This window comes from Collinsella aerofaciens (assembly GCF_005845035.1).
GTDB classification, from domain to species: Bacteria; Actinomycetota; Coriobacteriia; order Coriobacteriales; family Coriobacteriaceae; genus Collinsella; species Collinsella aerofaciens_I.
The window spans coordinates 1-50,555 of the sequence record NZ_SPFO01000004.1; the positions used below are offsets into that span (position 1 = coordinate 1).

At 63.3% G+C, this 50,555-nt stretch carries 75 protein-coding genes and 2 tRNA genes; 66 read left to right on the forward strand and 11 right to left on the reverse strand.

The window, feature by feature from the left end; translation table 11 throughout:
* Positions 1–230: 230 nt before the first annotated feature.
* The 10 genes from FGQ67_RS02740 (at position 231) to FGQ67_RS02785 (ending at position 8,146) form a co-directional block, all read left to right on the forward strand.
* Positions 231–1,031: a purine nucleoside phosphorylase YfiH/LACC1 family protein gene (locus FGQ67_RS02740; protein ID WP_138339880.1), complete on the forward strand. Its 801-nt coding sequence runs from the start codon at positions 231–233 to the stop codon at positions 1,029–1,031.
* Positions 1,028–1,864, forward strand: coding sequence for a phosphate ABC transporter substrate-binding protein (locus FGQ67_RS02745; protein WP_022094493.1), 837 nt, complete (start codon positions 1,028–1,030; stop codon positions 1,862–1,864). Before FGQ67_RS02740 ends, FGQ67_RS02745 begins: the two co-directional genes overlap by 4 nt.
* Before the next feature lies 1 nt (position 1,865).
* Positions 1,866–2,792: a phosphate ABC transporter permease subunit PstC gene (pstC, locus tag FGQ67_RS02750; RefSeq protein WP_006234251.1), complete on the forward strand. Its 927-nt coding sequence runs from the start codon at positions 1,866–1,868 to the stop codon at positions 2,790–2,792.
* A gap of 3 nt (positions 2,793–2,795) precedes the next feature.
* Positions 2,796–3,701: a phosphate ABC transporter permease PstA gene (gene pstA / locus FGQ67_RS02755; protein WP_138339882.1), complete on the forward strand. Its 906-nt coding sequence runs from the start codon at positions 2,796–2,798 to the stop codon at positions 3,699–3,701.
* A 12-nt stretch (positions 3,702–3,713) separates the two neighbouring features.
* Complete coding sequence (gene pstB / locus FGQ67_RS02760) at positions 3,714–4,517, forward strand: phosphate ABC transporter ATP-binding protein PstB (RefSeq protein ID WP_138339884.1); 804 nt, start codon at positions 3,714–3,716, stop codon at positions 4,515–4,517.
* A gap of 92 nt (positions 4,518–4,609) precedes the next feature.
* Positions 4,610–5,467: a phosphate signaling complex PhoU family protein gene (locus FGQ67_RS02765; RefSeq protein ID WP_138339886.1), complete on the forward strand. Its 858-nt coding sequence runs from the start codon at positions 4,610–4,612 to the stop codon at positions 5,465–5,467.
* Positions 5,468–5,586: 119 nt separating this feature from the next.
* Positions 5,587–6,324: a YggS family pyridoxal phosphate-dependent enzyme gene (locus FGQ67_RS02770; protein ID WP_138112193.1), complete on the forward strand. Its 738-nt coding sequence runs from the start codon at positions 5,587–5,589 to the stop codon at positions 6,322–6,324.
* A gap of 60 nt (positions 6,325–6,384) precedes the next feature.
* Positions 6,385–7,107 (forward strand): cell division protein SepF, encoded by a 723-nt coding sequence (locus FGQ67_RS02775; RefSeq protein WP_022094497.1) that lies wholly within the window; start codon positions 6,385–6,387, stop codon positions 7,105–7,107.
* Between the two features lie 57 nt (positions 7,108–7,164).
* A complete protein-coding gene (locus tag FGQ67_RS02780; RefSeq protein WP_227790178.1) occupies positions 7,165–7,410 on the forward strand; it encodes a YggT family protein in 246 nt (81 codons plus the stop codon).
* Positions 7,411–7,471: 61 nt separating this feature from the next.
* Positions 7,472–8,146, forward strand: a complete 675-nt coding sequence (locus FGQ67_RS02785) for a DivIVA domain-containing protein (RefSeq protein WP_022094499.1) — start codon at positions 7,472–7,474, stop codon at positions 8,144–8,146.
* A 166-nt stretch (positions 8,147–8,312) separates the two neighbouring features.
* Here the strand turns inward: FGQ67_RS02785 and FGQ67_RS02790 are convergent, their stop codons facing one another.
* The 3 genes from FGQ67_RS02790 to FGQ67_RS02800 all read right to left on the reverse strand — a co-directional run bounded on the left by FGQ67_RS02790 (position 8,313) and on the right by FGQ67_RS02800 (position 10,864).
* The gene (locus FGQ67_RS02790; RefSeq protein WP_138339888.1) at positions 8,313–8,843 is read right to left on the reverse strand and encodes a nitroreductase family protein; all 531 of its coding nucleotides are present in this window, start codon (positions 8,841–8,843) and stop codon (positions 8,313–8,315) included.
* A 280-nt stretch (positions 8,844–9,123) separates the two neighbouring features.
* The gene (locus FGQ67_RS02795) at positions 9,124–9,747 is read right to left on the reverse strand and encodes a DUF47 domain-containing protein (RefSeq protein WP_138112201.1); all 624 of its coding nucleotides are present in this window, start codon (positions 9,745–9,747) and stop codon (positions 9,124–9,126) included.
* Between the two features lie 67 nt (positions 9,748–9,814).
* Positions 9,815–10,864, reverse strand: a complete 1,050-nt coding sequence (locus FGQ67_RS02800; RefSeq protein WP_117655139.1) for an inorganic phosphate transporter — start codon at positions 10,862–10,864, stop codon at positions 9,815–9,817.
* Between the two features lie 250 nt (positions 10,865–11,114).
* Between FGQ67_RS02800 and FGQ67_RS02805 the strand changes: the two genes are divergently transcribed.
* The 4 genes from FGQ67_RS02805 (at position 11,115) to FGQ67_RS02820 (ending at position 14,226) form a co-directional block, all read left to right on the forward strand.
* Positions 11,115–11,453, forward strand: coding sequence for a hypothetical protein (locus FGQ67_RS02805; RefSeq protein ID WP_117746758.1), 339 nt, complete (start codon positions 11,115–11,117; stop codon positions 11,451–11,453).
* A 79-nt stretch (positions 11,454–11,532) separates the two neighbouring features.
* Positions 11,533–12,228, forward strand: a complete 696-nt coding sequence (locus FGQ67_RS02810; RefSeq protein ID WP_117746759.1) for a Bax inhibitor-1 family protein — start codon at positions 11,533–11,535, stop codon at positions 12,226–12,228.
* 138 nt (positions 12,229–12,366) lie between these two features.
* Positions 12,367–13,488, forward strand: a complete 1,122-nt coding sequence (locus FGQ67_RS02815; protein WP_006234233.1) for a TIGR02452 family protein — start codon at positions 12,367–12,369, stop codon at positions 13,486–13,488.
* Between the two features lie 78 nt (positions 13,489–13,566).
* A complete protein-coding gene (locus FGQ67_RS02820; protein ID WP_138339890.1) occupies positions 13,567–14,226 on the forward strand; it encodes an SGNH/GDSL hydrolase family protein in 660 nt (219 codons plus the stop codon).
* Positions 14,227–14,316: 90 nt separating this feature from the next.
* Here FGQ67_RS02820 and FGQ67_RS02825 read toward each other — a convergent pair whose 3' ends face one another.
* The 3 genes from FGQ67_RS02825 to FGQ67_RS02835 all read right to left on the reverse strand — a co-directional run bounded on the left by FGQ67_RS02825 (position 14,317) and on the right by FGQ67_RS02835 (position 16,293).
* A complete protein-coding gene (locus tag FGQ67_RS02825) occupies positions 14,317–15,477 on the reverse strand; it encodes a site-specific integrase (protein ID WP_138339892.1) in 1,161 nt (386 codons plus the stop codon).
* Positions 15,478–15,619: 142 nt separating this feature from the next.
* Complete coding sequence (locus tag FGQ67_RS02830) at positions 15,620–16,078, reverse strand: type II toxin-antitoxin system HicB family antitoxin (protein WP_138339894.1); 459 nt, start codon at positions 16,076–16,078, stop codon at positions 15,620–15,622.
* A gap of 26 nt (positions 16,079–16,104) precedes the next feature.
* Complete coding sequence (locus FGQ67_RS02835) at positions 16,105–16,293, reverse strand: type II toxin-antitoxin system HicA family toxin (RefSeq protein WP_138339896.1); 189 nt, start codon at positions 16,291–16,293, stop codon at positions 16,105–16,107.
* A gap of 255 nt (positions 16,294–16,548) precedes the next feature.
* Here FGQ67_RS02835 and FGQ67_RS02840 point away from each other — a divergent pair, with 255 nt between their 5' ends.
* Positions 16,549–16,839: a hypothetical protein gene (locus tag FGQ67_RS02840; RefSeq protein ID WP_138339898.1), complete on the forward strand. Its 291-nt coding sequence runs from the start codon at positions 16,549–16,551 to the stop codon at positions 16,837–16,839.
* On the opposite strand, the gene FGQ67_RS02845 is transcribed toward FGQ67_RS02840, so the two are convergent.
* Positions 16,836–17,432 carry a hypothetical protein gene (locus tag FGQ67_RS02845; protein ID WP_138339900.1) on the reverse strand — a complete coding sequence of 199 codons (597 nt, stop codon included), beginning with the start codon at positions 17,430–17,432 and terminating at the stop codon, positions 16,836–16,838. The genes FGQ67_RS02840 and FGQ67_RS02845 overlap by 4 nt on opposite strands.
* A gap of 192 nt (positions 17,433–17,624) precedes the next feature.
* Positions 17,625–18,008 (reverse strand): helix-turn-helix transcriptional regulator, encoded by a 384-nt coding sequence (locus FGQ67_RS02850; protein WP_138339902.1) that lies wholly within the window; start codon positions 18,006–18,008, stop codon positions 17,625–17,627.
* 156 nt (positions 18,009–18,164) lie between these two features.
* Between FGQ67_RS02850 and FGQ67_RS02855 the strand changes: the two genes are divergently transcribed.
* From FGQ67_RS02855 to FGQ67_RS10045, 5 genes are all read left to right on the forward strand, one after another.
* A complete protein-coding gene (locus tag FGQ67_RS02855; protein ID WP_006235491.1) occupies positions 18,165–18,392 on the forward strand; it encodes a helix-turn-helix domain-containing protein in 228 nt (75 codons plus the stop codon).
* 2 nt (positions 18,393–18,394) lie between these two features.
* The gene (locus FGQ67_RS02860; protein WP_171025154.1) at positions 18,395–18,682 is read left to right on the forward strand and encodes a hypothetical protein; all 288 of its coding nucleotides are present in this window, start codon (positions 18,395–18,397) and stop codon (positions 18,680–18,682) included.
* Positions 18,679–18,828, forward strand: a complete 150-nt coding sequence (locus FGQ67_RS10040; RefSeq protein ID WP_171025155.1) for a hypothetical protein — start codon at positions 18,679–18,681, stop codon at positions 18,826–18,828. The genes FGQ67_RS02860 and FGQ67_RS10040 overlap by 4 nt, the downstream gene beginning before the upstream one ends.
* Positions 18,829–18,996: 168 nt before the next feature.
* Positions 18,997–19,257, forward strand: a complete 261-nt coding sequence (locus tag FGQ67_RS02865; RefSeq protein ID WP_138339906.1) for a helix-turn-helix domain-containing protein — start codon at positions 18,997–18,999, stop codon at positions 19,255–19,257.
* Positions 19,232–19,390 carry a hypothetical protein gene (locus FGQ67_RS10045; RefSeq protein ID WP_171025156.1) on the forward strand — a complete coding sequence of 53 codons (159 nt, stop codon included), beginning with the start codon at positions 19,232–19,234 and terminating at the stop codon, positions 19,388–19,390. The genes FGQ67_RS02865 and FGQ67_RS10045 overlap by 26 nt, the downstream gene beginning before the upstream one ends.
* Before the next feature lie 142 nt (positions 19,391–19,532).
* Here the strand turns inward: FGQ67_RS10045 and FGQ67_RS02870 are convergent, their stop codons facing one another.
* A complete protein-coding gene (locus tag FGQ67_RS02870) occupies positions 19,533–19,994 on the reverse strand; it encodes a hypothetical protein (RefSeq protein WP_138339908.1) in 462 nt (153 codons plus the stop codon).
* Positions 19,995–20,060: 66 nt separating this feature from the next.
* Here FGQ67_RS02870 and FGQ67_RS02875 point away from each other — a divergent pair, with 66 nt between their 5' ends.
* The 42 genes from FGQ67_RS02875 (at position 20,061) to FGQ67_RS03065 (ending at position 46,436) form a co-directional block, all read left to right on the forward strand.
* A complete protein-coding gene (locus tag FGQ67_RS02875; RefSeq protein WP_171025157.1) occupies positions 20,061–21,305 on the forward strand; it encodes a ParB/RepB/Spo0J family partition protein in 1,245 nt (414 codons plus the stop codon).
* Positions 21,298–21,654, forward strand: a complete 357-nt coding sequence (locus tag FGQ67_RS02880) for a hypothetical protein (protein ID WP_138339912.1) — start codon at positions 21,298–21,300, stop codon at positions 21,652–21,654. The genes FGQ67_RS02875 and FGQ67_RS02880 overlap by 8 nt, the downstream gene beginning before the upstream one ends.
* Positions 21,647–22,003: a hypothetical protein gene (locus FGQ67_RS02885; RefSeq protein ID WP_138339914.1), complete on the forward strand. Its 357-nt coding sequence runs from the start codon at positions 21,647–21,649 to the stop codon at positions 22,001–22,003. Before FGQ67_RS02880 ends, FGQ67_RS02885 begins: the two co-directional genes overlap by 8 nt.
* Complete coding sequence (locus tag FGQ67_RS10330) at positions 21,990–23,183, forward strand: tyrosine-type recombinase/integrase (protein WP_138339915.1); 1,194 nt, start codon at positions 21,990–21,992, stop codon at positions 23,181–23,183. Before FGQ67_RS02885 ends, FGQ67_RS10330 begins: the two co-directional genes overlap by 14 nt.
* Positions 23,176–23,853 carry a DUF6291 domain-containing protein gene (locus FGQ67_RS02895; protein WP_138339916.1) on the forward strand — a complete coding sequence of 226 codons (678 nt, stop codon included), beginning with the start codon at positions 23,176–23,178 and terminating at the stop codon, positions 23,851–23,853. Before FGQ67_RS10330 ends, FGQ67_RS02895 begins: the two co-directional genes overlap by 8 nt.
* On the forward strand, positions 23,850–24,239 hold the full coding sequence (locus FGQ67_RS02900) for a hypothetical protein (RefSeq protein ID WP_138339917.1): 390 nt from the start codon (positions 23,850–23,852) through the stop codon (positions 24,237–24,239). Before FGQ67_RS02895 ends, FGQ67_RS02900 begins: the two co-directional genes overlap by 4 nt.
* Entirely contained in the window at positions 24,236–24,559 is a 324-nt protein-coding gene (locus FGQ67_RS02905) for a hypothetical protein (protein ID WP_171025158.1), read from the forward strand. Before FGQ67_RS02900 ends, FGQ67_RS02905 begins: the two co-directional genes overlap by 4 nt.
* Entirely contained in the window at positions 24,556–24,762 is a 207-nt protein-coding gene (locus tag FGQ67_RS10050) for a hypothetical protein (RefSeq protein WP_171025159.1), read from the forward strand. The genes FGQ67_RS02905 and FGQ67_RS10050 overlap by 4 nt, the downstream gene beginning before the upstream one ends.
* A complete protein-coding gene (locus FGQ67_RS02910; protein ID WP_171025160.1) occupies positions 24,747–24,992 on the forward strand; it encodes a Lar family restriction alleviation protein in 246 nt (81 codons plus the stop codon). The genes FGQ67_RS10050 and FGQ67_RS02910 overlap by 16 nt, the downstream gene beginning before the upstream one ends.
* Positions 24,982–25,353 carry a hypothetical protein gene (locus FGQ67_RS02915; protein ID WP_138339921.1) on the forward strand — a complete coding sequence of 124 codons (372 nt, stop codon included), beginning with the start codon at positions 24,982–24,984 and terminating at the stop codon, positions 25,351–25,353. Before FGQ67_RS02910 ends, FGQ67_RS02915 begins: the two co-directional genes overlap by 11 nt.
* Complete coding sequence (locus tag FGQ67_RS02920) at positions 25,299–25,739, forward strand: hypothetical protein (RefSeq protein ID WP_138339923.1); 441 nt, start codon at positions 25,299–25,301, stop codon at positions 25,737–25,739. The genes FGQ67_RS02915 and FGQ67_RS02920 overlap by 55 nt, the downstream gene beginning before the upstream one ends.
* Before the next feature lie 426 nt (positions 25,740–26,165).
* Positions 26,166–26,663: a hypothetical protein gene (locus FGQ67_RS02925; RefSeq protein WP_138339924.1), complete on the forward strand. Its 498-nt coding sequence runs from the start codon at positions 26,166–26,168 to the stop codon at positions 26,661–26,663.
* Positions 26,664–26,796: 133 nt separating this feature from the next.
* Positions 26,797–26,994, forward strand: a complete 198-nt coding sequence (locus FGQ67_RS02930) for a hypothetical protein (RefSeq protein WP_138339926.1) — start codon at positions 26,797–26,799, stop codon at positions 26,992–26,994.
* Between the two features lie 222 nt (positions 26,995–27,216).
* Complete coding sequence (locus FGQ67_RS02935; RefSeq protein WP_138339928.1) at positions 27,217–27,546, forward strand: hypothetical protein; 330 nt, start codon at positions 27,217–27,219, stop codon at positions 27,544–27,546.
* 119 nt (positions 27,547–27,665) lie between these two features.
* Positions 27,666–28,118, forward strand: coding sequence for a sigma factor-like helix-turn-helix DNA-binding protein (locus FGQ67_RS02940; RefSeq protein WP_138339930.1), 453 nt, complete (start codon positions 27,666–27,668; stop codon positions 28,116–28,118).
* Positions 28,119–28,151: 33 nt separating this feature from the next.
* Positions 28,152–28,307 carry a toxin-antitoxin system, toxin component, HicA family protein gene (locus tag FGQ67_RS02945; protein ID WP_138339932.1) on the forward strand — a complete coding sequence of 52 codons (156 nt, stop codon included), beginning with the start codon at positions 28,152–28,154 and terminating at the stop codon, positions 28,305–28,307.
* Between the two features lie 51 nt (positions 28,308–28,358).
* On the forward strand, positions 28,359–28,811 hold the full coding sequence (locus FGQ67_RS02950; RefSeq protein ID WP_138339934.1) for a helix-turn-helix domain-containing protein: 453 nt from the start codon (positions 28,359–28,361) through the stop codon (positions 28,809–28,811).
* A 328-nt stretch (positions 28,812–29,139) separates the two neighbouring features.
* Positions 29,140–29,340, forward strand: coding sequence for a hypothetical protein (locus FGQ67_RS02955; RefSeq protein ID WP_138339936.1), 201 nt, complete (start codon positions 29,140–29,142; stop codon positions 29,338–29,340).
* 2 nt (positions 29,341–29,342) lie between these two features.
* The gene (locus FGQ67_RS02960; protein WP_249934367.1) at positions 29,343–29,657 is read left to right on the forward strand and encodes an HNH endonuclease; all 315 of its coding nucleotides are present in this window, start codon (positions 29,343–29,345) and stop codon (positions 29,655–29,657) included.
* A gap of 108 nt (positions 29,658–29,765) precedes the next feature.
* Positions 29,766–30,215 (forward strand): hypothetical protein, encoded by a 450-nt coding sequence (locus FGQ67_RS02965; protein WP_138339939.1) that lies wholly within the window; start codon positions 29,766–29,768, stop codon positions 30,213–30,215.
* A complete protein-coding gene (locus FGQ67_RS10055; protein WP_171025161.1) occupies positions 30,169–31,653 on the forward strand; it encodes a hypothetical protein in 1,485 nt (494 codons plus the stop codon). The genes FGQ67_RS02965 and FGQ67_RS10055 overlap by 47 nt, the downstream gene beginning before the upstream one ends.
* On the forward strand, positions 31,650–33,068 hold the full coding sequence (locus FGQ67_RS02970; RefSeq protein ID WP_171025162.1) for a phage portal protein: 1,419 nt from the start codon (positions 31,650–31,652) through the stop codon (positions 33,066–33,068). Before FGQ67_RS10055 ends, FGQ67_RS02970 begins: the two co-directional genes overlap by 4 nt.
* Positions 33,061–34,233 (forward strand): VG15 protein, encoded by a 1,173-nt coding sequence (locus FGQ67_RS02975; RefSeq protein ID WP_138339943.1) that lies wholly within the window; start codon positions 33,061–33,063, stop codon positions 34,231–34,233. Before FGQ67_RS02970 ends, FGQ67_RS02975 begins: the two co-directional genes overlap by 8 nt.
* A 53-nt stretch (positions 34,234–34,286) precedes the next feature.
* Positions 34,287–34,360, forward strand: a tRNA-Trp gene (locus FGQ67_RS02980).
* Position 34,361: 1 nt separating this feature from the next.
* Positions 34,362–34,446, forward strand: a tRNA-Leu gene (locus tag FGQ67_RS02985).
* Positions 34,447–34,526: 80 nt separating this feature from the next.
* On the forward strand, positions 34,527–35,048 hold the full coding sequence (locus FGQ67_RS02990; RefSeq protein ID WP_138339945.1) for a hypothetical protein: 522 nt from the start codon (positions 34,527–34,529) through the stop codon (positions 35,046–35,048).
* 18 nt (positions 35,049–35,066) lie between these two features.
* Entirely contained in the window at positions 35,067–35,912 is an 846-nt protein-coding gene (locus tag FGQ67_RS02995) for a hypothetical protein (RefSeq protein WP_138339947.1), read from the forward strand.
* A gap of 18 nt (positions 35,913–35,930) precedes the next feature.
* Positions 35,931–36,257 (forward strand): hypothetical protein, encoded by a 327-nt coding sequence (locus tag FGQ67_RS03000; protein ID WP_138339949.1) that lies wholly within the window; start codon positions 35,931–35,933, stop codon positions 36,255–36,257.
* A complete protein-coding gene (locus FGQ67_RS03005; RefSeq protein WP_138339951.1) occupies positions 36,257–36,661 on the forward strand; it encodes a Gp19/Gp15/Gp42 family protein in 405 nt (134 codons plus the stop codon). Before FGQ67_RS03000 ends, FGQ67_RS03005 begins: the two co-directional genes overlap by 1 nt.
* The gene (locus FGQ67_RS10060) at positions 36,661–37,005 is read left to right on the forward strand and encodes a hypothetical protein (protein WP_171025163.1); all 345 of its coding nucleotides are present in this window, start codon (positions 36,661–36,663) and stop codon (positions 37,003–37,005) included. The genes FGQ67_RS03005 and FGQ67_RS10060 overlap by 1 nt, the downstream gene beginning before the upstream one ends.
* Entirely contained in the window at positions 36,998–37,291 is a 294-nt protein-coding gene (locus FGQ67_RS03010; protein ID WP_138339953.1) for a hypothetical protein, read from the forward strand. The genes FGQ67_RS10060 and FGQ67_RS03010 overlap by 8 nt, the downstream gene beginning before the upstream one ends.
* Positions 37,292–37,295: 4 nt before the next feature.
* Entirely contained in the window at positions 37,296–37,649 is a 354-nt protein-coding gene (gene gp17, locus FGQ67_RS10065) for a tail completion protein gp17 (RefSeq protein WP_171025164.1), read from the forward strand.
* 17 nt (positions 37,650–37,666) lie between these two features.
* A complete protein-coding gene (locus FGQ67_RS03020; RefSeq protein ID WP_138339957.1) occupies positions 37,667–38,254 on the forward strand; it encodes a phage tail tube protein in 588 nt (195 codons plus the stop codon).
* Entirely contained in the window at positions 38,254–38,532 is a 279-nt protein-coding gene (locus FGQ67_RS03025; RefSeq protein WP_138339958.1) for a hypothetical protein, read from the forward strand. Before FGQ67_RS03020 ends, FGQ67_RS03025 begins: the two co-directional genes overlap by 1 nt.
* 26 nt (positions 38,533–38,558) lie before the next feature.
* Positions 38,559–38,930 (forward strand): hypothetical protein, encoded by a 372-nt coding sequence (locus FGQ67_RS03030; protein WP_138339959.1) that lies wholly within the window; start codon positions 38,559–38,561, stop codon positions 38,928–38,930.
* 54 nt (positions 38,931–38,984) lie between these two features.
* The gene (locus FGQ67_RS03035; protein WP_138339961.1) at positions 38,985–42,188 is read left to right on the forward strand and encodes a tape measure protein; all 3,204 of its coding nucleotides are present in this window, start codon (positions 38,985–38,987) and stop codon (positions 42,186–42,188) included.
* Positions 42,181–43,020: a hypothetical protein gene (locus FGQ67_RS03040; protein ID WP_138339963.1), complete on the forward strand. Its 840-nt coding sequence runs from the start codon at positions 42,181–42,183 to the stop codon at positions 43,018–43,020. Before FGQ67_RS03035 ends, FGQ67_RS03040 begins: the two co-directional genes overlap by 8 nt.
* A complete protein-coding gene (locus FGQ67_RS03045; protein WP_138339964.1) occupies positions 43,008–43,994 on the forward strand; it encodes a hypothetical protein in 987 nt (328 codons plus the stop codon). The genes FGQ67_RS03040 and FGQ67_RS03045 overlap by 13 nt, the downstream gene beginning before the upstream one ends.
* A gap of 9 nt (positions 43,995–44,003) precedes the next feature.
* Positions 44,004–44,477, forward strand: a complete 474-nt coding sequence (locus FGQ67_RS03050; RefSeq protein ID WP_171025165.1) for a hypothetical protein — start codon at positions 44,004–44,006, stop codon at positions 44,475–44,477.
* Positions 44,470–45,147 (forward strand): collagen-like domain-containing protein, encoded by a 678-nt coding sequence (locus FGQ67_RS03055; RefSeq protein ID WP_138339966.1) that lies wholly within the window; start codon positions 44,470–44,472, stop codon positions 45,145–45,147. Before FGQ67_RS03050 ends, FGQ67_RS03055 begins: the two co-directional genes overlap by 8 nt.
* Positions 45,148–45,162: 15 nt before the next feature.
* Positions 45,163–45,396 carry a collagen-like triple helix repeat-containing protein gene (locus FGQ67_RS03060; protein WP_138339969.1) on the forward strand — a complete coding sequence of 78 codons (234 nt, stop codon included), beginning with the start codon at positions 45,163–45,165 and terminating at the stop codon, positions 45,394–45,396.
* Positions 45,397–45,623: 227 nt separating this feature from the next.
* Positions 45,624–46,436, forward strand: a complete 813-nt coding sequence (locus tag FGQ67_RS03065) for a hypothetical protein (RefSeq protein ID WP_138339971.1) — start codon at positions 45,624–45,626, stop codon at positions 46,434–46,436.
* Positions 46,437–46,780: 344 nt separating this feature from the next.
* On the opposite strand, the gene FGQ67_RS03075 is transcribed toward FGQ67_RS03065, so the two are convergent.
* Positions 46,781–47,005 (reverse strand): hypothetical protein, encoded by a 225-nt coding sequence (locus FGQ67_RS03075; RefSeq protein WP_171025166.1) that lies wholly within the window; start codon positions 47,003–47,005, stop codon positions 46,781–46,783.
* A gap of 19 nt (positions 47,006–47,024) precedes the next feature.
* The gene (locus tag FGQ67_RS03080) at positions 47,025–47,897 is read right to left on the reverse strand and encodes a tyrosine-type recombinase/integrase (RefSeq protein ID WP_306803105.1); all 873 of its coding nucleotides are present in this window, start codon (positions 47,895–47,897) and stop codon (positions 47,025–47,027) included.
* 96 nt (positions 47,898–47,993) lie between these two features.
* Here FGQ67_RS03080 and FGQ67_RS03085 point away from each other — a divergent pair, with 96 nt between their 5' ends.
* Genes FGQ67_RS03085 through FGQ67_RS03100 form a run of 4 tightly spaced genes read left to right on the forward strand, consistent with a single transcriptional unit; the run spans position 47,994 to position 50,330 of the window.
* Entirely contained in the window at positions 47,994–48,401 is a 408-nt protein-coding gene (locus FGQ67_RS03085; protein WP_138339976.1) for a carbohydrate-binding protein, read from the forward strand.
* Between the two features lie 9 nt (positions 48,402–48,410).
* Positions 48,411–48,983, forward strand: coding sequence for a carbohydrate-binding protein (locus tag FGQ67_RS03090; protein WP_138339978.1), 573 nt, complete (start codon positions 48,411–48,413; stop codon positions 48,981–48,983).
* Positions 48,984–48,994: 11 nt separating this feature from the next.
* Positions 48,995–49,390, forward strand: a complete 396-nt coding sequence (locus FGQ67_RS03095) for a phage holin family protein (protein ID WP_138339980.1) — start codon at positions 48,995–48,997, stop codon at positions 49,388–49,390.
* Entirely contained in the window at positions 49,371–50,330 is a 960-nt protein-coding gene (locus tag FGQ67_RS03100; RefSeq protein ID WP_138339982.1) for an endolysin-like domain-containing protein, read from the forward strand. Before FGQ67_RS03095 ends, FGQ67_RS03100 begins: the two co-directional genes overlap by 20 nt.
* Positions 50,331–50,555: the final 225 nt, after the last annotated feature.

The following is a 50,555-nucleotide window of genomic DNA, read 5'->3' on the forward strand; positions in this document are numbered from 1 at the left end:
GCGCCTTTAGACGCGAGCCCGGGGCCCGTGGGTTATACCCTAAGAGCAAACCACCCTTTTTAAGGGTGGTTCTGATTTTCGACTTTGTAAACTAGAACCTCCAATCTCTTTACGTTCCCTTTACGATTGCCTCCAGCGCAGCAGGTATCCTTTTAGAGAAGTATGACAGCCGTATAAACGCGGGCTGTAGCGGCGATGCCGCGGTACTTGTGTTATTAGGAGGCTTTAGTATGGCAGCACGTGCGGACAAAGTTTCGCGTGTCGACCATGATGGAGTTACGTTGGTGGAGGGCGCGACATCCGATGTTCGCTTTGCCTTCACCGAGCGCGCCGGTGGCGTTTCCGAAGATGCGTACTCCTCACTCAACTTGGGCTCGCATGTTGGCGATGACCCCTTTGCTGTTCAAGAAAATCGTCGTCGCGCGCTCGAGGCTATGGGTGCCGCCGAGTGCAAGCACAACCTGCTCATTCCCAATCAGGTCCATGGTGACCATATCGTTGCGGTGGTCTCGAACGGCGCCGATGACCTTGAGGACGTCCGCGAGCAGATTGCTGAGGGCTGCGATGCCATCGTCTGTACGGCGCGTAACGTGCCCGTGCTGCTCTGCTTTGCCGACTGCGTTCCCGTGGTGCTGGTGGCCCCTGGCGGATTTGCCGTGGTGCACTCCGGTTGGAAGGGCACGATTGCACGTATTTCTGCCAAGGCGTGCCAGGCGCTTTGCGATGCTGCCGGCTGCGATGCGAGCGACGTTTCCGCCTATATTGGCCCCCATATCTTGGGTGACGAATATGAGGTATCCCAGGAACTCATGGATCGCTTTGCCGCCGAGTTCTCTTGCATCGATGCGAATACCTCTCGCATGCTTGATCTTTCCGCTGCCATTCGCGAGGCGCTGGTAGATGTCGGTGTCGACGCGGATAATATCGTGGATACCCAGCTTTCGACCGTGCGTCAGAACGACCGCTTTTATTCCTACCGTAACGAGGACGGCACCTGTGGGCGCCATGCTGCGATCGGCGTGATGCTATGAGAAAGATCGTATCGGTCCTGAGCGCCGCTGTGCTTACGCTTACGCTGTGCGCCTGTTCTTCGGGATCTTCTACCTCTTCCATTACCGTGGCCGGCTCCACGACCTGCCTTCCTATCGCCGAGATTGCGGCCGAGGGCTTTAAGGAGGAGACCGGCATCGACGTGCTCGTTTCCGGTTTGGGTTCTTCCGCTGGGATCGAGGCCGTCAGCGCCGGCACGGCCGATATCGCCAGCTCCTCCCGTGGACTCAATGCCGACGAACAGGATCTGGGCCTGACTCCCATCGTCATTGCCCACGACGGTATCGCGGTCATCGTGAACGACGACAACCCCGTCGATAACCTCTCGACCGAGCAGCTCCGCGATATCTACGCCGGCAAGATTACCAATTGGAAAGAGGTCGGTGGCGAGGACCTGAGGATTCAGGTCATCAACCGAGACGAGGCGTCCGGTACGCGCGAGGCCTTCCGTACCATCGTGATGGATGGCACGCCGTTCGATCGCCGCTCGGCTGTTCTTTCGGGTACGGGCCAGGTGCGCGACGTGGTATCTCGTTCGCGTGGGGCCATCGGCTACATTTCGCTGGGCTTCGTCGATAGCCTCAACGCCAAGACCTCGGTCAAGGCCGTCTCGGTCAATCATGTTGAGGCGTCCGAGAAGACGGTCGCGAGTGGCGGCTATCCCATCTCGCGCGACCTTTACTTCTTTGTGAAGGGTGTGCCTTCGCAGCAGGCGCAGGATTACATCGACTATGTGACGTCCGAAAAGATGGACAAGCAGATTCGCGAGGCGGGCTTTATTCCCGTCACCAACGACGAGAAGGGGAGTGAGTAGCATGGAAGCACAGGAAAACTCCCAGACTGAGCAGAATGTTCAGACGCCCAAGAAGCGCGAGCTGGCGCTCGTATCGCGCAGTACCTATATCAAGGAGAAGGCGCTGCAGTGGATCTTCTTTGCCTGCGCGTTCTTGGCGGTCGTTACCGTCATCCTGATTTTTGTCTTTACCACGTACTCGGCGCTGCCCGTCTTTACTGACATCGGTCTGGCTGACTTCTTTAGCTTTACGTGGGCGCCTTCCGAGGGCCACTACGGCATCTTGTCGCTGCTTGCTGGCTCGGGTCTGGTGACCGTCGGTGCGCTCGCCATGGGCGTGCCGCTGGGCGTGGGTACGGCCGTTTACCTGGTCGAGATTGCCAGCAAGCGCGTGCGCAAGCTCATCAGCCCCGCCGTTGACCTGCTGGCGGGCATACCCTCCATCATCTACGGCTTCTTTGGCATGATCATCATCCGCCCGTTTATCGCACAACTGACCGGCGGCCTTGGTTTTGGTGCGCTGACGGCGTGGTTTGTGCTCGCCATCATGATCGTCCCTACCATCACCACGCTCACCATCGATGCTCTCAATTCCATTCCCATGGGCATTCGCGAGGCATCGTATGCCATGGGCGCCACAAAGTGGCAGACCATCTATAAGGTCGTGCTACCTGCCGCGAAGCTGGGTATCGTTGATGCCATCGTGCTGGGTATGGGCCGTGCCATCGGCGAGACCATGGCCGTGCTCATGGTCGTAGGTAACGCCCCGGTTATTCCCGACAGCATTGCGAGCCCCATCTCGACGCTCACGAGCCAGATTGCGCTCGACATGAGCTATTCCTCGGGTCTGCACCGCTCGGCGCTGTTCGGCATGGGTGTGGTCCTGTTTATCATCTCCGCCACGCTGGTGGGTATCGTTCGTCTGATTTCCAAGAAGAAGAGGGGGTAGGCTATGTCCGATTCCGTTGACACGACGGTCGATACGACCTCGTCGCGCGAGCGCATCAAGCGTGCCCTTTCCCACGGCAAGAAGGGCCGCATCAACAAGGACCTGTCCAACAAGATCATGCTTGGCGTGTTTCGTGCCGCTGCCTACATCACCACGCTGGTGCTGGTCGCTATCATCGCCTACGTGGTCATCAACGGCCTGCCACACATCTCGCTCGACTTTATCTTCGGTTGGCCCCAAGGCGTCAACGCCGAGGGCGGAATTTGCCCCACGATCGTCTCGACCGTCTATGTGACGGCGCTCGCCATGCTCATCTGCACGCCGATCGCTGTGCTGGCAGCCGTCTATCTGGCCGAGTACGCCAAGCAGGGCAAGGTCGTCGAGCTCATTCGCTACGCTGCTGACGCTTTGGCCTCGGTGCCCTCCATCGTTATGGGCCTGTTTGGCTACGCCTTGTTTGTCGAGGCTATGGGCCTGGGCCTTTCGATGGTCTCGGCCGCTCTGGCGCTCGCGCTCTTGATGCTTCCCATCGTCATGCGCACCACCGAAGAAGCCATTCGCGCCGTTCCGCGCTATATCCGTTGGGGCGCGTACGGCCTGGGCGCTACCAAGTGGCAGGTCGTCTCCAAGATCGTGCTTCCTTCGGCCTTTGGCCGCATTGCCACGGGCATCGTCCTTGCCATCGGCCGTGCCATCGGCGAGACCGCCGTGGTGCTCTACACCATGGGCCAGGCCATCAATCTACCTATTTCGCCGCTCGATTCCGGTCGTCCCATGACCGTTCACCTGTACCTGCTTGCCAACGACGGCATCAACATGAACGCAGCCTACGGCACCGCGCTCTTGCTGATGGTGATCATTTTGGCCTTCAACCTGTTTGCGCGCTTCCTGTCGCGCAAGCGTCGCTAGTTAAGGAGTCCCATGTCCGTTTATCAGTCCGCTCCCGCGTTGGAGCAAGCGGCCATTACGGCCAAGGATTTCAACTTTTGGTACGGTGACTTTCATGCGCTGACGGGGCTTGACCTCAACATCGCCAAAAACGCCATCACCTCCTTCATTGGCCCTTCGGGCTGCGGCAAGTCGACGTTTTTGCGCTGCATCAACCGCATGAATGACCTGATTGAGGGCACGCGCGTCGAGGGCACCATGACGCTCGACGGCAACGATATCTATGCCGAGGGTGTCGATCCGGTCGATCTCCGTCGTCGCGTGGGCATGATCTTTCAGCAGCCCAACCCGTTTCCCAAATCCATCTACGAGAATGTCGCCTTTGGCCCTCGTCTGCAGGGCGTGACTAGCAAAAGCGACCTCGATGACATCGTGGAAGAATCGCTCAAGCGCGCCAACCTCTGGAAAGAGGTATCCAATCAGCTCAACAAGGATGGTTTGGCGCTCTCGGGCGGTCAGCAGCAGCGTCTGTGCATCGCGCGCGTGCTTGCGGTGCAACCCGATGTCCTCCTGATGGACGAGCCCTGCTCCGCCATCGACCCCACTTCCGTCTCTAAGGTCGAGGATCTGATGGCCGAGCTGGCGCCCGAGATGACGATTATCATCGTCACGCATTCAATGCAGCAGGCAGCTCGTTTCAGTGACTACACCGCGTTCTTCTTGCAGGAAGTTGCCGGCGAGCCCGCTACGCTCATCGAGTATGGTCAAACCGACGCGATCTTCACCAGCCCGGTGGACTCGCGGACGGAAGACTATATCACCGGCCGCTTTGGCTGATCGGTGCGACTAGTCCCAAGCCGATCGGATCTGGTCCGGTGCGTATTCACTGTGCGGGCGGCATGACCGCACCCAACTGATTGGAGTGAACCATGCGCAAACTGTTTTCCCGTCAGCTCATCGAGGCCCGTCACGAGATGCTGAGCATCTACAAGGCCGTCGATCTGGCCCTCCACGATGCCGTGAAGGCCTATGTGACCGACGACCGCAAGCTCGCCACCAAGACCAAGAAGCGTACGCTTTCGATTGACGCACGCTGCGCCAACCTGGAGGCCGTCTGCTACAACCTGATTGCCACGCAGTCACCGGTCGCCTCCGACTTCCGCTTGCTGCAGACGATCATCTACGTCGACTTTAACCTGCAGCGCATGACCGATAAGGTTCGCCAGATTTGCCGCGCCACGCGTCATATGATCAAGGCCGACATCTCGCTGCCCAAGGAGCTTGTCGGCACGGTCGAGGCCGAGGCTGAGGCCGTCTACCAGGTGCTGGGCTCTTCGCTTTCTGCGCTCGTCACCAACGACATGTCCATCATCTGCAACTTGGCCGTCGAGGACGAGCCAGTGCACGCCGCCTACGAGAAGTTCTTCCGCACCTTTAACCGCATGGACACGGGCGATTTTATGGACGACGACAGCAACTATGACGACCTGCGCCGCGCCATCATGGTATCGCGCTATCTCGATCGCATCGCCTCGATTTCCATCGATGCCGCCTGCCGTCTGACCTTCCTGTTGACCGGACAGCGTATGACTGCCGGTGATATCGCCTGCACTGATGAGGATGAGCTCGAGAGCATGCGCGTGCCTTCGGGCGAGGGTGTTATCATGAGGCCCGCCGTCGATGCACGCTACGTTGCCAAGGTGCCCGTTAACGAGGTCAGCGAGGGTCTTCGCTACCTGCTCGATCATCTTGAGGATGAGGACGATGGCGAGGACGACGAGGAGTAAGTAACCCCGTTCGTCGAAAGATTGTAAATACCTAAGTGAGCGCGGCCTTGCACATGCGGGGCCGCGCTCTTGCGTTAGCATGGGACTACTTGTTTGGCTGTCAGCGGAGGCGATTGGCAATGGATAACTATTTGGACTTGATGCGCGCTCGCCGCGAGCAGATTCTGGAACGTTTTTATGCGGCGCTCGATCGCGCGGGCCGTCCCCACGACGCCGCGCGCCTCATTGCCGTGTCCAAGACCGTTGGTGTCGATGAGACCGTTGCCGCCATCCAGGCGGGGTATCGCCATTTTGCCGAGAATCGCCCGCAGGAGCTGGTTCGCAAGCTCACAGGTTTGGCGGAGCATCCGGAGCTGCCCGAGGTGCGCTTCGATATGATCGGCAACCTGCAGACCAATAAGATCAATGCGGTGCTGGGCTCAGCCGAGCTGATTCACTCGGTGGGTTCGCTGCATCTGGCGCAGGCGATCTCGAGCCGTGCTGCCCGCAAGATTGAGGCAGGCGAACTCGCCGGCCCCCAGCGTGTGCTCATTGAGGTCAATGTGAGTGGTGAGGAGTCGAAGGGAGGCTTTTCGCCCGATGAGATTCGCGCCGCCGCGGGTGAGCTTGCGGAACTTGAGGGAATTTGCGTACAGGGGCTTATGACTATGGCGCCCCGGGGGAATAAGGATGTGGCACGCCGCACCTTTGCGGGGCTTCGTGAGCTGAGGGATGAGCTGGAGGCGGCGCATCCCGATTTGAACCTGCCTGAGCTTTCCTGCGGCATGAGCGAAGACTTTGAGCCTGCCCTTGAGGAGGGCTCTACGCTCGTTCGCCTGGGCAGGGTAGTATTTAGCCCGGAGTTTGCAGTAAAATAAGGCTCTGAAGTGCGCACTGATTATCGGGGCGCCTGCACTAAACCGCGAGAGGACACAACCATGGGCTTCCTTGACGAGATTAAAAATAAGATGCACCTGGGCGGCCAGCAGGGTTACGACCAGGGTTATGGCCAGGACGACGACTACGGCTACGATGATGGCTATGACGATGGCTATCAGGGCAACGGCTACAGCGGTGCTTCGGGCGAGGGCTTCTACACCCAAGACGAGCCGAGCAACGGCCTGCTTGGTCAGACGCGCCGTGGTGAAGCTGAGTCGGTTGCCGTGTATACACGCTCCGGGCAGCTGGTCGGCGATGACTCCCGCCATGCCACGACGTATAACCCGCCTTCGCGCTCGCAGGACAGTGTTGCGAGCGGTTATCGTCCTGGTGCCTATGACACGCCGTCGAGCTACGCCGAGAACACCCGCGCCCGTGCCGCCGCTGCGCCTGCGCCTGCACCGAGCGATGCCTCGGCCTATGCGAGCAATATCATCAACGCCACACCGCAGCTGCCGGCCTATGTCCTGCGCCCCGAGAGCTATGACGACGTGGAGACCGTGGTGCGCCGCGTTCGCACCAAGCAGCCTGTCGCACTGATTTTTGTGGGCGTACGCACCGAAGTTGCCAAGCGCGTCTTGGACTTCTCTTACGGCTTTGCCTGCGGTCTGGGTGCCACGGTCAAGGAGGTGGGCGACCGCGTGTTCATGGTGCTGCCCGCCGGTTGCGAGGTCAAAGATTCCGATCTCAAGAAGCTTCGTGCCGACGGCTACCTTAAGTAAAGACAAGACGAGGAGATTCCCATCAACATCTACACTATCGTCCAGCTGGTCAATACGCTGTTCAACTTCTATTCCACGCTCATTGTCGTCTACTGCTTTATGACGTGGATTCCCATGAAGCAGGGTGGTTTGCTTCAGGATATTGCCGCGGTGCTTGATAGCGTGTGCGGTCCGTGGCTCAACCTGTTCCGTCGTTTCATCCCGCCGATGGGCGGTATCGATTTTTCGCCGGTCGTTGCGATTATTGCGTTGCAGTTGGTGCAGAGGCTGGTTCTGCAGCTTCTTATAGGTATACTCGTGTAGAACTGTCTTAGTAACTTACGTCGGGCGTGTAGCGCCGAGGCGATGAAAAAGGAGACTTGTTATGGCTATTACCCCTGCAGACATCCAGGCTCAGACTTTCTCTGAGGCCAAGCGTGGCTACGATCCTGCTGAGGTCGACGTCTTCTTGGAGACGCTGTCCTCTGAGGTTGACGCTATGCTCGCTAAGATCGTCGACCTTAAGGGTCGTCTGACTGCTACCGAGCAGCAGCTTGCCGATGCGCAGGCTCAGCTTGCCCAGGCTCAGGATGCCCCCGCCCAGGCCGTTCCTGCCGCCCCCGTGGCTGCTCCCGCCCCTGACTTCTCCGCTCAGGAGCGCCAGATTTCCGCTGCCCTGATCGCTGCCCAGCAGACCGCTGAGACCATCGTCAACGATGCCAATGAGAACGCTGAGCGTATTCGCAACGAGGCTGACGCCAAGGCCCGCGAGGTTATCCGCCAGGCTCTGACCGAAAAGCAGGCTGAGCTCGAGGAGATCGATCGTCTCAAGGCTTCTCGTGAGGAGTTCAAGGCCGAGTATCTCAAGCTCATCCAGCACTTCATGGACGATGCCCAGAACTCCTTCCCGGCCGACCTCATGGCCTCCACGCCGGTCGGTTCTGCCGCTTCTCCTGCGGTGACTGTTCCCGCCGAGCCGCTGCCCGTCGCTGACCCGGTTGTCCCCGTGGCCGATCCCTTCGCCCCGATCGACAACTTCGCTGCCGACGACCTGGACTAACATTCGGCCTACAATTTAGTGCCTAGAAAGGACCCGCAGCTTGCGGGTCCTTTTTTATGACTGTACCGGGGCGCGCAACATAAAAAACCGAGCCCTGCACATAGTGGCGCAGAACTCGGCGAACCGGTGAGCGGTCAAGGATAGGTTTTAGGGCATGTCCCAAAATCTACTTGAGGAGGAAGTCGGAGAGGGGAATGGTACGGGCCTCGCGATGCTCGGAATCGGCGATGTGGTCGGCAGGATATCCGCAGACGAGCATGTGATAGGGATAGACGCCCTCGGGCAGGTTGAACTGCTCCTGTGCCACCTCGGGCTTAAAATGGCATACCCAACACGTTCCCAGGCCCTGCTCGGTGGCCTCCATCATCATCTGATCGCACACTATGGACGTATCGATTTCACTGGAATTCATCTGGTCATACGGGCGCACCCAAGCGTCTTCGGTAACGCTACAAATAAGGAAGATGAGCGGAGCGCCAAAGATAGATCCATCACGAGCAAACCGAGGCTGACAAGCAGCAGCCTTCTCCAGAAGCTCAGGCGTATCCAGCACCATCACACGAGAAGGATGATTATTACAAGCAGAAGGAGCAATCCGCCCAGCCTCAACAATGGCATCCACCACAGCCTGCTCCACAGCCCGATCTTCAAACTCACGACAAGAATACCGACCCCGAGCCAGATCCAAATAACTCACAACCAAGCCCTCCAAATTCAGTGTATCAACCCAAAGCAAAACAAAGGGTACCCAAAGCCCGATCCAGCCAAACGTTTAAGGCGGTCCCAAAGTTCCCAATCGGGCTCAAAGGCCCTGTCAACAAAAGCCTCATTGCTTTCAAAGTATCAGCCAAAGTTCCCAATGGTGGTACGTAAGGCGAAGGGCCGGCCACGGTTTGCTTTCGAACGACTCTGCAAAGCAGCCGGAGTGAGAAAGCAAACCGTGGCCGGCCCTTCGCCGCCGGGACACGTACCCCCAATTAACTGTTCTTCATGACAATCGAATCCACAACATCGGCCACATTCTCGCAGCAGTCGGCGCAGTACTCCAGGAAGGCGTAGACGTCACGCCAAGCGATGACCTCGAGCGGATCCTTGCCGTTAACGTGCAGGTTGCGCATGGCGTTGATGTAGAGCTCGTCGGCCTCGGACTCGATGGTGTTGATCTGGATGACCAGCTCGCGCAGCGTTTTGGACTTGCGGTAGTTGGGAAGCTCGACCATCAGGTCTTTCATGGCGCGGCAGGCGTCAGTCACCTTGTGGGCGATGACGATGGCGTCGGGATGGATGCTCTGAATGTTGGTGAAGTAGACGCGCTGCACGACGCCCTCAATACGGTCGAGCACGGTGTCGAGCGCGCAGCTCATCAGATCCAGATCCTCGCGCTCGAGCGGGGTGATAAAGGCGGTGAGCAGGGCGTCTTCGAGCTCGTGGTGCTTCTTGTCTGCCGCATGCTCAATCGCATGCATCTTATTGAGCATGTCGTGAATCTGCGCGGGATCGAAGTTCTCAAAAATCTTGGTGAGCAGCTCTGCGGCCTGGACGGCGAGGTCGGCGCAAGCGACGTAGTTGTCAAAGTAGAACGAATCGGGTTTCTTTGCCATGGGTGGGTCCTTTCGAGGCGAAGACGGGTGGGCGAAGTAATGCGGTCCGGATGGACGTTCGGTTTGATTAGAGGAACATCATGAACAGCTTGGCCATGACAAAGCTGATGAGTCCGCAGGCGGGGAAGGTGAAGAACCAGGTGAACATCATGTCCTTGACGACTCCGAAGTTGATGGCCGAGAGGCGCTTGACGGCACCGACGCCCATGATGGCGCAGGTCTTGATGTGTGTGGAGGACACGGGGATGCCGGTAAGGGTGGCAAGCAGCAGGTTCGCGGCGCCCGCGAGGTCGGCGGAGAAGCCCTGATACTTCTCGAGCTTAACCATGCTCTGGCCGACGGACTTGATGATGCGCTCACCGCCCACGCTGGTACCGATACCCATAGTGGCCGAGCACAGCAGCATAATCCAGATGGGGATGCCGGCATCGCCGACGCTGGTCTGGCCGTTTGCGAAGGCCACGCCTAAAAAGAGCACGCCGATGAACTTCTGTCCATCCTGCGCGCCGTGCATAAAGCTCATGGCCGCAGCGCTCGCGATCTGAGCGTATTTAAAGAAGACATTGGCACGTCGCCTGTTGGCGGCGGCGAAAAGAATCGAGACGAGTTTGCACAGGACCCAGCCCATGACAAAGCCCAGGCCGATGGAGAGCGCCAGGCCGTAGATGACCTTCATCCACTCGTGGACGTTGACGCTGCTCGCGCCGCCGAGGGCGATAGCGGCACCGGTCAGGCCGGCGATAAGGCTGTGGCTTTGCGAGGTGGGGATGCCAAAACGCGACGCTGTGGCGCCGTAGACGACGATGGAGAACAGGGCCGCGCACAGGCAGGCGAGCGCCATGGTGCTGTTTCCGCCAAAGTCGACGATATGCGAGATGGTATTGGCGACGCTCGCATTAAAGTGCGTCATGATGAGCACACCGAGGAAGTTGAATGCGGCGCTCATGAGAATGGCGGCGCGGGCGGGCATGCAACGCGTAGTGACGCAGGTCGCGATGGCGTTGGGCGCGTCGGTCCATCCATTGACGAAGATGGCGCCGAGCGCGAGGATCACGGTGACGGCAAGGACTGGGTTCGACACAATTTGGCCGAGGAAGGTTGAGAACGTTACGTCCATATATGGGCTTTCTCGAAGTTTGCAGGCACGTTACAAAAACATGATAAATCGTATCACCTCCTGCGGGTTTCTTTACCGAGTTCTGATGGGAGAAGTGAATTTTTTGGCACTAATATTGAATATTAGCCCTGTTGACCGCGGGTGTTCTTTTTGCTAACACACCATGAGGACACGTGTGCGTGCCCCAACATCCCAAAACCACAGTCTGTTCGCTTTACAATATGCAAACATGCGTTCGATAATAGGAGGCATGGAATATCGACAGACAGATGGCAAAACTCGGCGCGTGCACAAGCAGTATGTGGACGTCGTGGCTCGCATCCTCGCGGGCGGACAGGTCGTGCCGGTCACCGTCTGCTGGGTCGACGGTCGTTGCTTTACGATTGACGAAATTATCTCGACCACCGGGTTTGGCCTGATGGTCCACGGCATCCGTACGGCAACCTATAAGGTGCGTTTTGGCGGGCACGCGACCGAGTTGTATCTGGAGGACCAGACGCGCGAGCGGGCGGACGGCTCGCAGGCACACGTGATGCGTTGGTGGGTCTGGGCCTTTGATCGCACGCTCGAGGGCGAGCGCCGTAGGTAAGGACGTACGGCATTCGGGTACAATGAAAGGAATCTTGTCAGCTACTGCGCTGTCGCGGCGCTTTTGAAAGGACGAAATTATGAACGATATTCAGGGCTATCAGAACGGCCCCATCGAAACCGGCGCAAGCCGTGCCAAGGAGATGTCGCCGCGTGCGTATAATCTTGCCATGTCTGCCCTCATCTTCTTGGGCTTTTGTGCCATGGGCGTCGGTGCTTACTTTACGAGCACCATGTCGTTTGCGCGCATGATGATGAGCGGGGCTGCCCTACCGCTGGTTTTTGGCTCGTTTATTTTGACCATCGTCGGCATGGTCATGATGTCGGCCGCCGCCAGCAAGCAGTCCGTGGGCCTGTCCCTTGTGGGCTACGTAATCTTTGCGAGCACCTTTGGCCTGACCGCGTCGTTTGGCCTTGCCAACTACGACCTGCCCACCATCAACACTGCCTTTATCGCCACGGCCGCCATCACCTTTGTCTTTGGCGCCTTGGGCGTGACGTTCCCCAAGTTTTTCCAGCGCGTATATGGCATCGGTTTTGGCATTCTGCTCGCTACTATTCTGGTTGAGATCGTGCTGATGTTCATGGGCGTCTCACAGACCATCACCGATCTGATCGTGATCGTGGTGTTCGCCGGCTTTATTGGCTACGACACCTATGTTGCCACGACGGTGCCGCCTACGCTGCCCAACGCCGTGCTCATGGCGTCCAATCTGTTCGTGGATATTATCAACGTGTTCCTGCGCATTCTGAACATCCTCGGCCGTCGCGACTAGTGGCGAATTGCGGCGGTGCTTGCCGTACGTGCAAATCGATGCGAAAGGCGGTCCTTCGGGGCCGTCTTTTTTGTACGCGGCGGGGTATCATGGATGGGAAAAGCCGATAGCGGCAGAGACCGAGAAAGGTGACCACTTATGGCAGACGTCGACAACAGGAACCGTAACCGCAGGTCCAACCGAGCGGGTCAGCCCAATCCCAAGCGCGAGGCCCGTGCCAAGGCCGCCGAGCGTCACGTGGCAACTGTGTCCGAAGCGTGCGCCAAGGATATCGAGCGTTCGCTTGCCGGCGTGTGCGAGTTCGATGGTATGCCTGCCGGTTTTGTCGCGGCGATGAAGGCCAAGGTTCAGAGTGCTGTGGCCGCCGAAGAACAGGTTGCCGAGGACGTCGAGGGCGCGGAGGCTGCCGAGACCGAGACGGCGCCCGAGACCGAGGCAGCGCCTGAGCCTGCCGAGGAAATCGCCGAAGCTGAGTCCGCGCCTGCTGAGGAGCCCGCTCCGGTTCTGCCTGAGGTCACCGTGCTCGATGCCTCCGCCACGCAGGCCATCCTGGACAACGGTCGTGGCTATGCGCAGTTCTGCGACATGGCCGTGCTCGCCTTTGCCTCGTTCACCAACCCGGGCGGTGGCTACATCCAGGGCTATCTGGGCCAGGAGGCCACGCTGTGCGCCGATTCGTATCTGTACAACGTTCTCGATAAGCAGCGCAAATGGTACGGCGAGAACCGTCGCCGCAACATCAACTGCGAGCTTTACCGCAACCGTGCGCTGGTGGTGCCTGCGGTGCGCTTCGACCGCAACCACGTGCATGCATACGCCGACGTGATCGTGGCCGCCGCGCCCAACGTTAAGCGCGCCCGCCAGGAGTATCGCGTGAGCGACGATGCTCTGCTGGACGCCCTGCGCGACCGCATTCGCTTTGTGCTTGCCATCTGCGACGAGCTGGGTCGCGAGAAGCTCGTACTGGGCGCTTGGGGCTGCGACAACAACGGCTTTGACGCCGAGGCCGTGGCCGAGCTCTTCCGCAAGGAGCTCGCGTCGGGCGACTTTAAGGTCAAGCAAGTCTTCTTTGCCGTGCCTTCTACGCGCTGGGATGAGGATTTTGCCAAGTTCGAGCACGTGCTGGCAAACTTCCCCGAGCGCAACGAGGAATCCTATGCCCAGGTTGCCGCTCGCGCTGCGGCAGCTCGCGCCGCCGAGCAGACCCAGGCTGCTACCGAGGATGATGAGGACGAGGACGATTGGCGCAAGTACCTGTAATTGGTACGTGCTGACAGATGGGTCGAGCCGGCGGGAGAGGCTGCTTCCGTCGGCTTTTTACTGAGCGAGGGGCTTACGATGAAAAACGTTCTATGCTTTGGCGACAGCAACACCTATGGTTACGATCCGGCGGGCATGCGCGACGGCACCGCGGTGCGCTATGCGCAGGATGTGCGCTGGTGCGGCGTGGCCCAACGTGACTTAGGCGAGGGCTGGCATGTAATTGAAGAAGGCCTCAACGGCCGCACGACGGTACGCGACGACATGTGCCATCTGGACACCAATCTTAACGGCATCCGCGCACTTCCGATGCTGCTCGAGGCCCATAAGCCGCTGGACGCCATTGTGATCATGCTGGGCACCAACGACTGTAAGACGGTCTTTAACGTGACAGCTTCCGATATCGCCCGTGGCGCCATGGCGCTGATTCGCGCCGTCCGCGCGTTTCCGTGGACCGACGCTGCGCCTTGTCCGCGCATTCTGCTGATGGCGCCTATCAAGATCAAGCCGCAAATCGCCGATGTATATATGACCGATTTTGACGAGCGTTCCGTCGAGGCCTCGGAGCATTTTGGCGAGTACTACGCACATGTGGCTGAGCAGTTTGGCTGCGACTTTTTGAATGCCGCCGACTTTGCCGAGCCGGGCGATATCGACTATCTGCATATGATGCCCGAAAGCCACGAGAGCTTGGGACATGCCGTGGCGGCCAAGCTCCAAGAGATGCTCGGTGAGTAGCACGGCCCCAAACCACCGCAAAGGTGCCTGTCCCCTTTGCGGTGGTTTGGGCTGCGAATCTTAATACTGCCACTATTAACAGCGCCCGTTTTACCTGCTGGTTTGTTGGGAAATATCCCAATTTATCCCAAGTGCGTCGCAAACGGAACGCGCCACCTGCTCGCGGGAGGGGCGAATATAATGCCGCCCGGACACGCCCGGCAGGGAGTGGCCCATGAGCATCTCCATGAGGTCCCAGGGCATGTGCAGCTCCATCTCGCAGATGGTACGCCATGAGTTGCGGAGGTTCGACCACGGGATGTGCTCGATGCCCTCGGCTGCGCACCACTTCTTCCATCTATGATTGCACATCCCTCGGTTCATGGGCAGCCCGTCCCCGCGATCTGCTAGCCACTCGGAGCCTGCCGCACGGCGCTCGTCTGCAATTTCGAGCAGGCGCCCGGCGGCATCCGGCAGCACCACGACCGTGCGTATGGACTTCCGCGTCTTGAGTACGCCGTCAGCCGTGGGCTCGATACCCGCTTGCTCCATCTGGCGCACGAGGTCGACCGTTGCGAGCGTTGTTGATCCTGCCGCGAACGACATGACCTCATCGGTGCGGATGCCCAGCGACTCACCCGACCGGCATGAGCCAAAGCACGCCATGATGAACGGCGCCTCGAGCGAGGTCCCGTGCAGGCGCCCCAGGATGTCCTTTGCCTCGGCGAGCGTGTACAGGCGCTTGGAGCGCTCGCGCGTCTTGCGCGTGGGCATGGTGTATTTCACGGTGGCGGCAAATGGGTCGATGGGAAGCACGACGAAGCCCGACACGGTTCCGTATATCTTGCGCAGGGTGAGTAGGGCGGTGTCCGCCGTCGCCGCGGGGAGAGTCAGAAGCCATTCCTGCAGATGCACGGGGCGCAGCTGGTCGACCGGCATTGAGCCCCATGTGGGGCCGACGTAGTTCGCCCACGACCTTGTGACGAGGTTGCGGGTGTTCGGCGCGAGCGTACCGGCGGCCACCTGCGCCTCCATGGTCGGTTCGAGCCATGTGCCGTATGCCTGGGCGACAGTTGGCACCGGCTTGTCATCGGCACGCTCGACGTGGATGCGGTCGAGTTCGGTGCATGCCTCGCGATAGGTGCCGTATACCGTCTTGGTTTTGCGCTTGCGTCCACACGGCGTGTTCTCCTGCCATCGGAGGATGTATTTCTTGCCACGCTTGGCTTCGGTGATTGAGCCCCACGCGCGGCGCCTCTGCTTGCGTGTCATATAATGTCCCTAGGTTGCCCAGAGCTATCTCCGTGTTACTCCGGCATCCTTGTTGTCACCCCACCGCGCCAAGGTTCCAGCCGTGCGCGATGGGGTTTTCTTTTTTGCTGCCGTTAGTCCATCTTTTATGACGGACTAACGGCTACGCGACTGCGCGGCGCTTGGGCCTGCCCGAGCGGGGCGTGTCGGTCAGACGCGCCGCTATGCTCTCCACGGTCACGTAGGTACGGCGGCCCTTGCGGTAGCCCGTAAGGATCCCCGAGTCGAGCATGTGGGTGATCCTGCCGGGGGAGACGGAGAGCCTGCGCGCGGCTTCGGCCGCCGAGACCGTCTCGCCCTCCACGATGTACCCCTCGTCCGTGGAGAAGGCGACCATCATGGAGAGCCCGCCGTCTGCGGGCTCGATGAACTCGGGCTCGGGCACGGCAAGACCGTCCTTCACGAGCGCGGCCACGTAGGTGCTCGCCGCGTCCACGGACTGCTCGGCGGCCTCGGCAATCGTGTCGCCGCAGGTGAAGCATCCCGGCAGTGAGGGAAACTCCACGTCGTAGCCGCCGTCCTCGTCGGGTGTGAGCACCGCCTGGTAAACGTATGTCTTCATATCTTTCGACCCCCAAGGGGGCGGGGCTAGAGCCACCCCGCCGTCTTAGCTATTTTTCGGTACGTCCCTATCGGTATCTCCTTCTTGGAGGTGGGCACGCTGATCTGGATTCCTTCCTTTCGCGCGACCACGTGGCTGCCCTTGCCGGTGTAGAGCGTCCAACCCTCCTTCTTGAACCGCTTGAGCACCTGCGCGGGCTCCTGCTCCTTGGGCATCTCTCCTCCTTTCGACAATTTAATTATAAACAGTTGATAGTTAGCAATCAAGTAAATTATCAAGTATTTATAGTTTTAAAATTGACCACACGGATCCGCCAAGATTGCCGCACGTGGTTTCTTTATGTCTGGAGCTGTCAAAGAATCTTTGACAGCTGAGGTGCCAGCTTGGGTTTTTTAGAAAAAATCGAAAAAACCTAGCCGCGCCGCGGGTCATAATCGTGATGAACACCATTCACGCTCCTGGAGGTACCCATGGCTCGCTATAACGTCGGCGCATACACGTACGAGGACGATTCCCCCGACACGATGATCTACGACGGGCTCACGGGCATCCCGTTGAGCTTGGGGTACGAACTCGTGTCGCAGGAGCGCGGGGACACCGTGAAAGTCGTCGCCCTGGGCGTGAAGGACGGCACCGCGGGCCCCGTCCCGTTTGCGACGCTCAGGCCGTGCGCGTACTCCCTGGCGTCCGAGTACGACGTGCGCGCCGTGAGGTGCCCGCAGACCGGGCAATGGGTCCTCATCGGGTACATGGGCGTCTAGAGGAAGCCCGCGATCTTCCCTCCGATGGAGAGGATGCCTGCTACCAGTTCACCGCCCTTCTTCGCTATCTCCAATCCCTTGATCATGCGGTCGGCCAGCGATGCCTGGTCGCCACGCTTTGCTGCCAATTCCATCTGGGCGAGGCATGCTGCGAGCATGTCTTTGTCTTCCGTAGTGAGTCCCTGGTCCGCAGCGATCGTCTCCATCAAGTTGTCGACGGATGCCCTCAGCGAAGATGAGGACGTCGAGCTCGAGCTTGAGGTCGCATTGCTGTCTGCGTGCTGCTCGACGCTCACGTTTGTCCTCGCCGTGGAGGACTTCATCTTTTCAATCTCATAACTCATGCGCCTGTCATCGGCGTACAGCTTCGCTTTCGCCTGTAGCCGCCGTATGTCCTCGGCGGCATCTTTCCTCCCGTATGACGACTGCCCGCCAATCGTCGCGCGGAACATCTTCAGGCCCACGCGGACCTTGGGCACCACTGTTTCTAGCGCCGACTCGATTCTCTTGGCCTCGCTCACGAGGTTGTAGGAATCGGGGTTTGCTAGGATTTCCCCGCATTCCGCTATGAGCTCATCAATTGCGTTGTCCATGAAATGTGCTCCTAAATGAAAAAGGCGGCCGCCCATTGGGACAGCCGCCTTTTTCATTTGGACGCGGGCCCCGTGGGGTCCCCGCGTCAATACCGCTGTCCAAATTACCGTTTGTCCTCGGCACGGTCAAGCCGATCAGCCTATTTTCGTGGGGTTACGAAAATGGGGGAGTAGCTGGCGTTTTGGCGCCATCTACGCGGACCTTACTTGATCCGCTTCCAGCCCTTCGATTTCAGGCGCTGCAGCCTGATTTTGGGACAGCTCGGCCTGGTCGCGTGCCGTCTCCAGGATCTTCGAGCGCCTCTTCTCGGTGCTCTGCCGGTAGCAGGCGATCAGCTCGCCCTCCGCGCCCGCCGGCGCCGTCGGCCTGTCTTCGGGATGCTCCTCGTACCAGCCGAGGAGGTCGTTGGGGTCGGTGTGCAGAACCTTCGCGCACTTCCAGAGCTGCTCAATATCGGGAAGAGTTTTCCCTCGTTCCCAGTTGCCTACCGTCTTGATGTCAACGTTCAGCGCGTCTGCCAGATCGGCCTGCGAATATCCGTTTTCTTTCCTAGCCTGCTTCAGTTTTAGGTTCATCGTCACCTCCAATATAGGGAAGTATTTACCGAGGATTCTATAGATACACAAAAGAAAAGGCAAGAAAAGCCCTAGTTTGCTATTGCAATCGGGAAAAGATTCCCTATACTCTGATTTGCACAGGGAAGAAGTTCCCTATTTCGAAAGGAGGAAGACATGAAGTTTTCGAAGGACGAGTTCGGAGCGAACCTGCGCGCCGCCCGTGCTCGCGCCGATATGTCTCAGGAGCAGCTGGCCAACAAGGCGGGGCTCTCGGCATCTTCAATCATCGGATACGAGAACGGCTCGATGGTTCCGGGCGTCGACAAGGCGTATGCCATCGCCCAGGCCCTCGGCTGCACGCCCAACGACCTGATGGGCTGGAACACGGACGAGGCCGCGTAGGGATGGGGGAAGAGATGGAAGGCAAGAGTTACGAGCTGCCCGACGACATCACGGGCCTGGGCGGCATGGTGTCGTGGGCCGACGAGCACGGCGAGTGGCACACGGAGGTGTTCGAGTTCCTGGCCGACGCGCGCTATGCGTTCCGCGAACACGTACGGGCCGGCGACGTCGCCTACCTCGAGCGCCTGGTCGCGCTCGACCGCAGGCAGGCACTCGACCCGGTGTCCTATGACGTCATGGAGATCGACCCCGCGCCGGGTGAGTGGCCGTTCGGCCGCGGTCGCGAATGACCCGGGCGCTGCTCGCCTCGGCCGTCGTGATGGACGCCGCCGGCTGGATGTGCGCCGCGCAGGGCGCCTACGGCCTGGCGCGTGGCTGCTTCGCCGCCGCCGTGCCGTTCATCGCGGCGTGGGCGCTCGCCTCGCTCCGGGGCTGAGGCCCTTCCCCGAGGCGGCACCGGTCCCGGCGGGCTCCGTTAACCATCCGCCGGGCGTTCCAGCCGGTGCCGTGCCGGGGGAGGGTCCGCCCTACGCCCGACCCAAAAAAAGAGCCTCCCGCAGCGTTGGAACCGTACGCGGGAGGCCGACCTGAAAGGAGGTCATCCATGGATGATACCAGCAATAACCCCCAGACGTTCCGAGCGCTTGCCGCCGAGCTCAAGTTGCCGCGCAAGCTGCTGTACACGCTCGACGAGGTGTCGCGCGTGCTGGGGGTGCCCTACAACACCCTTCGAGACGAATGCACCGCGCGCAGGCTCACCTACTGCCTGCCCGAAGGCCGCTGCCGCGGCTACCTGGTGCGCCCCGAGTGGGTCGACGAGTGGATCGAGGAGGGAACCCATGAGCGAGATTCTTTTGCTGCTTAGCGACCGGGTGTCGGCCTGGTGGGGGACGTTGTCCGAGCGGACGCAGAGCGTCGTGTGCGCCTTCGTGATGCTCGCGCTCCTCGCCGTCGCGGGCGTCATCGAGGGAACCGCCCCGAGCGGGATGTACTACTAGCCCCTATTTACCTTGACAGCTATATAGCGATCGGGGCGGCGGCCCGGGGAAGGGAGCCGCCCTATGGGACAGGGAATGCCGCCCGTATGGTCTTTCGTCCTCTTTGCGCTCGCGTTCACCATGTTCTTCGTCCTGGGACTCGCTACATCCGGAGCGCTGTCCGGATGAGCGCGATGAGCGTGGGCGCGGCGGCGCCGCCGATGAATCCGGCAATGGCGCCGGAGACGACACTGAACAGCGCCACGAGGTAGTCGTGCCTGCGGCCGCCCCGGACGTTCTCGCGCTCGATGCGCGCCGCCTCGTCTCGGTCTAGGAACCAGCAGCGCCCTTCCGAGGTCAGCTCGCCGAAGTACTTCGGGTTTTGCTCGCCGCCCGAGCGGCCGTCGAGGAGACCCTTTTTCGCGAGCGTCTCGTATACGCGGCGCTCGAGCTCGTACTCGCGGGAGTAGGTACGGATCTCGCAGCCTAGAGAGTCTATGCCCTGGAGCGTTGAGAGCTCGTTGTCGAGCCTGTTCCAGATGAAACCGTCCACCGACTCGCCCCGTTCGGAAACCTCTTGGAGCCTCCTGAGATAGGACTGCTCCTCACTCGTCAATTCAACCATCCGGACCCCCGCCCCGATCGCTATGGCAGTTCATGCGAGGCCATGGGCCTCGAGACAGGAGGATACATGCAATTCGAGAAGAAGTCTGTGCGCCTGGGCGACATCCGCCCGAGCGGGCAGAACCCGCGCGAGGACTTCGGCGACATCGGCGCCCTGGCCCGCAGCATCGAGGCGACCGGCGGCGAGCCGCTGAACCCACCCGTGGTCGTGGCGGACGGCAACGTGTTCCGCATCGTGGACGGCGAGCGCCGCTACCGCGCGCTGTCCTCGATTTACGGGGAGGACCGCGAGGTGTCCGCGCTGGTGGCGGAGAGCATGGACGAGGCCAACGAGCTCGTGGCCATGCTCGCCACCGACGACAAGCGCCAGCTGACCGAGGCCGAGCGCGCACGCGGCGTGCAGCAGATGCTCGTGCTGGGCATCGACGAGCAGCGCATCGAGCGCGCGAGCCGCGCCACCGCCGGGCAGATCCGCGCGGCGCGCCGTCTGCGCGGGCGCATCGACGCCGGCGCACAGGTGACGCTGGAGCAGCTCGAGGCCGCGAGCGCCTTCGACGATGAGAAGGACATCGAGGCCGTGTTGGCGGCCGGCGATGGCTGGGCGGGCAAGGCCGACAGCATCCGCCGCCGCGTCGAGCGCAAGGAGGCCAAGGCCGAGGACTACGACGCCTTCGGCGATGCGGGCATCCCCGTGGTGAAGGAGAAGCCCGAGGGTTTCAACTACGTTGCCTGGGTCGACCTGGGCGGCGTCGCCGAGAAGCTCGAGGGGATGGATATCGCCGCCGGCACCGTGGCCGTGTCGTCGGGCGGCTACTGGAACATCTACGAGCCCGATGACGGCTCGGGCGCCGTGCCCGAGAAGACCGAGGAGGAGATCCGCGCCGAGCAGGAGGCCGCGCGCGAGGACGAGGCGCTCAAGGACCTGTACAGGCGCATGGTCGGCTTCATCACGTCCGGCGCGTTCATCATGGCCAAGGAGCTCATGGATTGCGTCCGCGCGGACCGCCTTGACCCGATCGTGGTCGCCGGCGCGGCGGGCGTTGGTGGCGTCGAGGCCGCCGACCGCGTGTGCGAGGAGTTCATGGCGCGCCTCCGTCCCTCGAGGCCCAGCGAGTTCGAGGCCGGCCGCTGGCTCATGTCGGCGGCGAGGGACATGGCCAGGCTCAACACCAGCTATGCCGGCGACGATGCCGAGGGCTGGCTCGACCACTGGGAGCTGTTCCGCTCGGCGGGCTTCGAGCCCGGCGGGGACGACGGGTGGCTTTTGGCGAGGGTGCAGGAGAGCATCCAGAAGGAGGAGAAGGATGAGTAGCGAGGATGAGAACTACGTCACGGTGACGGTGAAGGCCAGGGGGCATGAGTACTCCATCCTCTGCCGCGAGGCAACGGTGGCAACGGTGGGGGCGGACGGTGAGCCCGGCCCATCGCTTCACGTCGGCACCTTCGACTCGAAGTCGATTCTGGTTCTCGCGGAAGCAGCCCTCTCGGAGCTGCTATCTGCCGGAGTCCGCGCCGGCATCCCCATGGACGCCATGCGTATCGAGCTCGTCTACGCCGCGGTGCACTGCGGGTTCCCGGAGGAGGAAGAGCGGAGCGCGATCTACTACGACCTCGACACCGACATAAACGGGGAGACCGCCAAGGAGGAGAAGGATGAGTAGCGAGAAGAAGGTCAGGGTGACGGTGGAGGCGTGCGGCGAGGTCCGCTCGTTCGAGTGCCGCGGCGCGGCACTCTCGACCGTCAACGTCGACGGCTCCGGCAACTCATGCTTCGTGGGCTCGACCAGCCTCGGTGGCCTGTTCGCGCTCACCTGCGAGTGCATCGATGTGCTCTGTGCGGCCTTCAGCCAGGCGGGCGTCTCGGACGGGCACGCACGCAAGCTCATGCTCATGGCTGCGCTCGGTGCCGACCCCCACGGGCACGCCGACAGCGTCCAGATCACCGACCTTGACGCGCGCATGGAGATCCGCGACATGGCGGCGGAGCTGGGCGTCGATGCCGACTTCTAGCGAGCGCCGGGCGGTCGTGCAGCGCGGGACGGACGGCCGCTGGTTCGCCCGCCCCTACATGGGCACCGACCGCGTCACGGGCAGACGGATCAGGCCGTACAGGTCGTGGGATGCGGAGCTGACGCGCGAGCAGGCCCAGGCGGAGTGCGACAGGTGGATCGCGACCTACATCCCGTCCTCGGCGCAGGACAGCTCCAAGCGCCTTTCATCGATGCTCGAGACCTACGTCTCGGACCCGGTGAACGGCCTGGCCGACAACTCCGTTGCCGCCTACCGCAGCGTTATCAGGACGATGGTGGAGCCGACCATCGGGCGCATCCCCTACGACCAGCTGCAGCCCTGGGACGTGTCCGCCGCCTACCGCATGCTGCTCGCGCCCAGGAGCGGCAAGGGCCTTTCGCCCAAGACCGTGCTCGTCATGCACGCGCTGCTCAGGGGCGCGTACAGGACGTGGGGCCATGCCATCGGCCGCGACATCATGCTCGAGGTCCCGGCTCCCAGGGCGAAGCCCGCGGAGCCGTTCGCCCTGTCCGAGCTCGATGCGGACGAGCTGTCCCGCGCGATGGTGTCCGCCATGTCCTCGCGCGACGCCACGGGCGCCAACATCGCCAGGCGCACCGAGGCAATGGCGGTCTTCCTCGCGCTTCACACGGGCCTGCGGTGCGGGGAGGTCTGCGGCCTGCAGCGCCGCGATTGGCGCCGCTCCCTGCACGACATCCACGTGGCGGGGCAGGCCGTCGAGAAGCCCAGCCTGCACAGGCAGGCCTACACCAAGGGCAAGCGTGCACGCAACGTCTCGGTCTCGCCGGCGGTCGAGGCGCAGCTGGAGCGCCACCTGGCGTGGCAGGACTCGTGGCTCGTCCGCAAGGGCCCCGCCGCCCCCGTGATCACCTTCGGCTGCGCGGGTGGTCTCGCGAGGCCGTCGACCGTGACGGCCCGCTTCAAGGCGATTGCGCGCGAGCTCGAGCTGCCCGGGGAGACCGTGTTCCACACGCTCCGGCACACGCACGCCACGTGGCTTCTCACTCACGGGTGGGACATGCGCCTGGTGCAGGAGCGTCTGGGTCACGCGAACGTCAAGACGACGCTCGAGGCGTACGGCTCGGTCATGCCGGGCCGCGACAGGGAGGCCGCCGCGGCCTTCACCGATTCGATCTACGGAGGTGACACGGATGAATAACTACAACTTCAACAGGGACTTCTACGAGGGCTGCCGAGCGCTCGGCGACAGGGAGGGCATGGCGCTCGCCTGGGCGATGCTGCGCTACGGCTACGAGGGAATCGAGCCAAAGCTGAAGCCAACGACCATGGCGGCGTTCACCTTCGCAAGGGGGCGCATCGACGCCATGGTCAACGGTAGCCTTGGGGGTCTCAGGCGGGCGGCCAATACGGGCAACCAAGGTGGTAGCCAAGGGGGTAGCCAAGCCAATGCGCAAGGGGGTAGCCGACAGGCTAGCCAAGGGGGTAGCCAACAGAAAGAGAAGGAGAAAGAGAAAGAGATAACCCTTGCGGGTTATAGCGAGGCCCGCCAAACCCCCGACGACTTCGACCCGCCCTCGATGGAGGACGTCGAGGCCTACTTCGCCGCTAACTGCCTGCGCGGCGATCCCCGTCAGTTCTTCGACCACTACGCAGCACAGGGCTGGACGCTGCCGAGCGGGCTGCCCGTGACCGACGTGTGGGCGCTCGCCCGCAACTGGAGCCGCAAGCAGGTCGGCTTCGATGCCGACCGCAAGGCGCGGGGCGGGCAGACCTCCCAGGAGGTCGAGCGGGCGTCCGTGTGGAAGCCCGCGAAGACGGATGCGGAGCGCATAGTCGAACTCAGGCGCGAGCTGGGTGAGGCGTCATGATCACCCTTTGGGAGATGCTCGAGAACGAGAAGGCCGACCCCGCCCACGGCCGCCCGCTCGACCTGACGCGGATCTACATGGCAAACGTCATGTCGCACGGGGATGCCGACCGGCTGACCAAGGAGCAGGAGCTCCACGACACGGAGGCGCGCGAGGCGCAGCGCGCCGACCTGTACGAGAGGGTCGCCGCCATCGCGGGCGGCAAAAAGCCGGAGGGCGAGGACCCGGAGCGCAGGCGTGCCAAAAGTGAGCCAACGGGCGCGAAGGAGTTGGGGCAGCAGGCACTGGGGTTTCCGCCGCTAGACGGTACCGGCGGCACGGCCGAGGAGGCCGAGGCTGCAATTAATGCCATATTGTCCGAAGAGAGAAAGCGAGAGACGCTTTGACCGAGATCTCAGCGGTGATGAGGGCCTACCGTGACGCCCTCGACAGGCACCGGATTCCCTGGGCCGACGACACGTACGACACCGAGAGGGTGGGCGGCTATAGGTTTCGCGTGGAGCGCACCGAGACCATCCTGGACGAGCACAGGGTGAGCGTGGCCTGGGGCTACCAGCTTCTTCCGGGGCGCGAGCCCACGGGCGTGACGATCGGCTACCCGAACTACCTCGAGGTGCAGTACGACCCGGTGAGCACCGAGCCGTTCATGGCCACGCCGGGCGACATCCTGGCCGACATCTTCGGCGTGAGGGGTGAGTCCCGATGAGCTACGCGTGTGGCCCCGCCGACTGGATAGACCTCGCCGTCGGCAGGCTCGAGGACGCCAAGCGGTCGCTCAGGGAGTGCGACAGGCTGCGACAGGGGTGCGACATCTGCGATGAGCTGCGCCAGGCGAGGCGATGCCTCAACAAGGCGCTGATCATGGTCGCGGAGGAGAAGGAGATCGAGAAGGATTGGAGCACAAGGTGAAGCAGAGGGACAAACTCAAACCCTGCCCGTTCTGCGGCCGCTCCCGGAACCTCTCCATCGAGGACGCCGGGGGCATCGACCGCTACGTCAACGGCGAGCCGGACGGCTCAATACTGATGTGGCACGTGTATTGCGGGTACTGCGGAGCCACCGGGCCGGAAGTCCTGCTGAGTTGTGAGAACGCTGTTACCGCATGGAACCGAAGGGACGGTGAGCGGCATGACGACTGATGACGAGCGCCGCGAGGTGGCGAAGAAGCTGCGCGGTCTTGAGGCTGGCGACTTTTCCGACGGCAGGTTTTACGACTGCGGCGAGGTTGAGACTGCCCTCGGCCTTGTCGATTACGGCTCGTGGTACGAGGAAGCCGATGTGCGTCACCTCGCCGACCTCATAGAGCCGGAGCCGGAGAGGACGTGCCGGATGGATAAAAGCGAGTTCGCCGGTTTTGCCCCGGAGTACGAGGGGCTGTATTCGTGTCCTAAGTGCGGCGAGGAGACGGCTGTTTTGGCATGCGTGAACGAGGGCGGGGACATGGAATGGATAAAACCGCGGTTCTGTGGTTCCTGCGGCGCGAAGGTAGTGAGCGAATGAACATCGAATTGCCGAAAGACGCAGAAGGGCACGATATTCCGCCTGACACCAAGGTGCTTTACACATGGGACGGTAGCATCCTCAAGGTGATTAAATGGATATCCGACCCGAACAAATATGTTGGCTGGGTAGTCAGAGTGAAGACAAGTAAGTTCGAGATGAACGCCCGCCCTGAGTTCCTATACCTAACTCCACCCGACACTTGGGAAAAGCTGCTGGAGGACTTGGGCAGGGGTGAAGACGAACAGAAAAGCGCGCAATGCGCCTACTTTGATCCGGTCGATGGCCGCTGCGCATCATGCGCCGCCAAGGGGTATGTGGACTGCACGCAGATTGTGATGCGCGATGTCGCATCCCGCATCCGCAATCTGAGGGGTGAGGACTGATGCCGACTGACGACGAGCGCCGCGAGGTTGCGGCGAATATACGGGCTGCAGCCAACAGGGCCAAGGACGACTTGCAAGACGACACAGATTATTCTCGATCCGCCGTGCTATATGTTGTGTCCTGTGGAGTTCGTCGTAGCCTTCCTAACTACAAAGACCTTCTGCATCTTGCTGACCTCATAGAGCCTGCACCTGAGAGGACGTGCCTCATGCTCGACAACGGTTTCGAGCTTTGCTGCTCGGAGTGCGACCGCCGACACGATTATGACGACGAGCCGCAGTTTTGCATGGGCTGCGGAGCGAAGGTGGTGAACGAGGGTACGCATCTACGGGCGTGGGACGCGCCTTGCCCGGACGGCATCCACTCGTGCTCCGAGTGCGAATGGGTGCCCAATTGCCCGAAATGCGCGAGAAGGTGATGAGTGAATGAGCGAGCGAAGCGAGATTACCCGAGAACTAAGCCGCATGGTCGAGCGCAGGCTAGCAAACAAGACGCCCTACTGGGTATCCGAGTGCCGTCTCAACATACGCGAAAACGACAGCGCGATAGTGGATTACGTCTCGTTCACACCGTCATGGGGCCACGGCTCTGAGGTATCGGCGGCGGAACTGGGCAGGTTCGATTTCTATGAGATCAAGAGCTGCATGGCGGACTTCACGAGCGGCCACGGCCTCAATTTCGAGGGCGATACCAACATACTCGTGTGCGAGCGCGAGCTGGCCGACGAGCTCTGCAGGCGGCGCATGTTCCCCGCAAGCTGCGACAAGGTGCTTTGCCCGAACAAGTCGCGCAGCGCCCTGATCACGGCATACGAGCCGAATCCGGGTGGACGGCAATCGAGCCGAAGGAGCTATCCCGCCTCGCATCTACTGCTTTGCATGATGTCGAGGATGGAGTCATATGGAGCGGCGGTGGTTGAGTGATGCTTTGGCCCTTGTTAGAGTTTGCGAACACGCTAGCCTCGCTCACAAGCATGGCGCTCGGCAAGATGGATTACGCAATCTTGTTCGCAGTGCTCGCGGCGAACGCCAAGCTCGAGTCGATGCGGAGGGACCGATGAGCGATCACCCGTTTTCACGTCAGGAGTGGCTCGATCTCATAAACGCGCTCCCGATGGAGCGCATGGCCGACTCTCACAAGGCCTGTGCAGACTCGCTCGGAGGTCTCGCCGAGGCCGCGCAGTACGCCAAAGTGGGCGGTTTCGATGATGAGGTGATCGAGAAGGAATGGCACGGGAAGCTAATGAGGCCGTGACCTCGGCGGTCGAGCTTTTCCGTGACACCGCCTGGCGCACGGTGCCCGATCTGGTGTCGGGCCCCGCGCGCCGGGCGCTCGTGCATGGACGGGCCGATGCGCCGCGGGTGACGTCGGCGCAGATCGGGGAGACGGAGCGGAGGGCGCGTGCGCTGGAACGCGACCGGGCCCGCGCGCTCAAGAGGTCGAGGAAGGCTAAACGATGAGGTTGTTTGAGAGGTTGTGGCGGATAATCATCGAGAACCGCCGAGTGCGCAAGAGTATCGAGGCGCGGCGCGCCCGCAGGCTCAGGAGGTCGATGAGATGACCGTGATGTGGGACGTGCAGGAGAGGAGCTGTGCGGTCTGCGGGAGGATCTTCATCCCGCAGGCGCCGAAGGCCAAGTACTGCTCGGAGGACTGCCGGCGCAGGCACGAGCAGGACCGCGCGAAGGAGGCCCGCCGCAAGGGTACCAAGCCGAAGCGCGACAGTGTCGACCGCTATCTGGCGCCCACTGGGCCGGCGCACGACGAGATTATGGCCATGCGCCGCGAGGTCGCGATGAGATATTGAGTTACCGCAGGTAGATATATAATTAAGGCCGCTGGCGTTGGAGCGCCGGCGGCCTTTGGCAAAGACGCCTCCCGGCATCCTCTACATGGCGTAGAGCATGGTACCACGCGGGAGGTCACATGGACGCAAGGGAATATCTGGAGACTGTACGGGCCGCCCAGCGCGGCATCGACCGCCGCCTGGCGGTCATCGAGTCGATGCAGGCGCGAGAGCAGGTGCGCGCCCAGCGCTACGACGCCGTCGGCAAGGGCGCACACGGCACGGACTTTATGCGCTCGACGGACGATCGCATAGACTACGAGCGCCGCAGCGGCGCCGAGCTGTCCGAGCTTCGGCGCGAGGTGGAGCGGGGCCGTGAGCTCTGTGCGGGCGTACGCTCAGCCAACCCCGGCAAGCGCTGGGGCGACGTGCTGGAGCTGCGCTACTGCGAGGACCGCACACTGCAGGAGATCGCGGGGACGCTGGGCGTGTCGGTGAGGTCCATACAGGCGGACCTGTCTGCGGCTCTTGACTGGGTGGACCTCACCGGCCTCGCCCGTGCGCGACAAGGGCGAGGAGCTGCCGAGATATAACTTAATAATAGCTAAGATTTGTTGTTAAAGATATTGAGAAATCAAAACAATGAAGCCGGCTTTATCTCCAAGGGCGGCACCAACCACGAGAAGTTCGTCAAGGGCGACAAGCTCGTGCTGGTGAAGCGCCACAGGGAGATCGAGGACCAGATAGCCAAGAGGATTCTGAGACAGGCGGGGCTTCGCTAGCCCCGCCCCTTTGGGGCTACGTCTTGCATCACCCACGCAAAGGAGACTTGAATGGTTTACGTATGGGAATTCGAATTCTTTGATTCTGGCGGCATGGTAGATGCCGTGCCGTGCGGTTCGCTCGGCGGTGGCGGCACGTTCGGGTCCGACCTGAACGATGCCATCGCCAGTGCGGCGGACTTTCTCGCCTGCATGGTCGACGACCACCTCATGGGCGGGGTCGACCTTCCCGCGCCCGACTTTGGCCATGAGCCGCAGAACGGGGGCAAGATTATCGCCGTCGCAGTCAGCCGCGAGCTCGGTGACATTCCCGCCATCACCGCAGCCGATGCCGCCCGTATGCTCGGTGTCAGCTCTGCGAGGGTGTCGCAGCTGATAGGCGCGGGGTTGCTCGAATCGTGGAGGGACGGCACCAAGCGCATGGTGTCCAAGGCCTCCGTCGAGGCCAGACTCGCCGATTCACCCAAGGCCGGGCGCCCGAAAGAGGCTCCCGTCGCCATATAATACAGGTGCTGGTTCGCGTCAGCATGTCGGCCCCGATCGCCATGTGCGGTCGGGGCCTTTCTCTTGGTTCGCTATTGCGTGTCATTACGTGTGATTGCCAACTATTGCATGTGATTGCCGACAATTGCGCATGATTGCGTGCGATTGCGTGCGATTGCGTGCCGTTGCGCGTTGCGATTGGGATATAACTAGGGTGTCGATTCGCAGCGCCGCCCGCGCGGTGTGCGGGTCGGATGTGCGTGGAAGCACAGATGAGTGGCCGGGGTTCCCTTCAGCAGTTCAGGGACCCCGGCCTTTCTATGGAACGACAACGTAATGAGGTTGGTCCGTGGTCACACGCGAGGCTATCGTCCGTGCCGCCAACAGGTACGACACCGTGATGGCATGGGCATTCCGCCGCGCCCTGGGCATCGCCCGGCGTGCTGGCAAGCGCAAGGGTTCCGGCGCGGGCAAGGCTGTCGAGCGCCTGCGCTATGCGGGGCTCGAGGAATGCATGGCCAACCGAGGGCGCTCCCCGGAGGAGCGCTAGGCGTGGCCACCAAGACCCGCTACGCCAACGGCCACGCCCGCCGGCAGGTGCGCGCCTGGCTCAAGGCGCAGGGGCTGCCGTGCCACATCTGCGGCATGGCCATCGACTACGACCTGCCCGCGGGCGACCCGATGAGCTTCGAGGTGGACGAGATCGTGCCCGTGTCCAAGGGCGGCTCGCCCATCGACCGCGCGAACGTCGCGCCGGCCCACCGGATCTGCAACGAGCGGCGCGGCAACAAGAGCCTCGCCGCGCTCAACGGCTCGATATCGCCGCGTTCCCGCGACGTCGGCTGTGCGACCTCGCTGCCGTGGTGACCCGACCCTGGGGGATGGCCCCTCCCCGGGGGCCGAGGGCTCGCCCCACGGCATTGCGCCTTTTTTGCGCAGGCCCCGAAACCGAGTCCATACCGGGAGGTGCATGGAATGTCCACGAAGTCCACGAAGCCGAGGGGCAAGCCCTGGACCGCGGACGAGCGGGAGTTCGTCAGAAACGCGTACCCGGCGCTCGGACCTGCGGCTATCGCGAAGAAGCTCAAGCGGTCGCGCTCGGGCGTGTGCGCCCTCATCAAGAGGATGAAGGAGAGCGGCGAGATCGCGACCGGCGAGTCCACGGGGGAGTCCGTGGGCGCGGGCGTCTCGGCGCCCCCCGCGGACGGCCCGGACGGCCGCCAGGACACGCTCGGGAGGCTCCGGTGGGTGCGGCAGATCATCGAGCGACAGCTATACGACGCCGAGCCCAGCCAGGCGGCCCGGCTCGCCAAGGAGTACCGCGAGACGCTCGAGCAGATCGAGCGAATAGAGGGGGCTGGGGAGGACGGTGGCGACGATGTCATCATCAACGCCGTCTCGGTTCTGCGCGACGTCCTCGGCTAAGCCGAGGCTCCGCCTCGTCCAGCCCTACGAGAGGTCCATCGGCTCCCTCGCGGTCGAGCTCGCCCCGACGATGGGATACAAGCTCGTGCCGTGGCAGGAGCAGCTCGCCCACGACATCGGCGCCGTGGACGCGAGCGGCAAGTGGGTCCACCCGCGCGTCGGCATCTCCATCCCGCGACAGCAAGGCAAGTCCGTCGACATCATCGTGTGGGTCGCGGTCATGGCCGCGCTCGCCGGCTACAAGGTGCTCTGGACCGAGCACAACTACTCGACGACCATGGAGATGGTCGGCCGCTTCCGCAAGATCTTCGGGCGCCGTGTCGGCGACACGTCCGAGGGAATCCCGCGCTGGCGCAAGCTCCTGGTCGAGGTCTGCTCGCAGACCGGCCAGGAGTGGATGCGGTTCAGCTCCGGCGGCGTCATCCAGTTCTCGACGAGGACCAAGTCCTCGCGCCTGGGCTTCTCCTTTGACATCGTCATATACGACGAGGCCCAGGAGCTCACGGGCATCCACACCCAGGTTATCAACCCGACGACGACGTCCGGCGCGAAGCAAAACCTGATGATCGTGTACGCCGGAACGCCGACCCGCGCCGGCAACCCCGCCGAGGTGTTCAAGAACCTCCGGCAGCAGGCGTGGGAGGGCGGCGAGAAGGCGTCCGACCTGCTTTGGCTGGAGTACGGCGTCGAGGAGGTCGGCGACATCTGGGACGAGAGCCGCTGGCCGGAGGTCATGCCCTCGCTCGGATACCATGCCGACATCCGCGCCATCCGCACGGGAATGAAGGACATGGACGAGCTTGGCGCCGCCCAGGAGTACCTGGGCTACTGGCTGCCCTCGGAGGAGCAGGTGGAGCCGCCGGTCATCGGCGCCGCCGCATGGGGCGAGTGCCTCGTGGGGAGCGGCCCAGAGCTTACCGCCGGCTGCAGGATCTGCGCCGGCGTGAGGTTCAGCGCCGACGGCTCGACCGTCGCCGTGGCGTGCGCCGTGCGGCCGTCCGGGTCTGTGACTGTGCACGTGGAGCTTCCCTTCTGCAAGGACCCGGAGCCCAGCACGGATTGGCTGGCCTACTGGATCGCCGCGAGGGCGGGCAGGTACGCCTGCGTCGCAATCGACGGCAAGGCGGGCGCCGGCGCCCTGTGCGACAAGCTCGAGGGCATGGGCATGCCCAAGGACTACATCCTGCGTCCGAGCACCGACCAGGCCGTGACTGCCGCAAGCCTCATCTCGTCCGGCGCGAAGGCGGGCTCGGTCACGCATATTGCGTGCCCGGCGCTCGACCTGTCGGCCGAGACGTCCCCCAAGCGCAAGATCGGCTCCGGCGGCGGCTGGGGCTTCGGCGGCGACAACGCCGCGCCCATCGAGGCCGCGGGGCTGGCGTTGCTCGCGCTCAATACATCGAAGAGAAAACCCGGAATGAAGGCGAGGGTCACTTGATCTCGATACCTTACGCCGTGGCGTCCGCCGACGGCCTGCTCGAGGAGGACCGCGAGACGGTGCGCTGCCTACTCAACAGCTGGCAGACGCACTACAGAGGCAACCTCCTGCGCTCGGACTACTACGAGGCGCGCAACATGCTCAAGGACCTCGGCATCGCCGTGCCCGACTCGCTGCGCGACCTGGAGGTCGCGTGCGGCTGGGGATACAAGTGCGTGGAGGTCATGCGCGACCACATCGCCTTCGACGGGTTCACGTGCCCCGACGATGAGGACTTCGACGGCCTGCTCACCTCCGTGGCCAAGCGCAACAAGATGGCCACGCGCGTCGGCAAGGCCGTCAACTCCGCACTCAAGTACTGCTTCTCCATGCTCGTGGTGACGGCGGACGAGGACGGGCACGCCCGCATCTCGGCGTACCCGCCGACCCTGTGCACGGGCATCTGGGACGACGTCCACGAGTGCCTGTCCTCCGGCATGTTCGTCGTCTCCTTCGCCAAGGACCGCGGGCGGCCCACGGACCGCCCGGACTGGGTCAACGTGATGCTGCCGGACCGCATGGTGCGCATCCGCGAGGTTCGCCGCAACGAGTGGGCGGCGGAGTACGTGGAGCACGGCCTGGGCGCCGTGCCCATGTTCGTCATGCCTCACAACCCCGACGACGACCGACCGTTCGGCGTGTCCAGGATCAACTCCGAGGTGCGCTGGAACATCGACTGCGCCATGCGCGCCAACGTCAACGAGGAGATCGCCGCCGCGTTCGCCGCGTCCACGCAGAAGTACCTGCTGGGCACCGACGGAGACGCGTTCGCCGACAAGACCAAATGGAGCGCCTTCATCGGCTCCATCTTCGAGGTTACTAAGACCGAGGACGGCACGATTCCGCAGTTCGGCCAGCTCACGCAGCCGAGCATGCAGCCCATGACCGAGCACTTCGGCAACCTGTGCAAGCGCATGAGCGCCGCGACCGGCATCCACGTGGGGCAGTTCGGCATCATGAGCGATAACCCAAGCTCCGCAGAGGCCATCTACGCCGAGAACGAGCCGCTCATCCTCAAGTGCAAGAGCTTCATCCGCGAGGCCAAGGCGGCGCTGGCGAATGCCGCGACCGCAGCGCTCGCCACCGAGCTCGGGTGCTCGTACGACGAAGCCGAGGACGCCTGCGGCGTGTCCGTCCATTTCCTGAACCCCGCCATGCCGACGCTGGCCCAGCAGACCGACAGCTCCATCAAGCTCGCGTCGGCGGTCGAGGGCTTCGCCGGCACGCCGACCTTCTGGCGCCTCAACGGCCTCGATGACGACGAGGTGCGCAACGTCTCGTCCGAGATCAGGCGCAACGTGACGCGCTCGGCGGCGCTCGACCTGATGGCGGGCGTCACCCAGGCGGCGGAGCCCGCGCCGCCCGCCGATGATTAGCGCAGCTGAGTTCGCGGCCTACAACCGCGCCGTGGCGAAGATAGGCGACAGGGCGGCATCCGACGTGGAGGCCGCCGTGCTCGCCTGGTGCCGCGCCCACGGGGACGCGACCGTCGCCGAGAAGCGCGAGGCCGCGAAGCTCATCATGGAGGGCTTCATCCAGGGCTACGACGACGTGGCGGCGGAGTTCGCGGCGCAGTGGTACGACGCCCTCGCCGAGCGCGAGGGCGCCAGGCTGCAGCAGGCCGTCACCGTGACGACCTACAGGCCGAAGTCCGTAGACGAGGTCGCGCGCTACCAAGCGAAGAAGCTCGTGAAGGGCGGCGACGGGGCGTTCGCCAAGGCGTGCGGCGAGTACGCCAGGAACGACGCGTTCCGCAGCCTGAATGAGACGATCATCTCCAACGTGGGCCGCGACAGGAGCGCCGGCGTGCGCTTCGCGCGCGTGCCGACGGGTTTCGAGACCTGCACCTTCTGCATCATGCTCGCGAGTCGCGGCGCGGTCTACCACACGCGCAAATCCGCCGGCGAGTTCAAACACTTCCACCGGCACTGCGACTGCAAGGTCGTCCCCGGCTTCGAGGACGACCCGGACGCGGAGCTCGTGGAGGGCGTGCGCCCCGAGGAGCTTCGCGAGCAGTGGGCACAGTTCAAGAACATCGATGAGGATGAAAGTCTGACGAGCGCCGACAAGGACGCGGCGAAGCGTGCGGTGCTCGGTTCGCCTGGGCCTCCAATCGTGTACAAGAAGCCGAAAGAGACTTTCGCGCACGAGCGCGGCGGCTCCTACGATCTCGCGGCGCACGAGGCGCTTCGGGCGGCCGGTCACGAGGTCGTCGTCCGCAAGGAGGACGCGCCGGAGGGCTTTTCCAATATCGACCTGCTGCTCGACGGCAAGCTATGCGAGCTGAAGAGCCCGACAAGCGATGCGTCTGGCGTCAACGGGCTTAGGTTCATCGAGCGCAATATAAGAAAGGCAGTGCGGCAGTTCGAAAAGGCGGAAGGTGGGCCGGTAAAGCCTTCTATCGTCGTGCTTAACTGCGAGGAGGTCCCTGTGACAAGAGAGGACGCGCTGAAGCGCGTGCGGCTTGAGATGTCGAGGCATGACATCGACCACGTTATCTTGTTGACCAAGGGCGGGGCCATAGACGACATAAAGAAATAAGCCCCAGGTTAGCTATCCAGCACGCCCAGGGCTTTTCAAATCAGATTATACACACCTGGCTAGCACAATGGCAGTGCGGCGGTCTCCAAAACCGCTTACCGGGGTTCGATTCCTCGGCCAGGTGCCATCGGGGCGTGGCGGAATGGCAGACGCGCGTGCCTCAGGAGCACGTGGGCATCGCCCGTGCGGGTTCGAGTCCCGCCGCCCCGGCCAAAACGTTGAACCAGGCCATCCGCACGGGTGGCCTTTTTCATGCCGAAAAGCGCCCCGCACGGGGCGGAAATGGAGGGAGCATGGCCAAGGAGACCACGCCCGCCGAGACCGATCCGATTGACCCTGCACAGGGCGGAGAGACCGATCCGGCGCCCGACTACAAGGCGCTCTACGAGAACGCGCTGAAGGAGTCGCGCAAGTGGGAGAGCCGCTCGAAGGCGAACCTTAAGGAGCTCGACGAGCTCAAGGCCGCAACGCCCAAGACGGATCCGACCGTGGAGGAGCGCCTGAGCTCGCTCGAGAGCGAGAACGCCGCCCTCAAGGCGAGCGCCGCCCGCTCCGCGCTCGTCGACTCCGTGGCCAAGGCCACCGGACTCGACCGCTCCATCGTGGCGACGCTCAACGGCGAGGACGAGGACGCCCTCACCGAGCAGGCCAATGCCGTGGCGGCCATCACGAAACCGGCCGGCGGCGCGCCGAAGGCGCCCGAGGCCGGCGGCAAGCCCAAGCCGGGCAAGCCCTCCAAGAAGGACATCCTCGGAATCGAGGACAAGAAGGAACGCATGGCGGCCATCGCCGCCAACATCGACCTCTTCAAGTAAGGGGAGAAAGGGGCCCCAATGCCCGATATCAAGACCCTCGCAGCCGCGCGCAACGTCGACCTCGTGAACACCTTCACCAAGTCGCTGGAGAAGCTCACGGCGATGCTGTCCACCTGCGCGCCCATCCACGCTGCCGTCGGCGAGACCCTGCACCAGAAGAAGATCACCGGCAAGCTCTCCGAGGTCGCGTACACCGCCGGCCAGGACATCCCGCTTTCCAGCTACACCTACGAGGACGTCACGACCTTCGAGGTGACGCTCAAGCCCTACCGCAAGCAGACCACGCTCCAGGAGGTCAAGAAGCGCGGCTACGACGGCGCCGTCGACAAGACCGACGCCGCGATGATCTCCGACATGCAGCGCAACATCAAGAAGGACTTCGTCGCCGCGCTCGGCGCCGAGGGCACCACGGCCGCGACCGGCAAGAGCCTCGTGGCCACCGCCGCGAACGCCTGGGCCGCCCTGTCCAACCTCACCGAGGAGTACGGCTTCGGCAGCGGCGAGACCGTCTACTTCGCCAACCCGGTCGACTTCGCCAAGCAGATCGGCGAGTCCGAGGTCTTCAGCGCCTTCGGCATCTCCTACATCGAGAACTGGGCGGGCCTGGGCACGCTCGTGTCCACCGGCTCCGTGACCGCCGGCACGATCTACGCCACCGTCAAGGACAACATCAAGGTCTACGTCGCACCGACCGACGGCGACGACCTGTTCGGCTTCTACTCCGACGAGAGCGGCTACATTGCCGTGTCCCACTCGCCCGAGCTCAAGAGCCTGACCTACGACACCGTGGCCTACGTCGGCCTCGTGTTCTTCGCCGAGTACATCGACTTCGTGGTCAAGGGCACCATCGCCCCGACCGCCTAGGAAACCTAAGGAGCATCCATGATCGCTTTGGTCACCTACCCGTACCGTGACCGCGAGACCCTCGCGGTGCATCTCGTGGGGGAGGAGGTCGAGCTGACCGACGAGCGCTTCGCGGAACTGTCCGCCGGCGGCCATGTCGACCTCCCGCCCGCCGAGACGGAGGCCGCTGCGGAGCCCGCCGAGGACGAGGACGTCGTGGACGACGAACCCGAGCAGCCCGTGCACGAGAAGCCTTCACCCGAGATGACCGTGCAACAGCTGCGCGATGCCATCGAGACCGCCAACGGCTTCGCCCCGCGCAAGGCGACCAAGGCGGAGCTCATCGCCATCCTGGAGACGCTCTAGTGGGCGCCTTCGCCACAGTTGCCGACTACGAGGCGCGCTGCGGTGCCGCCGAGGACGAGGCCAGGGTTGCCGCGCTGCTCGAGGATGCCTCGGCGTACCTGCGCGGGGCATATCGGCGCCGTATGGGTGTCCAGTACCTCGCCGGCTCGAATCCCACGTTCGATGAGAACGTGAAGTCCGTCTGCGTGGCCATGGTCGCCCGGGCGGTCAACGCGCCCGGCGCCATGGCCGGCATCACCCAGCAGTCGCAGACGACCGGCCCGTACTCGTCGAGCGTCACGTTCGCCAACCCGACCGGAGACCTCTACCTGGGGCGCTCCGACCTCAAGCGGCTCGGTCTGGCCGGGTGCCGCGTGCGCAGTATCCAGCCCATGACCGCCGCTGACCGCTGGGAGGAGGCGTGATGCCGATGGCTGGGATACCGACCGAGACGGTCACGGTCATCTCCCGCAAGACGGTGTACGACGACCTTCACGAGCCCGTCTCCGAGGCGGTCGCCGAGCGCGACGTCGACGCCGTCGTGGCGCCCGGCGCCACCGCGGACCTCGACGCCTCGCGGTCGGAGGGCGCCACCGTGGCATACACGGTGCACCTCCCGAGGGACATGGCCGGCATCCGCCTCAAGGGCTGCTCGGTTCGCGTGCGCGGTGAGGAGCTGCGCGTCGTGGGCGACCCGAGGCCCTACGCCCCCGAGACGTGCCCGGGACGCTGGTGCTACCCGGTCGAGCTGGAGGCAGCCGATGGCTAGAGAGTACATCTGGGGGAAGTTCAAATGGAATCGCGGCGGCTACGCCGAGGCGATGGACGGCAACGCCGCGCTCCAGGGGATGCTCAGGGGCAAGGCCGAGGGCATCGCCGCCCGCGCGACGTCGATGCTCGCGCCGGACGGCCACGACGTCCCGGCATTCACCGTCAGGAAGTGCCAGGGCAAGCTCGCGAAGGGCTTTTCGGTCCGCGCGAACACGAGTCACGCAAAACGCGCGCAGGCCAAGCACAAGCTGCTGACCAAGGCGGCCCTGTCTTCGAAGGGATGACCACATGGATATTGAGGCCGAAGTCGCGCGCTGCCTGTGCGAGCTCACCGATTCGGACGCGACGCTCGAGCCGGTCGCCGGGCACCCGGAGCCGTACGTCACCGTCGAGCAGGTCGGAGGGGGCGGCGGCTTCCTGGAGCCGGTCCAACTCGATATCGACTGCTGGGGAACCGAGGGCAAGGGCGGCAGGAAGCCGGCGAAAGCCCTCGCCGAGAAGGTGAAGGCGGCCGTCCCGTCCCTTGAGGACGAGCTTCCCAACGTCTTCCACCCGGAGGTCACGAACCAATACAAGATGCCCGACCCTGACACGCGCAGGGCGAGGTACGTGGTGCAGGTCCAGCTCTGGGTCTGCGAGTAGTAGAAAGGAACGCGCGAATGGCCGAAGTCAGCAACGCGAACAACTCCAACAACGTCAGCGCCGGAAAGGGCGTGAAGGGCGGCTACATCTTCTCGGCCCCCGTCGGCACCACCCTGCCGGTCAAGGTCATCAAGAACAAGAGCGAGCTCGATCCCGCATTCAAGTGCCTCGGCTTTGTCTCCGAGGACGGCTACGTCGAGTCCGTCTCCGAGGACTCCAACGACACGGTCGACATGAACGGCGACCTCATGGACTCCAGCAATTCCAACCGAGTGGAGTCCGCACAGCTCACGCTCGCCGAGATCAAGGCGGAGACGCTCAAGCGCCAGTACGGCGAGGACAACGTCACCGACAAGGGCGGCCTGATCACCGTCAAGCACAACTCCGACTCCCACCCGACCTTCGCCTACGTGCTGCTCCTCCTCCTGAAGAACGGCCGCAAGTGGACCAAGGTCGTGCCGCGCGGCCAGTCCTCCGAGCTCGACGACCTCACCATCTCCAGCTCCGAGCTCTGCCAGCGCGCCCTGACGATGAAGTACCTCACCGACGAGAACGGCAATACCTGCTACGACTACATCGAGTCGACCGAGACGGCGGCGGCCTAATGGCGGCCAAGCGCCCCGAGGGCGCGCTCGTGTTCGAGTTCGACGGCAAGAAGTATCAGATCAACAAGAAGGCCATCCAGTCCATGAAGGTGCAGCGCGCCATGGCCTACGACGGCATCCCCGAGAAGATGCACGAGGTGTGGGATGCGATGGACGAGATCTTCGACGGTAAGACCGTCGAGTACATGGACGAGCTCGGCGAAGACGGGCAGGACTGCTCGGCGGAGCGCTGGGGCGCGTTCTTCCAGGCCGCCATGGAGGCGGCTGCAAAAAACTAGCCAGCTTCGCCGCCGCCTGGACCTGCATGAGGGGAGAGGTCGTCGCCGACTTCCGGCAGACGTACGGCATCGACCTTCCCCTCGGCGGCGGGTTCGACGGGGCGACGGACGAGGACCTTTGCCGCTGGCAGGTCCTCTACTCCCAGCTGCCGGCGCGCTCGCGGGTCTCCGTGCGGCTGGAGCCCGACAACCTGTGGGACGACAAGACGCGCCTGCTCGACATGATCGAGCATGAGCTCAGGTGCTTCCACTACGGGTTCACCGAGGATGCCAGGAAGCGTGTCAATGCCCCGCAGCGGATCATATCGCCGGGCGAACGCGCCAGAAACGAGCGCCGTAGGGACTCGGCGCTGGCGGCGAGGGAAGAGATAGCGGCGGCGCTCGGCGTCGATGAGTAGGGAGGCAATGTGGCGGCAAACGTAGGATCTGTTAGCGTGAAGGTAATGCCGTCCATGGACGGCTTCGCCTCGAAGGTCGACAGCTCGCTGTCCGGATCCGGCGCATCGACGGGCTCTAAGTTCGGCAAGGCGTTTTGCGGCGCGGCGGGTAAAACCGCCGGCTCGGGGTTCGTGGCGAAACTGACCGGGTCCCTATCGGGGGCCACCGGGGCGTTCTCGCGCTCGGGCAGGGCCTCGGGCGCTGCTTTTTCTGGTGGCGTGCTTGGGAAGGCCGCCGCCTTTTCCGGCGGCCTGCTGTGCGCCGTCGGGGACGGGCTCTCCTCCGTCAACTCCGTGTTCGGCTCGACCGGAACCACGGCGGGCGGGAACATGGCGAGCAAGGTCGCCTCGGGCTTCTCGGCAAAGGCCGCGGTCATCACCGGCGCCGTTGCCGGCGTGGTGCAGAGGGTCGTCTCGACGGTGTCCTCGAGCGTGGACGCCGCGGTCGCGCGCGTCGACACGCTCAACAACTTCCCCAAGGTGCTCCAGTCGCTCGGCTACGGGGCCGACGAGTCGCAGAGGAGCATCGACACCCTGTCCGACAGGCTGTCGGAACTCCCCACGAGGCTCGACGCGGCCGCGACGGGCGTGCAGCAGCTCGCTCCTTCGTCCAAGTCGATCGACCAGGCGACCGACCGCTACCTCGCATTCAACGATGCCGTCCTCGCCGGCGGCGCGTCCGAGGACATCCAGTCCAACGCCATGACGCAGCTCACCAAGGCCGTCTCCACCAACAAGATGGAGATGGACGCCTGGATGAGCATCCAACAGGCGATGCCGGGCCAGCTCGACCAGGTCGCGAAGTCCATGCTCGGGCAGAGCGCATCGGCGTCCGACCTATACCAGGCCATGAAGGACGGCAGGGTCACGGTCTCGGACTTCGCCGACGCCGTGGTCGACCTCGACAAGAACGGCGCGGACGGCATCACGAGCTTCTCCGAGCAGGCAAAGGCCGCGACGGGCGGCATCAAGACGTCGTTCTCCAACATGTGCAACGCCTTCCCCAAGGGCGTCGCCAAGATCATCGGCGCCATCGGCTCGTCCAACATCGTCGGCGTCATCGACGGCGTAAAGGGCACGGTGAACGGCGCGTTCGGAGCCGTCACCGACGCGATGGCCGACCCGAGCATCCGGGACGCGGCGTCGTCGTTCGCTGCCGTGTTTTCTGATGTGATCGCGGGCGGGGTCTCCGTCGCAGGGGACGCATTTACCGGTGCGGCGGCGATGACCTCCGCTTTCTGCGAGACGCTTCTCAACAACGAGGCGGCTTCATCTTTCGCGGGAACACTTGACGCGCTCGGTTACACGGCGTCCTCCATGGGCGACGCCGTATGGTCGACCGTATCGCAGATCACCGGGTGGTCGAGTCCCGCCGAGGGCGCGGCAGATGCCGCAAACGCCCTCGACGACGCCTTCGAGGCCGCCGAGCCGGTCATCCGCTCGGTGGGCGACGCGTTCCAGTGGGTCTCCGAGCATTCCGAGGAGACTGCCCCGGTCGTCAAGGCCGTCGGCGGCGCCTTCCTCGTCATGAAAGTCGCCGGCGGCCCTGTGGGCTCGCTCCTGAAGTTCATCGGCGGCGCCCTGCTGTCCCTCGGGGCATCCGCACCCGCCGCCGGCGCCGGGCTTGCCACAACGGCGGCGGGCGAGACCGCAGCCGGCACGGCCGCGGGCGCGGCGGCCGGTAAGATGACTTCGTTCGGCGCGGCCGTCCTCATGGTTGGAGCCGGCGTTCTGCTGGCGTGCGGCGGCATCGGCCTTCTCGCCCTGTCCGCGATAAAGCTCGGCGAGGCGGGGCCTCAGGCCGCAATCGGCATGGCAGCAATGGTGGCGGTCATCGCTGGGCTGGCGCTTGGCGCCGCCGCGCTCGGGCCCGCCCTGACTGCCGGCTCCGTCGGCATGGTCGCCTTCGGCGCCGCCGTCGCGCTCGCCGGCGTGGGCATCCTGCTCGCAGCCACCGGCCTCGCGATTATGTCACTCGCGCTGCCGACCATCGCCGCCTGCGGCCCCGAGGCCGCCGTCGGCATGGTCGCGCTCGGAGCCTCCCTGTTCGTGCTGGCCCCCGGTGCCCTCACGGCGTCGGGAGGGCTGCTGGCGCTCGCCGCCGGGGCAGCGGCATGTGCGGTCGCCTCCGCGGCCCTCGGCATGGCCGCCATCGTCGCGGGCGTCGGCCTTATTGTCATGGGAGCTGGCGGTCTCTTGGCGGGCGCTGGCCTGTCGACCTGCTCCGTGCTCGCCATGCCGCTCGCGGTCGCCGCCACGGCCCTGGGCGCCGCCGCCATGGTCGGCGGCGCCGGCCTCATCGTGCTCGGCGTGGGCTCGCTCGTCGCGGGCGCGGGTCTGGCGGTGCTCGCCGTCGGCGCCACGGCTGCATCGCTTGCGACCGCCGCCCTCGCTCTTGGAATGGCTGCGCTCGACGTCGCCATGGCGGGCGCAGCCGTTTCCATTTCGACCTCGGCTGACGGGCTCGGAACCATGGGGAAGGCGATTCCCAAGATATCCTCCGGCGCCCCCGGTGCCGCAGCCGGCCTTGGTGCGCTTGCCGCTGCGGCGGCGGTCGCCGCTCCCGCCCTTGCCGCCGCGCCGCCGTCTCTGGCATCTTTCTCCGCCTCCTGCGGGGCGGCTTCGGCGTCGGCCCTGCTGCTTTCCGTCTCCGTGGCAGCAGTGGCCTCCATGGTCGCGGCGAGCATGGCGTCGGCGTCGGCGTCCGCAGTCTCGTTCGGCGTCCGTTCGGGCGCGTCCTTCAATCGCTTCTCGGCTTCCGCCAGGGATGCGGCAAGTGCCGCCCGCTCTGCGATCATGGGGGCCTGCCGGCAGATGTCGGCCGAGGTCGGATCGATGCGGCTCACGCTTCCGCGCATCAACGTGGGACCGCTGCCGCACTTCTCGATGAGCGGCAAGTTCGACGCACAGACGGGTTCGGTCCCGTCGGTCAACGTTAACTGGTACGCCGGCGGCGCGGTCTTCGGACCGAACAGCCCGCGCGTCATCGGAATCGGCGACAACCGGCGATACGACGAGGCGGCCATCCCGCTGAGCCCTAAGGTGCTGGGCGGGATCGGCAGGGGGGTCGCCCAGACGATGGATGTCGGCGGCGGCTCGGACGGCGCTGCGGTCATCGCGTGGCTCGACCGAAACCTTCCGACAATCATCCGGGAGTACACGCCGGTCACGCTCGAGCGCGACCTCGACAGACACATCAGGGCGGTGGCACATGCATAGAATGCACTACGTGTCGTCATCGGGCGAGAGCGTCGACCTCGATGGCAACGGCGTCTTCGTCGGCACCGCTGCGGGCGTGCGCTCGCGCGAGTGGAGCTACGACCTCTCGTGGCGCGGCGCCTACGGCATCTCGCGAGACGCGAGGGAGGCGACGGTCGATGCCGTGGCGTCCTCGGCGGCTGCCGACAGGCTCAGGCGGCTCGCGGACAGGGATATCTCCGTCGGCGAGCCCGGTCGCCTCGTTGTCGACGGTGTTTGGTACCAGCGCGCCTATATCGCTAAGTCCGAGACCTCGCAGATTTATGGCAGGCGGGGCATCGCCGCTACGCTTACCGTGCTGCTGCTCGACGGATCCTGGCGGCGCGAGGTCGCCCAGGAGTTCTACGCCCGGGAGGACGAGGACCAGACCGGCCTGGACTTCCCCCATGACTTCGAGTTCGACTACGGCGGATCGATCGCAAGCCGGTCGGTCACCGTCGATGGGCTGGTGCCTGCCGACCTTAAGCTCACGATCTTCGGTCCCGCGTCGTCACCGCGCATCACCGTGACGCAGGGGGACTTCATCAACGTCTACTCCGCGGACGTTGAAGTGCCTGGCGGCTCCAGGCTTATCATCGACGGCTCGAGCTTCCCCAAGACGATCAAGCTCGTCGGCATGTACGGTGAGACCGAGGACCGCTTCGCCGACGGCATGCGCGGAGAGGGCGCGGGAAGCGGCTCCTACTGCTTCGAGCAGCTGCGGCCGGGCACGTCCTCTGTCTCGTGGGACGGCTCGTTCGGCTTCACCATGACCCATTATCTTGAGGAGGGGGAGCCGCCTTGGAGCTCATAGTCTCCGACAGCGCCGGCAGGACGCTTTTCCCGATTTCGAACTTCGAGCTGGATATGGACTCGGGCTGGGGCGACGGCGTCGACAACTCGTTCGATCTCGTGGTGCGCGACTCGTCCGTACCGTTGCCGGAGGCCGCTTGGCGTGTTTTCGCCGACGGCCTGGAGATCGGCGGGCGCGTCGAGGGCTTTGAGCTCAAGACTGGCCGCACTTCGTCCGAGCTGCACTGGACCGGGTCGACCTGGACTGGAGTGCTCGAGAAGCGCCTTCTATGGCCCGATCCGGGCCAGGACTACCTTGTCCTCTCTGGGGACGCAAACGCCGTGCTGCGCTCCGCGGTTAAACGGCTCGACATCGGCTCCCTCTTCACAGTTCCCGATGCCGACGCCGGGGTGAGCGTAAGCTACCGATGCAACAGGGACGCACCCGACGCTTGGACCAACCTTAGGCTGGCGATGCGCTCCGCAGGCCTTCGCCTCGATGCGAGGTGGGTGGGCGGATCGTGCAGGCTCCAGGCGGTGAAGGTGACAGACTGGCGCGGCAGGGTCGACTCCGATCTCGTTAACTTCGACCTCAAGAGCGACCTGCTCGTCACCAATCACCTCAAGGCGGCCGGCAAGGGCGAACTTGCGGCCAGAGATGTCGTGGACGTCTACGCCGACCGGGAAGGCGGCGTAGGCACCGTGAAGGCGATGGCCGGCGTCTTCGAGCTCGAGGAGTACTACGACGCCAACAACACCGAGGGCGACGATCTCCGCGATCAGGCACTCAGCCGACTCAAGGACAAACAGTCCGAGGGCAGCGTGACCGTGACGGTCAACGAGGGCGTCGAGTTCGGCCTCGGCGATATCGTCGAGGCCAGGCACTATTCGCCAAACGTGACGGTCTCGGTCGAGATCAGCAGCAAGATCGTAAAGGCCGCGGGGTCGGGCTACAGCGCCACGTATGGCGCATCGCCTGGTGCGGTGGGGAAATAGGAGACTGCTATGAAGCAGATAGAACTCATCGGCCCGCCCCTTTACCAATGGGATACGGGTCGGCGCGTTCACATCGCGTTGCAGGGGGTGACGGAGGCACATTTCGCCGTCGCCGGATCGGAACGCGCATTGGTCGTCCCGGTCGTGGGCGGAGAGGCCGTGGTGCCCTCGCTTCTGCTTACTGCGGGCGTTGACATGGCCGTTTGGGCGAGCGATGGGCGCGACACGCACGCGCGCGCCGTGCTCAAGGTGCGCCCGAGGGCCAAGCCGGACGGCTACATCTACACCGATGACGAGGTCAAGACCTGGGCTGATGTCGAAGATTGGGTGCGAGAGCAGCTGAGGGCCGTAGGCGAGCCCGGCACGAAGTGGTATGTCGGGGGCGGCACCCCCGCCATAGGTGGTCGCGTCGGGGACCTCTATCTCGACAGTGAGACGGGCACCTATTATCGCTACGGCGAGATTGGAGATACAAATGGCTAACGCATGGAACCAAGTTGGAACGCTCAAGGGCCCCAAAGGCGACAAGGGCGCGACCGGCAACGCCGGCCCCAAGGGCGGCAGCGTCCGCGTGGCGAGCGTCAATATCCCGTCGGAAGGCGAAGTCGCATTCTCGGCGCTTTCCCCGTCTGACGGCGTGCAGGTCGGCGACCTCGTGCTCGATGCCAAGGGAAGTGTCTATCCCATTTCGGCGGTGGATCCGGGCAGGTCTACCGCCCGAGTCGGTTCCGCCATCAACGGCGTGAGCCTCAAGGGGCCCAAAGGCGAAACGGGCGACACTGGCCCCAAAGGTGCCGACGGCACGTCCATAACGGTCAAGGGCGCGGTGAGCAGCGAGTCCGCGCTGCCGTCCGATGGCGACATCGGCGACACCTACGTCACGAGCGACAACGGCCACATGTGGGTGAAAACCGCCGCGACCGGTGATGCGCAGTGGACGGACCTCGGCGAAATGAAGGGGCCCAAGGGCGACAAGGGGGCCACGGGCGAAAAGGGTGACAGGGGCGACACCGGCCCCAAGGGCGCACAGGGGCCGGCTGGCCCAGGCATTACGTTCGGCCAAGGGGCTCCTACGGCAGCGTCGCAGGAGGGAGCCGTCTACATTGATACGGCAGACGGCTTTAAGGTCTACCAGTACGGTACGAGTGCCTAGTGAAGGGGGAGCGATATGGCGTGGACTAACATCGGATCGCTGAAGGGTCCCAAAGGCGATAAGGGCGAGACCGGTGCCAGGGGAGCGCAAGGGGCCCAGGGGCCGCGAGGGGAGACCGGCCCGATCGGGCCCAAGGGCGCCGACGGCACCTCAGTGACCGCTGGGACTGGCGCACCGACAGGTACTGCCGTGGTCGGTTCGGTCTACATCGACGCGAGCACGGGCAACCTGTACACCTACAAGGCCTAGCGGGTGACGGCGAAATGGCCTGGATCAAGTTGGGCAACATAAAGGGGCCTGCCGGGGAGACGGGGCCACAGGGTCCTGCAGCCTCGACCGCCCAGACGTTCCTCGCTGCACACCCTGTGGGCTCCCTCTATATGGAAAGCAAGGGCAAAAACCCAGGTGCCACCTATGGGGGAACGTGGGTCATGCGGGACAGCCAGAACGGCTTTATATGGGAAAGGACGGCTTAAATGGAGATAGTGACCGGTAAAGCGGGCGTGCCACACGTCAGCTCGTCCGACGACGGCCGCCGCATTGCGGGCGAAGTCGGCACTGGCAGCTATGTGCTGCAGACGGGCGGCAAACTGGCCCCATCTCTCGTCGACGCGAACACCGTCCGTATCGCGACCGGCGACATGATCGTGCAGGGTCGCCATATCGGCGTCACCTCGCCCGAGGACGTCAAGGTGGCGAGCGGCTCGCAAGGCAAGAAGCGCATGGACTACATTTGTGTCCATTACACCCGCGATGTGAGCGGGTCCAGCCCGACCCTTGTCGAGACGGTCGAGTGGAAGGTTCTCCAGGGAACCCCCGGCTCGAGCGCCGCCGCGCCGTCGGTGCCGAAAGGCTCTATCCTGGACGGTGACGCTGACGTGACGGTCCCGATCTGCTCGGTGACATTCGACGGACTGACGACGGGTCAGCCTAAGCTTCTCATCCCCAAACTGACTCCCCTGGCAGACCTCGGGGATTCTGTATCCCCGGTTTTCGTTGATTGCGGCATTACCAATCTGCCGACTACTGTCCGCATGGTTGGAAATATTGTTGTGGTCACGGTGTCCGGCACGCTAAAGAGTGCTGTAGGGGCCTGGGGAATGCTGACATTAAGTAACGCAGTGCCAATGACAAGAGATAGGCATAACTCGCTTCTCATTTCGCAAGACACAACCGACCCCCGCATCTTGCTGTCGGTAACAGGGACCCATCTATTCATAGAGTCCAAAGGGGCCTCGATACCCCAGGGCTCCTGGATGTTCGGCCAGCTTGTATATCTCTGCGTGTAGCATTCTGTATCCCGCGAGGTTGGCTATCAGTTCTTATATGGGAAAGACTTCTCGGGTCCCTATGTGGCTTACCGTAAAATAGGCTTCCTGGTAGAGATGTCTTGGAATTTCATTCAGGAATCATCACAGTTATGGAATGCAGGGACGTTGCCCGTTGAATTCCGTCCGACTCAATCATTCCTTGCGCCGGCTGTGCGTACATCTTCAAGCGGCATCGTCAACAACGGCACTGCAGAAGTCGAGGTTCAGAAATCTGGCAAAGTTGTCTTTATTAGCGCGGTAGCTGTTAGCCAAGGGCACAACATTGGACACTGCATCTGGATTGCCAAATAGGATACAGAATGCTAGAAACAGCAAAACATCACCGGGATAGTCTCGGCATCGCCCTTATAAGTCTGCACTATCATCCAACGCTGTTTCCCCGCCGACGAGACCGCCGCCTGGCGAATAAATCGCACGCCGGACAGTGGAAAGGCGAGCACGAAATTTCTGGCCTTGATTTCCGTATCGAACTCGTCGTAATAAAACGGGCCGTACTGCTTATTAGCAGAAAAAGTCACGCTGCGCACGACATGGGATACAGAATTCCTACCCGCCGAGTATCAACCGCTCCACCACCCTTTGTGCGTCCTTGCAGATGCGCGGCCTCGGCACGATGTAGTGCTCGTATGCCGTGCCGATATCGGTGTGTCCCAGCATCATGGCCACGGTCTCAATACCCACGCCTGCCTCCACGGCGAGCGTCGCCCACGTGTGACGGCATTCCGTCATCGAGGTCCAGGCGGCTCCGGCTTGGCGACATGCGGATTTGATGTGCCGCGCAATGGCGTCGGGCGACAGTTCGCACAGCCAGCCCGAGCGGCCTTTTCGCAGCGCGCGCAGGCGGTTGACGGCGAAGCGGGGGAGCCAGCAGGACCGCGCGGAGCGCTCGGTCTTCGGCGCCTCGACGACCTCATTGCCGCGCACGACTTGCCTCGAACGGCGGATGCGGACCTCACCGGTGCGCAGGTCGATGTCCGACCACTTGAGGCCGCACGCCTCGCCGCGCCGCAGCCCGAGGGTTACCGAGCAGATTGCGACCGCCTCGCACTCGTGTCCCCACAGCGCGCGGAGGTAGGCACGGACCTGGCTCGCCTCCATCGTGCGTGGGCAGTGCGCCGGCTTGCGCGGTAGCTCGACACCGGCGGCGGTTGGGTCGTACATCCGCACACCGAGACGGCGGATGGCCCAGCGGATAACCTGCCGCAGGGTCTTGTATGCCTTTTCGGCGGCCCCCGGCAGATCAAACGAATCAATCCAGCCCTGTACGCCCTCGGGCGTTATCGCCTCGAGTTCCAGCTCGCCCCAGCGAGGTAGGACGTGCAGCGCTAGCGCGCTCTCGTATCCGGCCAGGGTGCAGGCGCGCAGCCTGCCGCGCTTATCGTCCATGTACCTCGAGGCGGCCTCTGCAACTTTCATCATGGTCTCCAATCCCGTAAATCCCAGACGCGTGGGCTCTCAAGGAGAGGATACGCGCGTGGGATTTCTGCCACGAGAGGTCGAGAGAAAGGAGTCTAAATGGCATTGATCGGGACCCTTGTCGGGCCCGCAGTGCGCCTGGCGACAGACGGGAGGGGTCTCCCGATTCTCGCGTCTGATGAGCCTGAGGTCCCCGAGGGTTTCAAGGCGGACATGGCGTATGAGCAGCGGGGCGGTTCCATCTACCAAGTATGGAGTGTCGTGCCAGACGGGGTGCGCGATGACGCGGTGCGGCTTGCTGCCATGTCCGCCGAGACTCTCGGTGATGTGGATGCGCTGAAGGTACCCCAGCTCATCCGGCCGTGGTATGTGGGTGAGGCCTCGTATGCCGCTGGCGCGCGCGTGGCATATGGAGGCGACCTGTACAAGTGCCTGCAGACGCATGCACCCCGTATCGGATCTGAGCCCGATACGGCTCCGGAGCTTTGGGAAAGAATCAACCATTAAGGAGAAAAAATGTTTTACGGACAATTTGTATCTGGGTCTGTCTACCTGACTACGGACGGCTCCGGCCTGCCGATTCGCGAGGCGGCGGAACCCAACCCCGACGCCGGTTACCACACGGTGCTCGCCTATGAGCAGCATGACGGCGCCATCTGGCAGGTGTGGACTCTCGTTCCCGATGCCGGAACGCCTCAGGACGCTGCCCTCGTGCTCGCCCAGATCCAGGCGGCCACCCTCTCCGACCATGATGCGTTGAAGGTTCCGGCGCTCTATCCGCTCTATGCATGCGGTCACGTCTATGCGCAGGGAGACCGCGTGCTCTGGCAGGGCACGCTCTACAAGGCTATCTCCGGCCACACGGCGACCGCTGCGGACCCCGTATCCGATCCCCAGCACTGGGCGAAGGTCGTAGCGTCCACGGCCGGCGGCGCCGGCGTTCCCGAGTGGATCGGAGGAAAGTCGTACGCCAAGGGTGACCGGGTTACCAAGTACGGCACCGTCTACGAGTCGCTGATTGACGGCAACACGCTCGAGCCCGGCGTCGTCGGGTCTGACGGCGCCTGGAGCATCGTGAGCAACGGCTAGGGGAGGATCGTATGTCGATATTCTTCGTCCAGCTGACCGAGCCTCAGGTCTGGGCCATTAGCCTTGCATGCGTACTAATGCTCATGGACATCGTCACCGGCTTCATCAGCGCCGTCATCAACGGTACCGTTTCGAGCTCCAAGATGCGCGAGGGGCTCGGCCACAAGGCGCAGCTCCTCTGCGTTATCCTGCTTTCCATCATCATCGAGGCGGGCACGCAGCACGTCGTGGGCCTTGGCCTGGGCGGCGTGACCGTCACGGTCGTTTGCACCTACATCGCCGTCATGGAGGTCGCGAGCTGCATGGAGAACGTCTGCTCAGGCTATCCCGAGCTGCGCGACACCCCGCTCATGCGCATCTTCAAGCACGATGGAGGAGGCGACGCTAGTGGCGATCACTCAGCGTGAGGCCTTCGCGCAGGTAATTGAGCACCTCGTCTCGCATGACGGGGGAACGGGACACGGCTATTCCCAGATAAACCGCATGGGCGACGGCACCACGGAGGTCATCACTCTTTCCGATGGCACGACTGTGACCGTCGCGGGCGGCGACCGTGACTGTAGCTCGGCGGTGATAACCGCCCTGCGCGCCGTTGGCGTGAACACGTTCGGCGCCACCTATACCGGCAACATGCGCACGCAGTTGCTCAAGACCGGGCTTTTCGGATGGCGAAAGATGGGCGTAAAGTCGGCGCGGCGCGGCGACATCTATCTCAACGAGAGGCATCACACCGCCGTGTGCATCTCGCCCTACGGCTCCATACGCGGCGACATGCTGGCACAGTTTTCCATCTCGGAAAAAGGCACCGTCACCGGTGCAGAGGGCGATCAGACGGGGCGCGAGAGCAACATCAAGCCGTACTACAGCTATCCGTGGGACGGCACCTTGTACTGGCTCGGCGACGGCAAGACGCTCAGCGGCACAAACACCGAGGTCAGGGACAACACCGTCTCGAGCCTCGGTGACACGCGCTACCTCGGTCCCAAGATGATTAGTGAGCTTCAGCGCCAGCTTGGGACCTCCGCCGACGGGGTCATCTCGGGTCAGTGGCTCACTAACAAGTCTTATTTCTGGGCCGTCGATGCGGGTTGCGTCGAGTGGGCGAAGGCCGGAAAAGGTTGCGGCTCTGATATGGTCCTGGCGCTTCAGCGCAAAGTGGGTTGCAAGATCTACCCTGAGTTCTGCGGTGTCCAGGCTCGCCAGATGAACAGCGGAACCATCAAACAGCACCAGCGTTGGCTTATCGCACATGGCATCTCGTGCGGCTCGTCAGGCGCCGATGGCTACCACGGCCGTGACACCAACGTCGCGATCGGCAAGGCGCTGGTCCGTGGGTTGTACCGATGACCCTCGATTATTGATTGGCAACAAACGAAAAAGCTCCCTCCCTGGTTGTCCAGGGAGGGAGCTTTTTTTTGAATTAAACAAGACGATTCGTCAGTTCGACGGTGACCCTAGCGTATCCCCAAATTATCCCAAGTGCGCGTGCTAACCCGTTTTATGCGCTTCTGCCGTTGTTGTCGTACTTAAACCAGCAGGTAAACGGCGTGTTCGTTTTTGTCGTTCTTACAG

What these genes read in the sequence shown, in the direction of transcription:
- FGQ67_RS03055 (WP_138339966.1), top strand. Translation starts at nt 44,470, where the DNA reads ATGGCTAACGCATGGAACCAAGTTGGAACGCTCAAGGGCCCCAAAGGC.
- FGQ67_RS02990 (WP_138339945.1), top strand. Translation starts at nt 34,527, where the DNA reads ATGGCCAAGGAGACCACGCCCGCCGAGACCGATCCGATTGACCCTGCA.
- FGQ67_RS10040 (WP_171025155.1), top strand. Translation starts at nt 18,679, where the DNA reads ATGACCCGGGCGCTGCTCGCCTCGGCCGTCGTGATGGACGCCGCCGGC.
- FGQ67_RS02995 (WP_138339947.1), top strand. Translation starts at nt 35,067, where the DNA reads ATGCCCGATATCAAGACCCTCGCAGCCGCGCGCAACGTCGACCTCGTG.
- FGQ67_RS02950 (WP_138339934.1), top strand. Translation starts at nt 28,359, where the DNA reads ATGGTTTACGTATGGGAATTCGAATTCTTTGATTCTGGCGGCATGGTA.
- FGQ67_RS02870 (WP_138339908.1), bottom strand. Translation starts at nt 19,994, where the DNA reads ATGGTTGAATTGACGAGTGAGGAGCAGTCCTATCTCAGGAGGCTCCAA.
- FGQ67_RS02845 (WP_138339900.1), bottom strand. Translation starts at nt 17,432, where the DNA reads ATGGACAACGCAATTGATGAGCTCATAGCGGAATGCGGGGAAATCCTA.
- FGQ67_RS02880 (WP_138339912.1), top strand. Translation starts at nt 21,298, where the DNA reads ATGAGTAGCGAGGATGAGAACTACGTCACGGTGACGGTGAAGGCCAGG.
- FGQ67_RS02975 (WP_138339943.1), top strand. Translation starts at nt 33,061, where the DNA reads ATGATTAGCGCAGCTGAGTTCGCGGCCTACAACCGCGCCGTGGCGAAG.
- FGQ67_RS03060 (WP_138339969.1), top strand. Translation starts at nt 45,163, where the DNA reads ATGGCGTGGACTAACATCGGATCGCTGAAGGGTCCCAAAGGCGATAAG.
- FGQ67_RS02775 (WP_022094497.1), top strand. Translation starts at nt 6,385, where the DNA reads ATGGGCTTCCTTGACGAGATTAAAAATAAGATGCACCTGGGCGGCCAG.
- FGQ67_RS02920 (WP_138339923.1), top strand. Translation starts at nt 25,299, where the DNA reads ATGGATAAAACCGCGGTTCTGTGGTTCCTGCGGCGCGAAGGTAGTGAG.
- FGQ67_RS02875 (WP_171025157.1), top strand. Translation starts at nt 20,061, where the DNA reads ATGCAATTCGAGAAGAAGTCTGTGCGCCTGGGCGACATCCGCCCGAGC.
- FGQ67_RS02830 (WP_138339894.1), bottom strand. Translation starts at nt 16,078, where the DNA reads ATGAAGACATACGTTTACCAGGCGGTGCTCACACCCGACGAGGACGGC.
- FGQ67_RS03050 (WP_171025165.1), top strand. Translation starts at nt 44,004, where the DNA reads ATGAAGCAGATAGAACTCATCGGCCCGCCCCTTTACCAATGGGATACG.
- FGQ67_RS03095 (WP_138339980.1), top strand. Translation starts at nt 48,995, where the DNA reads ATGTCGATATTCTTCGTCCAGCTGACCGAGCCTCAGGTCTGGGCCATT.
- FGQ67_RS02745 (WP_022094493.1), top strand. Translation starts at nt 1,028, where the DNA reads ATGAGAAAGATCGTATCGGTCCTGAGCGCCGCTGTGCTTACGCTTACG.
- FGQ67_RS02855 (WP_006235491.1), top strand. Translation starts at nt 18,165, where the DNA reads ATGAAGTTTTCGAAGGACGAGTTCGGAGCGAACCTGCGCGCCGCCCGT.
- pstB (WP_138339884.1), top strand. Translation starts at nt 3,714, where the DNA reads ATGTCCGTTTATCAGTCCGCTCCCGCGTTGGAGCAAGCGGCCATTACG.
- FGQ67_RS02835 (WP_138339896.1), bottom strand. Translation starts at nt 16,293, where the DNA reads ATGCCCAAGGAGCAGGAGCCCGCGCAGGTGCTCAAGCGGTTCAAGAAG.
- FGQ67_RS02840 (WP_138339898.1), top strand. Translation starts at nt 16,549, where the DNA reads ATGGCTCGCTATAACGTCGGCGCATACACGTACGAGGACGATTCCCCC.
- FGQ67_RS03085 (WP_138339976.1), top strand. Translation starts at nt 47,994, where the DNA reads ATGGCATTGATCGGGACCCTTGTCGGGCCCGCAGTGCGCCTGGCGACA.
- FGQ67_RS02900 (WP_138339917.1), top strand. Translation starts at nt 23,850, where the DNA reads ATGATCACCCTTTGGGAGATGCTCGAGAACGAGAAGGCCGACCCCGCC.
- FGQ67_RS10045 (WP_171025156.1), top strand. Translation starts at nt 19,232, where the DNA reads ATGAGCGAGATTCTTTTGCTGCTTAGCGACCGGGTGTCGGCCTGGTGG.
- FGQ67_RS02815 (WP_006234233.1), top strand. Translation starts at nt 12,367, where the DNA reads ATGGCAGACGTCGACAACAGGAACCGTAACCGCAGGTCCAACCGAGCG.
- FGQ67_RS02820 (WP_138339890.1), top strand. Translation starts at nt 13,567, where the DNA reads ATGAAAAACGTTCTATGCTTTGGCGACAGCAACACCTATGGTTACGAT.
- FGQ67_RS03040 (WP_138339963.1), top strand. Translation starts at nt 42,181, where the DNA reads ATGCATAGAATGCACTACGTGTCGTCATCGGGCGAGAGCGTCGACCTC.
- FGQ67_RS03090 (WP_138339978.1), top strand. Translation starts at nt 48,411, where the DNA reads ATGTTTTACGGACAATTTGTATCTGGGTCTGTCTACCTGACTACGGAC.
- FGQ67_RS02740 (WP_138339880.1), top strand. Translation starts at nt 231, where the DNA reads ATGGCAGCACGTGCGGACAAAGTTTCGCGTGTCGACCATGATGGAGTT.
- FGQ67_RS03020 (WP_138339957.1), top strand. Translation starts at nt 37,667, where the DNA reads ATGGCCGAAGTCAGCAACGCGAACAACTCCAACAACGTCAGCGCCGGA.
- FGQ67_RS02885 (WP_138339914.1), top strand. Translation starts at nt 21,647, where the DNA reads ATGAGTAGCGAGAAGAAGGTCAGGGTGACGGTGGAGGCGTGCGGCGAG.
- FGQ67_RS02785 (WP_022094499.1), top strand. Translation starts at nt 7,472, where the DNA reads ATGGCTATTACCCCTGCAGACATCCAGGCTCAGACTTTCTCTGAGGCC.
- FGQ67_RS03065 (WP_138339971.1), top strand. Translation starts at nt 45,624, where the DNA reads ATGGAGATAGTGACCGGTAAAGCGGGCGTGCCACACGTCAGCTCGTCC.
- FGQ67_RS10050 (WP_171025159.1), top strand. Translation starts at nt 24,556, where the DNA reads ATGAGCTACGCGTGTGGCCCCGCCGACTGGATAGACCTCGCCGTCGGC.
- FGQ67_RS03030 (WP_138339959.1), top strand. Translation starts at nt 38,559, where the DNA reads ATGAGGGGAGAGGTCGTCGCCGACTTCCGGCAGACGTACGGCATCGAC.
- FGQ67_RS10330 (WP_138339915.1), top strand. Translation starts at nt 21,990, where the DNA reads ATGCCGACTTCTAGCGAGCGCCGGGCGGTCGTGCAGCGCGGGACGGAC.
- FGQ67_RS02925 (WP_138339924.1), top strand. Translation starts at nt 26,166, where the DNA reads ATGAGCGAGCGAAGCGAGATTACCCGAGAACTAAGCCGCATGGTCGAG.
- FGQ67_RS02770 (WP_138112193.1), top strand. Translation starts at nt 5,587, where the DNA reads ATGGATAACTATTTGGACTTGATGCGCGCTCGCCGCGAGCAGATTCTG.
- FGQ67_RS02930 (WP_138339926.1), top strand. Translation starts at nt 26,797, where the DNA reads ATGAGCGATCACCCGTTTTCACGTCAGGAGTGGCTCGATCTCATAAAC.
- FGQ67_RS02915 (WP_138339921.1), top strand. Translation starts at nt 24,982, where the DNA reads ATGACGACTGATGACGAGCGCCGCGAGGTGGCGAAGAAGCTGCGCGGT.
- FGQ67_RS02965 (WP_138339939.1), top strand. Translation starts at nt 29,766, where the DNA reads ATGTCCACGAAGTCCACGAAGCCGAGGGGCAAGCCCTGGACCGCGGAC.
- FGQ67_RS03080 (WP_306803105.1), bottom strand. Translation starts at nt 47,897, where the DNA reads ATGATGAAAGTTGCAGAGGCCGCCTCGAGGTACATGGACGATAAGCGC.
- FGQ67_RS03010 (WP_138339953.1), top strand. Translation starts at nt 36,998, where the DNA reads ATGGCTAGAGAGTACATCTGGGGGAAGTTCAAATGGAATCGCGGCGGC.
- FGQ67_RS02810 (WP_117746759.1), top strand. Translation starts at nt 11,533, where the DNA reads ATGAACGATATTCAGGGCTATCAGAACGGCCCCATCGAAACCGGCGCA.
- pstA (WP_138339882.1), top strand. Translation starts at nt 2,796, where the DNA reads ATGTCCGATTCCGTTGACACGACGGTCGATACGACCTCGTCGCGCGAG.
- FGQ67_RS02825 (WP_138339892.1), bottom strand. Translation starts at nt 15,477, where the DNA reads ATGACACGCAAGCAGAGGCGCCGCGCGTGGGGCTCAATCACCGAAGCC.
- FGQ67_RS02940 (WP_138339930.1), top strand. Translation starts at nt 27,666, where the DNA reads ATGGACGCAAGGGAATATCTGGAGACTGTACGGGCCGCCCAGCGCGGC.
- FGQ67_RS03035 (WP_138339961.1), top strand. Translation starts at nt 38,985, where the DNA reads ATGGACGGCTTCGCCTCGAAGGTCGACAGCTCGCTGTCCGGATCCGGC.
- FGQ67_RS02860 (WP_171025154.1), top strand. Translation starts at nt 18,395, where the DNA reads ATGGGGGAAGAGATGGAAGGCAAGAGTTACGAGCTGCCCGACGACATC.
- FGQ67_RS03025 (WP_138339958.1), top strand. Translation starts at nt 38,254, where the DNA reads ATGGCGGCCAAGCGCCCCGAGGGCGCGCTCGTGTTCGAGTTCGACGGC.
- FGQ67_RS02805 (WP_117746758.1), top strand. Translation starts at nt 11,115, where the DNA reads ATGGAATATCGACAGACAGATGGCAAAACTCGGCGCGTGCACAAGCAG.
- FGQ67_RS02850 (WP_138339902.1), bottom strand. Translation starts at nt 18,008, where the DNA reads ATGAACCTAAAACTGAAGCAGGCTAGGAAAGAAAACGGATATTCGCAG.
- FGQ67_RS02895 (WP_138339916.1), top strand. Translation starts at nt 23,176, where the DNA reads ATGAATAACTACAACTTCAACAGGGACTTCTACGAGGGCTGCCGAGCG.
- pstC (WP_006234251.1), top strand. Translation starts at nt 1,866, where the DNA reads ATGGAAGCACAGGAAAACTCCCAGACTGAGCAGAATGTTCAGACGCCC.
- FGQ67_RS02800 (WP_117655139.1), bottom strand. Translation starts at nt 10,864, where the DNA reads ATGGACGTAACGTTCTCAACCTTCCTCGGCCAAATTGTGTCGAACCCA.
- gp17 (WP_171025164.1), top strand. Translation starts at nt 37,296, where the DNA reads ATGGATATTGAGGCCGAAGTCGCGCGCTGCCTGTGCGAGCTCACCGAT.
- FGQ67_RS02865 (WP_138339906.1), top strand. Translation starts at nt 18,997, where the DNA reads ATGGATGATACCAGCAATAACCCCCAGACGTTCCGAGCGCTTGCCGCC.
- FGQ67_RS02765 (WP_138339886.1), top strand. Translation starts at nt 4,610, where the DNA reads ATGCGCAAACTGTTTTCCCGTCAGCTCATCGAGGCCCGTCACGAGATG.
- FGQ67_RS03000 (WP_138339949.1), top strand. Translation starts at nt 35,931, where the DNA reads ATGATCGCTTTGGTCACCTACCCGTACCGTGACCGCGAGACCCTCGCG.
- FGQ67_RS10060 (WP_171025163.1), top strand. Translation starts at nt 36,661, where the DNA reads ATGCCGATGGCTGGGATACCGACCGAGACGGTCACGGTCATCTCCCGC.
- FGQ67_RS10055 (WP_171025161.1), top strand. Translation starts at nt 30,169, where the DNA reads ATGTCATCATCAACGCCGTCTCGGTTCTGCGCGACGTCCTCGGCTAAG.
- FGQ67_RS02795 (WP_138112201.1), bottom strand. Translation starts at nt 9,747, where the DNA reads ATGGCAAAGAAACCCGATTCGTTCTACTTTGACAACTACGTCGCTTGC.